The following is a 57,671-nucleotide window of genomic DNA, read 5'->3' as shown; positions in this document are numbered from 1 at the left end:
ATGTGAGCTAATAAATATGGTTTTATTATGATCTTTTGCAAGAGATATTAATAGATTTCTTATTTCCCTTATACCCATTGGGTCTAATCCATTAATTGGCTCATCTAAAATCAGAAAATCGGGATCTCCTATTAACGCCTGGGCTATTCCTAATCTTTGTTTCATGCCTAATGAAAAGTTATTTATTTTTTTATTCTTAGCTTCGGATAAATTTAATAATTTTAGCACTTCAACTATTTTATTTGAATTTACTCCTTTAAGTTCTGCCCATATTTTCAAATTGTCATATGCGGATAAATGACCATAGTACGACGGAGATTCAACTATAGCACCTATTCTTTTTAAAATTCTTATTCTGTTTTCTTGAATGTCATCGCCAAATAACTTTACAGTTCCACTTGTTGCTTTTATTAATCCGAGTATCATTCTTATTGTTGTAGATTTACCAGCTCCATTAGGACCTAAAAACCCGTAGATGGTTCCCTCTTTTACATTTAAGTTAATATTGTCTACCACCTTAATATTTTTATATTTTTTACTTAAGTTATCGACCTTTAAAACATATTTATCCATGAAAATTCCTCCCTTACAATTTGGTATAATATAACTATATAATACGCACCTTATCTCTGGTTAATTTAAACCTTAACTAAACCTTAAATATACTCTTGGGCTGATTTTAGAATTTTAAGAAGGTGTATTATATATATAGGTGGGGGTGATACTTTGGACATAACTAATAATAAAATTCTTATAATTGATGACGAGGATGCTTTATTAATTTTACTTACTGCTGTACTAAGGAAAGAAGGATTTACTAATGTTAAATCAATAAATGATAGTGTGAATTCAATCCATTTGTGTAGAACATATAAACCTGATTTAATACTTTTAGATATAATGATGCCTAATTTAGATGGGTTTTCTGTTTTAAAAGAAATACGCAAATTTTGTATGTGCCCAATAATATTTTTATCAGCCAAATCAGAAGAAATAGATAAACTATTGGGACTTGGGATCGGTGGCGATGATTATGTAACTAAACCTTTTTCTCCTAAGGAAGTTGCTTTTAGAATTAAAGCACACTTAAGAAGAATTGAACTTACTAAGCAATCATTTATGAAAGAAGATTATATCTTTGAGAATAAGGATTTCAAAGTTGATTTGAAAAAAGGCGAGATAGAAAAAGATGGTGAAATTTATTTATTAAGAGCAAAGGAGCTTAAATTACTAACGTTCCTAATTCAAAATTCAAATATAATATTATCAAAAGAACAAATAGTTCAGGAGGTTTGGGAGGATACATTTACGGGTTATGACAATACAATTATGGTACATATAAGAAAGTTAAGAGAAAAGTTAGAGATATTGCCATCTAACCCTAAATATATAATTACAGCAAAAGGAGTAGGTTACAAATTTATTTTATAGAGAGGTATTGAATTAAATGAAACATGAAAAACCACAATTAACGAAGATATCCAATATTTTTATTAAAAGTTTATTAATAATATTTATTATACTTTTTATTCTTAATATGTTCATAATTGCCAGCTTATTTATCACGCTCGCTTTGATTCAAATCCTTTAGGCTCTGCTGAAATATTGGACCAGTATATTGAATTAAATGGTTCTGTACCAGTTTTAAATGATAAAGGAAAGAAGATTGCCTCTAAAAATAATTTGTGGATTCAAATAGTAGATAATAATTTAAAAGAAATCTATGAATTTAATAAACCAGTAGATGTGATTACTAAATATACACCCATAGATTTTGTTCATGCGTATAAATATGATATTGCAAACAGCACGGTTTTTATATGTGAAAAAAAATTTAGTAATTCTAAGTACTCATATTTTGTTGGATTTCCTACTAATGTAGTGGCCAAATATAATATTGAATATAACCCAACTAAAGTTAAAAGCTTTTAACCAAAAATATAGTATATCTTTTAGCAGCTAATATAGTAATTATTATTTGTTTTTCATATTTCTATTTTGCTAAAAAAATAGGTAATCCTCTACAAAATATCATTGATAATATAGATACTCTTGTAAAAGGAAATTATAGTACTGTCTTAAAAGAAAAAGGATTATATAAAAATATTTTTAGAAATCTAAACGCGTTATCTGTTACGTTACTCGAAAATATAAAGGAAAAGGAATTATTAGATAAGTTAAGAGAAGATCGGATTTCTTCTATAGGACATGACATGAAAACTCCTTTATCTTCTATTAAAGGATTTTCAGAAATATTAATGGATAAAGACTATTCATTTTCTAAAAAAGAGGTAAAAGAATATACAACTATAATTTATGAAAAATCTTTGTACATGGAATCTCTTATAAATGATTTGAATTTTAGTTATAAATTAAAAAATGATTGCATAGTACTAAATTTAGAAAAAACTAATATTGTTGAGTTTACACAAAATATTATTAATGAATTGTTATTAAGCCCTGAGTTTATATCTAGACAAATAAATTTTAATAGTACGAATCCTTCTATATTATTAAATATTGATACTCACCTGATTAAAAGAGCCTTTTTTAATTTCATTATAAATTTTCTTACATATAACGATAGTAGTGTTAGGTTATCAGTAGATATAATAGGAAATAATGATTTTATAAAGGTTGTTATTAAAGACAATGGAAAAGGAATACAGAAAGAAGATATTCCTTATATATTTCAAAGATACTATAGGGGAACTAATACAACTACTAATTCTAAAGGTTCAGGATTAGGAATGGCTATTGCGAGTGACATAATTAAGCTTCATAATGGTTATTGCAATATCGAAAGCGAAATATCTATGGGTACTACTCTAACTATATCTTTAAAATCCCATGAAGTAATATTGTAATCGTCTCATTCATTGCATCTTTCATTGTCATGTTATTTTTGCTTAAAAATTTGTAATCTAGAAAGGTGTTACTAACACTTTCTAAGATGGAACTGATAAGATTTAGATTAATATCATCCCTTAAAACTCCTGATTCCATAGACTCTTTTAGTGTTGTTTCTATGAGTTTCAATTTGAAATCCTTTAGATCTTGGAGTTTATTCCATTCATCATAATAAAACTTATGTGCTTCATCTAGTATATTAATGGGAAGTTTATATTTATGATAAGAAAAAATTATTGAATTCAACTTATCTTCTAAAGAACCACCTTTCTTTATGACCTCGATAGTGTAATTTTTATCACTTTCTATTATTTCTTTAAAATATTCAAATATAATATCATCTTTACTTTTAAAATGCTTATATATAGTTTTTTTACTCATTTTAAGTTCTGAAGCAATTTCATCCATTGTAAATTTTCTTAACCCATATGTCTGTATCTTTTGGGCAGCAATTTTCATTATTAGTTCTTTCATTTTATCCTCACTATCCTAATTTTATTTCCTTAAAAGAGCTTCCTTTAGTTTTTTTTACAGTAAATAGGCCAATTATACATATTGCTATTATTAAAAATAAAGCAATGTTTTTGTGATTACTCCATAAGAGACCAGTGATAACCGAACCTACAAAAGATCCAATATATTGAAAACTATTTATTATTCCATTTGCCGCGCCTCTATAGCTATTTTCTGCAATATCATTAGCTGCAGAAGGTATTACCGTAGCTAGTAGAATATACCCTGTCATAAATAATATGCTTCCTATCAATATAAAGTAAAATGATTGATTCTTAAAATAAAAGCATATACCTATGGCACTTAAAATGAAGGCCAGTATAATTAAATTTGAACTAGAGCCTTTTTCAACAAATATAATAGATTTTCTCATAAATATTATAGCGATAATTACTGCTGGCATAAAAATTTTCCACATGCCACTAGTACCAGTGATTTTTTCAAGATATATGGGGACTATATAAAATACTGATACCATTATATAATTATTTAAAAATCCTGCTAAATTAAGTCCTAGAAATTTTTTATTTCTTAATAAAACTTTTATGCCTTCTCCTACCTTAATTTGATTTTCGGGTATTGCACAAGAACTTTCATCATGAGTTTCTTTTAAGAAAAACAATATGATAATCCATACTAAAGAAATTAAGAGCGCACATACTAGAAACATTTGCCTTACTGATATATAGTTATTAATCAAAGGCCCTAAAGCAAAGGCTGATGCTGCAAAAAAACCAACAATCATTCCTAAAATGCTTAAGGCTCGAGGTCCTTTTTTATTATCAACACTACAAATAAGCCAGGAATACCCAGAGGCAAGGATAGCTCCACTTCCTTGTAAAGCTCTAGCGAAAATAAGCATATATATACTTTTACCTAGAAAAGCAATAAACAGACCTATTATTACCTGCAAAAGTCCTATTAAAATAACACGTTTGTTTCCAATTTTATCACTCCATATGCCAAAAGGGACTTGAAAGATAGCTTGTGTTAGTCCGAAAATACCAAGGGCTACCCCAGCCAAAGTAGCATTACTGTAGCTTAAAGTTCTACTGTAGGTTGAAATAAAGGGCATAACTATAGTCATTGCCATTTGTCTAATTCCTAAAGCTAAACTTATTGTAATTAGAAATAATAATTCATTTCGAGTAAATATTTTAATCTTCATACTAATACATCACCTTTCAAATTGGAAACTGTTAAAACTAAATTAGTTTCCTATTTGAAAGTATATTTCTTATTTATAATATTGTCAACATAAGTTAATTATGGATAATCTTATGTTTAAATTAAGTACTTTTTCTAATTACTAGTTCTGGGCGAACTAGTATATTTGATGCTACATTTTTTTTCTCTATAAGATCATTTAATAATTTAACACTTAAAAAACTTGTCGTTTCAACTTTATTGTCAACAGAGGTTAACTCTGGGTAGCAACACTCGGCGAGTATTGAATTATTAAAACCTATTATAGCAACATCGTTAGGTACATTAATATCTAGGTCGCGAAGCTCCTTTATAGCACCAATTGCAGTAACATCCTCACCAAAAATTATTGCAGTAAACTTTTTCTTTAATTTAATAAGTTCTTTTACAGCATTCCTACCACCATCTAATCCACACTGTGTATTTATTATGGAATTGTCGTCTAGTTTTAAATCATTCTTATTCATTCCAACTAGAAATCCTTCTTTCTTTTGTTTTGCACTGTAGGTATCCATATCTTTTACGTATACTATATCTGAATGGCCTTTCTCAAAGAGGTGATCAACACACATAGAAATACCATAAGAGTCATCTACTAATACTGAGTAGGTATTTTCCATATCTAAAAATCCATTTTGAAGTACTGTTGGAATATGATTAAGATATGCGGAAATTGATGATTGTATATCTTTATTATTAAATACTGACCCCATTAAAATAATTCCATCTATATTTCGCTCAGATAACATTTTAATATAATTTATGCTTTCCTCGGTCCTTGAACCGGTATTGCATAGCATAACAGAATAACCCAACTTGTTAAATTCTCTTTCCATTATGTAAGCAGACTTAGCGTGATGCATGTCAGTAATATTAGTTGTAACGATGCCTATAGATTTCATGGATTTAGTTACTAAACCCCTGGCTATAGCATTGGGTATATAATTATATTTTTTTAAAACCTTTTCAACCTTATCTTTAGTTTTGGTACTAATATTTTCTTTGTGGTTAAGAACCCTAGACACGGTGGTTATAGAGACACCAGCTTCTTTTGCAATATCATATATATTCAAATTCATTCCTCCGTATAAATCTTAAACTCTAATTTAAAAATTGAAAGCGCATACAACATAAAAACGGTACATACGCAATTATTTCTTGTGAAATTTAGATTTTAAATTTATTTATTAATTATTTAACTTAATTATATTTATTAATTAGGATAAAGTCAAATTTATAATAGAAAGGGTAAAAATGCTGATATTGCTAATGTATAAAAATAAATAGAGTTTAAAAGGCCATAGATAATCTAAGCAATAAATACATATATTATCAAAAAAATATATGTAAAAGATAACATTATAAAAATAACTATTGAATTTTGTTAGAAATTATATTATACTAAACTTAGTTCTTATGAAAGCGCTTCCATTTTGAAGCAAGCAATAAAAATCGCACTTGTAAAACAATATATATTTAGAAAAATAAAATTTATAAGGGGTGTTAATCTATGATATTTGGTGATATTAAAAATATTAATGATATGGAAAAGGTTCTTCCAAAAGCAATACTTAAGGTTATTAACTATTTGAAAGAGAGTGATTTTCTAAGTATGAAACCAGGAGTTTATAAAATTGAGGGCAAAGACATATTTGCTCAGGTAGTAGACATTACAACAAGAGAAAAAGCTGAAGTAAACCCAGAAGTTCATAAGAAATATATTGATGTACAATTTTCTGTAGAAGGAAAAGAAAAAATAGGTTTTGCTCGAGATACTGGTAATAATGAAGTATTAGAGGATCTCTTAAATGAAAAGGATATTAAATTCTATAAGAGTATTGATGATGAAATCGATTTAATAATGAATAAGGGCAGCTTTGTCGTGCTTTTCCCAAATGATGTTCATAGACCTGGTTGTTTAATAGGAGGTCCTTGTTTAATAAGAAAAGTAATTGTAAAGATAAATACGGAGATACTTTGAAGTAGCATATAACTGAATGACAATTGTAAACGAGTACTTAAAATAATCATAGGGGTGTGTAGATATGAGTGAAAATATAAGTTCAAAAGTAAAGATCCCAAGTAAACGCTGGATGCATATAATTCCACCAATACTTTTTGTATATATAGTAGCTTTTATGGATCGTACGAATATTGGGTTTGCAATGGCAGGAGGAATGAGTAAGGAACTTGGAATGACATCTAGCGTTGCAGGAATAGCAGCTGGTATATTCTTTGTAGGTTATTTATTTCTTCAAGTTCCTGGAGGGCAAATCGCAGAGCATGGAAGTGCTAAAAAGTTTATAGCAGGAACTATTGTGGTATGGGGTATTCTTGCTATAATGTCTGGATTTGCGACAAATATAACTCAACTATTAATTCTTAGATTTTTGCTAGGAGTTGCTGAAGGTGGCGTTATGCCAGCAGTACTTACAATAGTTCGTCATTGGTTTCCAAGTGAGGAACGTGGCCGTGCTACTGCCTTTGTTATAATGAATAATCCAATTGCATCTATTATAACAGGTCCACTTTCAGGATATATTTTAGTTAAATATAATTGGCATTATGTATTTATAATAGAGGGTATAATATCACTCCTATTAATCTTAGTTTGGTTACCATTAATAAGTGATAGGCCTGAAACTGCTAAATGGATTAGTAAAGAGGAAAAAGATTATCTTGTTGAAAGACTTCGCGAAGAACAGGAATGTTTCGATAAAAAGCAGGTAAAGAAGGCAAGTTTAAAGGAAATCATTTTCAATGGGACTTTATGGAAATTGGTGTTGATATTCTTCTTTTATCAAACTGGTGTTTATGGATACACCTTATGGCTTCCAACAATACTTAAGAACTTAACCAAAACAGGAATGGATCAAGTTGGATTTTTATCAATATTTCCGTATATTGCAACTATAATTGGCTTGTTTGTTTTTGGATCCTTATCAGACAAAACCAGGAAGAAAAAAAGGTATGTTATAATGCCGATTATAGGTTTTGCAATATGTTTATATTTATCAGTAACATTTCAGCACTCTATATGGTTATCTTTTGGAATGCTTGTTGGTTGTGGATTTTTCCTCCAGGCTGCATCAGCTGTGTTTATGACAATTCCACCAGATGTTTTCAGTGGAGAGGTAGCAGGTGGTGCTACTGGGATCATAAATGCATTAGGCAATCTTGGAGGTTTCCTAGGACCATTTTTAGTTGGATTCTTAATGCAAACATTCAGTTATAATATTAGTATATATAGTTTAGTGTTATCTTTAGTGATCGCGGTTATAATTACAACTACATTGCCAAAGGAAAAAGATGATTGTGCCCACCCGATAGCAGCAATAAATGTTGAAAATAGTGAAAATGTATAAATGAATATAAAAAAACCATAAACTAAGGTATAATGAAGCCAGGGTTAGTGGGAATGAAAGCCCTTTCATTAAGAAAAGTAGTTTTTAGGGTAAATCAGATTTAGTGAGGTCTTAATATGATATTTGGTAATATTAATAACATTTGTGATATAGAAAAGGTTTGTTCTAAATCAATAATAAAGGCAATTAGCTATCTAAAAGACAATGATTTTGTTAATATGAAAACTGGTGTATATAATATCATGGGAGATGACATAATTGCTCAAGTAGTAGACAGAGAAACAAAATTTAAAAAAGAAGCAAAAGCTGAAGTTCACAGAAAATATGTGGAAATACAATTTTCTGTCTTAGGAAATGAAATAATAGGTTATGCAAGGGATACTTTTAATAACATTATTTGTGAAGAATTATTAGAAGAAAAAGATTCTATTTTTTACAATGAAGTAGAAAATGAATCTGATTTAATAATGGTGAAAGGAAGCTTCGCTATATTTTTTCCGCAAGATGTTCACCGGCCTTGGTGTATATGTAATCAGCAAGGTATAGTTAGAAAGGTTAATATAAAAATAAAGATGTCAGTTATTTAATATTATATTGGTTTGAAAATATAGATTACACGAAAAGGAGAGATATTATAATGAGAGTTTCTTTTGAGAAAATGAAAAATGAATTTAAGAGAGTATTAATAAAAAAAGGTTTTGGTGAGGAAAGAGCAGAAGCATCAGCTTTATTATTTACGCAGACTAGCTGTGACGGAGTTTATTCCCATGGATATGTTAGATTTCCAAGAGTAATAGAATATATCGATAAAGGGTATATAGATGTAGATGCTGTTCCAAGTAAACTCGAAGGAATGGGAGCATTTGAAAAATGGGATGGTAATATAGGAATGGGAAATCTAAATGCAAAATTTTGCATGGACAGGGCTATTGGGCTCGCTAAAACAAATGCAATAGGATGCGTGGCATTAAAGAATACTAATCATTGGATGCGTGGTGGTAGTTATGGATGGCAGGCAGCTGATGCAGGATGTATTGGTATTTGCTGGACCAATACTCTTCCTAACATGCCAACTTGGGGTGCAAAAGAAAGTAGAATAGGGAATAACCCTCTTATATTAGCAGTGCCTAAAGTTGATGGTCATGTGGTAGTAGACATGGCTATGGCACAGTTTTCCTATGGCAAAATTGAGGTAACTAAAATGAATAATGAACAATTACCAGTACCTGGGGGTTATGATTCGTTGGGCAATATTACAAGAGATCCAGGGGAAATTGAAAAGACAGGACGAGTTTTACCAATAGGATATTGGAAAGGGTCTGGTTTGTCTATATTATTAGATTTAATAGTTACAATTTTATCTGGTGGTAACTCATCATATAAGGTAGGGAAAATTGATGGAATAGCAGAATATAAATTATCACAAATATTTATAGCTATTGACCCAAGTAAGGCAAATGACAGTGAGTTTATAAAAACGGCAGTTAATGAAGTGATAAAGGATATTAAAGCCTCAGAAAGAGCGGATGAAAATAGGGAGATCTTTTACCCTGGTGAGAGAACATTAAATACAAGAAACAAAAATTTAGAAGAAGGCATACCAGTAGATGAAAAGATTTGGAGAGCTATAGAAAATATGTAAGTATATTAAAAAGGCCATCTGAGTTAAGATGGCCTTTTTAGCGTTAGTCTAGTTAATATTGCTGTTGAATTTAATTAGATAATTTACATTAGCTAAATTTATGAAAAATAATCTGACTATATTTAAAAATTATAAGAAAATGTGTAAACGTTTAGAGGTTTTCGCATATATTTATAGAATAGTATCATCAGCCTATTCTTTTTAAATAACTTAATAAGGAGAGAATGTAAATGGGAAATCATATAAAAGTAAACAAAACGATAGAGGCTACATTAAAGAAATTAGAATCAAGCGTAATTGAATATGAGCATTATGATGGAAAAATAAATAAGGAACTTGTAGAAAATAAAACAGGGATTGCAGTATATGATTATAGAGATATATTAAAAACTATGGAAAATAATTTAAAACAATAATAAAAAAATGGAATATAAAATACATTAGATAATTATTTTAAAGCTTCCACTTATAAAAGTTGGAAGCTTAAATTTTATGCATGTATTTGTTTATACTGTTGTTGGTCTATTGTCATAAGATATCTCATCAATAATATATTGGTAAAATAATCAATCATTTATGAATAGTATATAATAGTTGTTAATTCTACTATAAGTTAAAAAATTAATGCTTTAATTAGAAAATATAATTAAAGGTAGGAGGGGTAGGAGGTATGAGTTTATTTGAGGACATAGGGAATAATGTTGTAGAGGATATTGAGTTTGTGGAAATCACAGACGAAGATAGAAATATTATAAGAAAAGCAAGGTTTATAATATTAGATACAGCAATTATATATAACGAGGAAGAGGACTTTTATTATACATTGGCTACATGCATTAATGAGAATAAAGAAATAGAAACAATAAGTATAGAGGGATTTGGTATACAGGAAAATGTACTAGAGTTTAAGGGTGCATATATTGATTATGAGGAATATGAGCAAAATTCAAAAGTAAATTACACTGGAAAAATATATTATTTGTAATCCACTATATTTTTTTGCTGTTTTTTAGGTATGATGCTTAAATAGGTACAATATTATACATTTGATAATATTGTTTTTTATGGTAAACTTTAAGTAAGTGAAAAATAGATGCGAAATTTAACGATATACTTTTTTGCCACTTGTCATGTGGGTGGCACTTTTTTATAAGGAGATTAAACCATGAAAACCAAAGCAATTGTTTTAAAACAAATATCGCTGCTCCTCGTGGCGTTAATTGGAGCCATTTTTATAAATGGTTGCGAGTTAACAACAAAGCAACAAGCGAAAAGCGTTATTAGCAATATTAAGGAATCACCTGAAGTTATAGCTGTAAGAAAAACTCCTATTGAAAAGGGTGTAATACTAGGTGATCTTATTGATACTGGGATAACAGATACGGTTTGGGAAATATATGATCCAGCTGAAAATGGTAATAAATATGTTACTATCAGTGGCAATGTTTTATATAATAAGAAACTTGTAGTCGTGAAAATTCAATATCAAATGTATGATGATGGGAAAATTAAATTTAATGCCATGACTTATAATGATATCCCACAAGATGCTGCTAATACTGCTGCTATGTTTAGCTATCTTAAAAAAGAATATGAAGCTAAAGGGAAAATTGCAAAATAGTTTATAATCGAAGGATAATTCTTAAAAGAGGTGAAAAATGTTAGTTATCTCGATAATTTTAGTAAATTTAGCATTGATTTTTTATACTATTTCTATTTTAAATGAAGTCAAAGAAGAAGTGTTGCGCTCATGGCATGTTGTTATGTTTTTTATAGGTTTAACATGTGATATAGTAGGAACTTTAATAATGTATGAACTTGGTGGGGGTATGGTAAAGACAGGAATTCATGATATATTAGGATTTATTGCTTTATTACTTATGTTAGCGAATACAATTGGTTCAGTACTTATATTAAAAAAATACAAAAATTTACTTAATAAGTTTTATAAATTTAGTGCATTTGCATGGGTTATTTGGATTATTTCCTATATTCTAGGTGTGACTACGCATATATAAAACTTGTGGAATTTATAATGATATAGATGCCACTTGCCATGTGGGTGGCACCTGAAGGTTTATTTTTATTTAGTATAAATACTTTGTTCATTATTATTGAGTGCAGTATACCCAACAGTTATTGTGTTATTTGCATTCATTAAAATGTATATACTAGGAGTATCACTATTACCATATAAAATAGAGCCATAATTACCTTGTTCACCTGACATACTTGATGAATACCAATAAATTTTATTTTTAGCTTTATAAGTGATTTGCACGCCTGCAATATTTATAGTATTTTTATTATTGTTTTTATCGATCCAAGTCCCACTTAAATTTGCTAAAACATTTGAATATGGTCCATTGGTTTTCGAGAAGTTTAGAATATCTCCTTTTGATATATGATTTGTTCCATTTAGGTATTTAATAAGAGCTTTATCATCGTTAAGCCAAACTACTTCATATCCCTTATTCGAAAATGGCTTATACCCATTTGTTACCTTTATCTTATCATCTAACCTCATAAATATTTTATGTGCTGGTATATATATGATGCTAAACTCGGGCTCATCTTTTGTTTCTCTTATTATGAATGAATTTTGGGCATGGGTAAAATTAGATTGAAATTGTAGGTTACTTATACTTTTATAAATTCCAAAGGTGTTCATTATTATCAAAAGCAGTAAAACACCGAGATATGTCCATCTAAACTTTTCATTTTTAAAATATACTAATAATGCTAATGCTAGTATAATGTAATTCAAGCTATTGTACATATAATCATGCACTAGGTATAATCCCTTACTTTTAATTGCATACTCAAAAAATGTTCTTAGCAATATTAAAATAATTATAATAAATATTGTTATTTTTTGGTGCTTTCTTAACTTTTTAAAAAAAAATTTCATATTTTCATCTCTTTTCGTAAATTATATAACCATGCTATAAAAAACTTATTTGTGATTATATGTTACATTATACACTTACCGTAAATGTATACCAATTAAAAAAATTTATATGACACTTGCCATGTTGGTGGCACCTAAGATTGTCTATGTTAAACAGTTAAGAAATAGACAAATGATAATCCAAAGTACAAAACACTAGAAACTAAAATTATCAATATCCTCAACTCCTTTTTATTTATTAAGAAAATAAAACTTGATGTAACTTATTGCCATATACAAATAATAACAAAAAAATGTATTGTTTTTATCAAGTAATTATATTAAGTTTATGTGATTTATATTAAAAATTGTAATATGAACAAAAATAGATTATAATATATTAACATACAATTGATTATCATTATCATTATAGAATTAAAGTTAATGAGTGCCACTTGCCACATGAGTGGCACCAAAAGAAAATTAAGGACGGTGGAACATTATGAGTGAAATTGCGAAAAGATTAAATCAATGTAAAAAGCCAAATGGCGAAATAGGAAAAGCTATAGCCGAAGACATGAATATATCACACTTTGAATTAACTAATTGGGGATTTGAGAAAATAAATATTAAAAAAAATGATGTTATATTAGATATAGGCTGCGGTGGTGGTAGAACAGTAAATAGAATGGCTTCTATAGCAGCGAAGGGTAAAACATTTGGTATAGATTATTCAACCGATTGTGTAAAATGGTCAAAAGATTATAATGAAAAATTTATAAAAGATGGTAGCGTAGAAATTCTTCATGCAAGTGTAGAAAAAATTCCATTCGAAAATGATAAATTTGATGTTATATCCGCAGTAGAAACTATTTATTTTTGGCCTAATCTTGTTGAAAACTTTAAAGAGGTAAAAAGAGTTTTAAAACCATCAGGAAAACTTATTATAATATGCGAAATGTATTCTAGTGAAAAATTTAAAGAAAGAAATGATGAATTTGTTGCGATATCGGATATGGAAATACATACGCCTGAGGAATTAAAACTAATATTAGAAAAAGCAGGGTACAATAGTATAAAAATAGATTTAATGGAAGATAAAAATTGGTTATGCTGTGTATGTGAAAAGTAGAGTCATTAATTAGGATATTAGAAAAACGGATGTGATATAATTCACATCCGTTTTTTTATTGGATTGTAACTTAAATGATAATACCGATAATGACAATTATAATTATAAATATGACAAACATTATTATAATAATGACAATTATAATTGACAAAACTTTAGAAATAGATTATATTAATAATATAAGGAAGGAGATTTGTTATGGAATTAAGAAACAGAGTAAAAGAGCTAAGGGCAAGATATAACCTTAGCCAAGGAGAGCTTGGAAAACTAGCAGATGCTTCAAGACAAACAATAAGTCTTATAGAAAGAGGAGATTATTCTCCATCTATATTGTTGGTTTTAAAAATAGCAAAAATATTAAAAGTTAGTGTTGAAGATATATTTTATTTAGAGGGGGCACATGAAAATGAAGATAAAAAGGTATAAAAAGTTTATAATAGGAATGTTAATATCCGGGCTTATTGGTGGAATAATAGGTGGATTTTCTGAAAAAATATCAAAATTAGACTTATCTTTTGGTGGAAATATGAGCAATTTAATTTCTAAAGTCTTGTTTATAATAAGTATAATTATTATAATATATTTAGTAATAAATATAATTTATATAAAATCAAACTATAGGAAAGTGGATTTAGACAATGTACCTAAAGTCATTAGTAGAAAGGTATCTAATGTTATTCTCCTTTGTACAGTACTATCAATAATAGGTTTAACAGGATATGCAGTAGTTATAAATAAGAGTTTTGATAAGGGTTCATTCTATTTAATTATAGTTCCTACAATTGTTCTAATTATTGCGGCGTTTGTATTAATAACCGCTATGAAATATTCTAATTATTTAAATCCAAATAGAAAAATGTATTTATACGAAAATGAAGCAGAAAAGAAACACTTTGATAAGTTAGATGATGGAGAGAAATGGGTGGTTTATAATTGTAGTTATACAACATTTAATAAAATGCAAAAGGTGTATGCAGCTATTATTGTACTAATTATGGTGTTATCGATGTTTATAAATGTACCAATTGTAGTATGTATAATAATTGGATTAATATGGATAATCCAGAATTTAATATACTCGTTTGAAGCAAGAAAATATGAGAACATGTAGCAGAAAAATGGAAGTTTTATTCTAAAATAGGACGCCAACTTTTGAAAACCTAGAAATAAACTGTAGGTGGAGAGGGCAATAATTAATGGATGCCACGTGGGTGGCACCAATAAACTTGACATAAATTCAACTTCACTATATTATATGTATATACATATATAGTACTGGAGTTGAATTTATGTGTAGCTTAAGTTCATATGATAACAAATATTCGCAAAGTTGTACTTGTGGGAACTTAAGAAAAACCACCCGTACAATAACTCAATTTTATGACAAAATGCTTCAACCAACTGGACTTCGGAGTACTCAATGTTTGTTGCTTCTAGATATTTCTTATAACAAAAATATTTCTGTTACGAGTCTTGGTAACATTTTACTCATGGATCAAAGTACAGTAACAAGAAATGTTGAGTTACTTAGAAAGAGTGGTTATATTGATATTAAGAAAGAAGAGCAGGACTCTAGAAAAAAGTGCATAACCATAACTGATAAGGGAGTAAAGACTCTTGAGGAAGCAATACCAATATTAAAAAAAGCACAAAGCACAATTGAGGATGGTATTGGAAAAGAAAGAATAAAAGAATTATTAAAAACATTAAAGGATATTGAAAAATTAGTAAAATGAATTTAGAGGGGATGAATAAAATGGATCTTATAACTGTAAATGAAGAAAGATGTATTAAATGTGGACAATGTATTAAGGAATGTCCATCGTATGTTCTAAAAATGGGAGAAAAGGGCCCAGAAGAAGTAGAAAACAGCAATTGTATTGCCTGTGGACATTGTGTTGCTGTATGCCCAAAGGACGCTATAGATAATAAAAAAACACCAGTGGCAGAGCAAATTGATGCAAAAGATTTTCCTAAATTGAATGCAGAGCAGGCTGAACATTTTCTAAGGGCGCGTCGTTCTATAAGAAGTTATAAAGAAAAATCTGTATCAAGAGAAGAATTAACAAAATTAGTTGATATTGCAAGGCTTGCTCCTACTGGAAGTAATAGTCAAGGTATATCATTTATTGTAGTTGAGGACAGAAAAGTAGTTGAAAAAGCTGTTGAACTTACTATTCGAATGATAGAAAAATCTCCACTAAAGGATTCATTAAAAGGTTTAATTAGAATGTATAGGGAAGACGGCGTTGATACGATTCTTCGTGGTGCTCCAAACTTAATTATGGCTACTGCGGACAAAGGTTACTCAAATGGAAGAGGTAATTCTATTTCATGTTTGACTTATCTAGAATTGTTTGCTCCTTCCTTAGGACTTGGAACTTGTTGGGCAGGTTTTTTTGAGTATTGCGCAGCCATGAAGGGTTCACCAATGCTTAAATTATTTAATATACCAGAAGGAAAAACCATAACAGCTGCTGTTATGGTTGGATATCCTAAATATACATATAAGAAATTAGTGGACAGAAATCCATTAGAAGTAACTTATATCTAATATTATAAAAATCGAGTAGACAATCTAATATAATTGTTTACTCGATTTTTTTTATACTTTTAAAAAAGTTCCATTTGATCAATAACTACTGCTGATTCTTCTTCTAATTTAAATCTTGAAGCAACAATAGTTTCTATATATTCCTCGCCTTTGATATTTATGGATACAACTTCATCTATGTTTCCAACAAAATCTTGAAATAAAGTCCACTAAAATTAATTGAATATTTTACAAATATGTATAAAAACATATAATTATCTATAATTTATGCTAATAAAAAAATAGTTTTCTAAAAAGATTGACATAATAGTTATAATATAGTTATATTATAAGATAAAGATTTACATAAATTTTAAATTTTATGAATATTAATAAATAATTTAGTCTAGTATAAGATACTGCCATTATATATAAGGTGAGGTTAAATGTATATGAAAAAATTAGAAATAATAGTTGCAATAGATAAAAGTGAATTAATTAAAAGTAATAAAAGGATAATTGCTTGTGGTAAGAACTTCGGAAATGTTTTGGGTTCATCCTTGGGTATTAAAAGTGTTGGCGTAAGAATAGGTAAATAATTAATATATCTTCAATATATTCGATAAATGAAAAAGTTCTATTAACTTGTTGATAATCACAGTATATAGCTTTAAAAAGTAATATACTTGTATTAGACGAGGAGGTATTAAAATTGGAGATTGAAATCGGAAAACAAATTTTAACACCAGAAGTTTTAAAAAATCAATTAGATATAATTAAAAGATCACATGCGCGATCAGTAGATTATGGTATTGAAAAAGGAACAGTATTTCCTCAAAGAATGCTAAAACTAGAAGGACGCAAAGATAACATTAATAAAAATAGAAAGCTTTTAAATGCAGCTTCTAGATTTATGGTAACCTTATATGAGTTTCTAAAGGGATCAGGTTTTTTTATAGTTTTACTTGATAATGAATGTTGCATTCTAAAAATAATAGGCGATGAAGATGTGGTAGAGGAAGCACAAAGTTTGAATATGGTAGTTGGTGCTTATATGTCAGAAAATAGTATAGGAACAACTGCAATGGGTATTGCTATAAAAGAACAAAATCCTATTCAAATTTCTGAAAAAGAACATTTTATTGTCGCATATCAAAGATGGACTTGCTCTGCAGCACCAATTCATGATGTAGATGGAACTATAATTGGATTACTTAATTTAACTGGTGGTAGAGAAAAAGTTCAAAAACATACACTGGGACTTATAGTTTCGGCTGTAAAATGCATTGAAAATCAAATAAATGTTGAATATATAAATAATAGACTGCTAGAAACTTATCAATATATGAATACAGTAGTAGATTCTATTTATTTGGGCATTTATGTTATAAATAAAGATGGAATTTTAAAAACCATTAATAAAGAAGCTTGTAGTATTTTACGTATTAAAGAAGAAGATATAATTGGTAAAAAAGTAGATACTATTTTACCAGATTGGATAAATATATTTGAAAAGATTATAAAAGGAAATGTTTATAATAATATAGAGGTAACATTAAGCAATGAAACTACAAAAACTAGATACAATGTATCTGCAAATCCAATAGAAATTGATAACGAAGTTAAAGGCTTGGTTGTTGTGTTTACTGCAATAAAAAAGGTAATTAAACCTGTGAATAAATATAGCAGTGGTAGAGCAGTTTATAATTTTGAGGATATTGTTGGTGACAGCCCAGAAATAAAAAAAGTAATAGAATATGCGAAGATAATAAGTTCTTCCCCATCTACTGTTCTTATTCAAGGTGAAAGCGGAACTGGGAAAGAACTTTTGGCTCAATCTATACATAATTACGGAGATAGAAGCAATAAAACATTTATAGCTATTAATTGCGGAGCTATTTCTAAAAATCTTATAGAAAGTGAACTGTTTGGTTATGAGGAGGGTTCCTTTACAGGAGCTAGAAGGGGAGGCTGTGCAGGCAAGTTTGAGCTTTCAAGTGGTGGAACGCTTTTCTTAGATGAAATAGGTGAGATGCCGCTTGATATGCAAGTTAATCTTTTAAGAGTTCTGCAAGAAGGCTATATAACTAGAGTCGGAGGAGATAAAATAATTCCTGTAGATGTAAGAATTATAGCTGCAACATATAAAGATTTAAAAAAAGAAGTTGAAAAAGGAAGATTTAGAGAGGACTTATACTATAGGTTAAGCGTTATCCCAATAAAAATTCCATCACTTAGAGAAAGAAAAGGAGATTTGCCGATTCTTATTGATCATCTTTTGAAGATAAAAGCTAATAAATTAAACAAGAAACTCACAATTATGAGCGCAGGTATATATGAAAAAATGCTAAATTATAATTGGCCAGGAAACATAAGAGAACTAGAAAATTGCATTGAAAATATAGTAAATTTGAATGGTGAAAGTACAATGGTTTTTGGTGATGATGAAAAAAACAAATCTATAAATAAGGATTATTCAAATAAAGTATTAAGTGTAGAAAATGAAAAAATTTATACTTTAGCAGAACTCGAAAGGAATGAAATAATAAAAGCAATGGATCAAAATGAATATAATATAACAAAAACAGCAAAAGACTTAGGAATAACTAGAGCAACTTTGTATTCCAAAATAAAAAGGTACAATATAACTAGGTAAAGTTCCAATAAACATAATCCTATGAAATAATGGGCTGTATTAAAATTATACAATGTTTAAAATTCATACGCTAAAATAAGGGAAATAGTATAAAGAATATACAACACCACCTAAGTAAATTTGTTTATGCCAATGAAAACGTTATATATGTAGTTGGCATGATTTTTGCTCTATATAAGTTTATAGTTGAGTAAAATATTTAAAGCAACTAAATTTTACGAATGAGGTGGTCTTATGAAAGTGGTAAATAATAAAGTACCGGAAAAGACAACTACCCAGAGAGTTACAAATGCGCAGGAATTAGATATAAGAATGGCGCAGGTTAGAGCAGCACAAAAGAAGTATTCAACATTCACACAAAAACAGGTAGATCAAATATTTAAAGCAGCAGCTATAGCAGCAAATGACCAAAGAATTCCACTAGCCAAAATAGCTGTTGAAGAAACAGGAATGGGACTTGTAGAAGATAAAGTTATAAAAAATCATTTTGCTTCTGAATATATATATAATTGTTATAAAGATTCACAAACTGTTGGAGTTTTCGAAAATGATGAAGCCGGTGGTATATCTAAAATTTATGAACCAATTGGAGTACTAGCTGCAGTTGTACCAACTACAAATCCAACATCTACTGGAATATTCAAAGCTCTTATAGCTTTAAAAACCCGAAATGGAATCGTTTTCTCGCCACATCCAGGAGCTAAAAAATGTACCATTGCAGCAATTAAAGTAGTGAGAGATGCAGCAGTAGCAGCAGGTGCACCAAAAGATATAATTGCATGGGTAGATGAACCTTCCATAGAACTTTCAGGGCTTGTTATGAAATCAGCAGATTTAATACTTGCAACAGGTGGTCCAGGAATGGTTCAAGCTGCTTATTCATCAGGAAAACCAGCTGTTGGCGTTGGTTCAGGAAATACACCAGCAATTATTGATGACACAGCTGATATTAAAATGGCTGTAAGTTCAATTTTACTTTCTAAGAACTTTGATTATGGAACAATATGCGCGTCTGAGCAGACTGTAATCGTTATGGAGAGTATTTATGATGAAGTTAGAAAAGAATTTATTAAAAGAGGGGCTTATTTCCTTACACCAGACGAAACAGAAAAAATAAGAAAAGTAATATTAGTTGATGGTAGATTAAATCCGAAGCAGGTAGGTAGATCGGCTTCAACAATAGCAGCCCTTGGAGGAATTAAACTTCCTGAAGAAACAAAAGTTCTTATAGGCGAAATTGAATCCGTAGAACTTGAAGAAGAATTTTCACATGAAAAATTATCTACGGTACTTGGTATGTATAAGGTTAAAACTTTTGAAGAAGCACTAGCTAAAGCGGAAAGACTTGTTGTACTTGGAGGTTATGGTCACAGCAGCGTATTATGGACTCATAGAACTAAGTCTAAAGATAGAATAGCTAAGTTTAGTTCGCTTATGAGAACAGGAAGAATTATGATCAACATGCCATCCTCTCAAGGTGGAATAGGTGATATATTCAACTTTAAGACTACTCCTTCATTAACACTTGGTTGTGGATCATGGGGTGGGAATTCTGTTTCAGAAAATGTTGGAATTAAACAGCTATTGAATATTAAGAATTTAGCGCAGAGGAGAGAAAATATGCTTTGGTTTAAAGTTCCATCAAGAGTTTATTTTAAATATGGTTGCATCGAGAAAGCGATTCAAGAATTAAAGGTATTGGGCAAAAAGAAAGTATTTATAGTGACTGACCAGATTCTTGTTGATCTTGGAATTGTGCATAGAGCTACAAGAGTTTTAACAGAACTTGGAATAGAGTTTAAAGTGTTCTCAGATGTGCTACCAGATCCAACCCTTGCTACAGCAAGAGCAGGTGTTGAACAATTAAACGGATTTAAACCAGATACAATTATGTCAATTGGTGGAGGATCACCAATTGATGCAGCTAAAATCATGTGGGTATTATATGAACACCCAGAAGTAAAATTCGAAGATTTAGCTATGAGATTTATGGACATTAGAAAAAGAGTTTATACATTCCCTGTCATGGGCTCAAAATGTTATATGGTTGCAGTGCCAACTACAGCAGGTACTGGTTCAGAAGTCACCCCATTTGCAGTAATTACTGATGAAAAAACAGGAGCTAAATATCCTTTAGCTGATTATGAATTACTTCCCAATATGGCTATAATAGATGCAGAGCTTATGATAAATATGCCAAGAGGATTAACTGCAGCTTCAGGTATAGATGCTTTAACTCATGGGTTAGAATCTTATGTATCAGTTATGGCTTCACCATTTACTGATGGATTAGCACTAGAAGCTATAAAAGAAATATTTAAGAATTTACCACTTGCATATAATGAAGGTCAAACGAACATAAAAGCAAGAGAAGGAATGGCTCATGCTTCTGCAATGGCTGGTATGGCATTTGGTAATGCATTCCTAGGAGTTTGTCATTCAATGGCACATAAATTAGGATCAAAACATCATGTGCCACACGGTGTTGCTAATGCATTATTAATTAATGAAGTTATAAAATATAATGCTGTAGATAACCCAAGAAAACAAGGCACTTTCCCACAATATGAATATCCGAATGCTAAGAGAAAATATGCAATGGTTTCAGAAGCACTAAACTTAGGTGGAAAAACAGATGACGAAAAGGTAGACTTACTAATTAAAGCTATCCAAGCATTAAAAGATCAAGTTAATATTCCTAAGTCAATAAGTGCAGCAGGGGTTAAAAAGGAAGACTTTTATGAAACACTCGATGAAATGTGTGAACTAGCGTTTGATGATCAGTGTACAGGTGCTAATCCAAGATACCCATTAATCAAAGAAATTAAGGCAATGTATATTAAAGTATTTGAATAAAATATTAGTCAATAAAAGAAAAATTTAAAGTAGATATTTAAGAGTTATATCACATGAAATGATAACAGTGTACCTGAGAGGATGGCGTATATATATGAATGTTTATATAAAAAATATGTCAAATGAGCAAATGAAAGACAAATTCATGGAAGTCAAAATTGAAAACCTTATAAGGCTTGATGCTGAAAAACAACTTGAAAAACAACTTAAAAAGATCAAAACAAGGCCGAAAGTTGCAGAAGTTCCATTATAGGAGCTTAGAATATATATAATACTGTATTACATTTATTTTTCTTTTGAAAATAATAGCAGCCAATTTATAGATAAAACTATAAATTGGCTGCTTAAGTTATATTTTATGTCTTGTTTCGTAAGGTTATTGCAGAAAATTCGCAAGCAGAATAGGTTAAATTATAATTAAAAAAATGTTATTTGTTGAGTATAGTCATAATAATCAGTTTAATATTTGCTGTTTATAAATTTTGACCTATTAGAGGGAAAAGGGAAGATAATATAGAATATGTATAGTGACATAAAAATAAAAACGTTTATTTTACTCGAGATTTTATTAATACTATAGAATATAAAAACTATAGAAAAGAATAAGTAGGAGGGTGAAAACAATGAATTATGAAAAATTAAGACAAGATTTATTAAAAAAGGTAGGTACATCGAAAATTATGTCTCTAATTCTTACGAAAAATAGTCCGAATGAAAAAGAACTTCTTCGATTGGCCAAAAAATATAATTTAAATATTTCAGAGTATTAGTTTTTGAATTGCTAAAGAAACTTTGAAAAATATTACAAAAACAACCATGCTATCAAATTTAGATGGTTATTTTTTTTGCGATCTTATAAGGAAGTAGGAAAGAAATACTTTGATAGTGTATAATTAAGTAAATTTTCAGTGAGGCAGAGGCTTATGGTGAGCAAATAAACGCGGGCATAGCAATGCATAAAGGAAAGTTCATTGAAATGCAAACAGGAGAAGGTAAAACATTAGCTGCGGTATTCCCTGCATATCAATTAAATAAAGTCATAGAGTTATTTATTAGGGTATTTAAAAAATTTAAAGGTAGAACGTCTACTCTTAATCTCCGCTACAATAAAAACAATTAAGGGTATTATAACTTCAAAAGGGAAGGCATAATATTGCCATATATTATAAGTGAAAAATGCCATTTCCGTGGTACTTTTGTAAATAAAAAAAGAGATGTTTAACATTAAAAGAGCTATAGGTGTTACAATAAATTTGTAATCATCAAACCCAAAAACTTTTGAAATTCCGTTGCAAACTGCAAAAGCACATATACTTACTTTAACAAATATACAAACTAAAAATACAATAATTACTGTAAGTTCAAGTCTTTGAAGAAAACCAAGTCTAATAAGACTTACTGCCATGCTAGAGGCGAAATATACACTAGAGACGGATTCACTGCCTAGTACTAAAATGTTTCTTAAAACTGTTAAAACTATAAGTCCTCCTCCTACGAATAAGGCTACCATAAATGTTTTTTTGTAATTTTTAATTTTTGATATATTTGAAAATACCATTGTAAAAATTACAACTTCACCAAAGGGAAAGGAAAAACTCGAGAAAGCACCATTTAGAAGTGGTGATAAACCATTATCTAGTATTGGCTTTAATCTGTTAATATCCATTTGTGTAATTGACAATAGCGGTACAATTAAAACTATTAGAATTACAATAAAACTGAAGAATTCAGCCCATCGGCCTAAGACTTCAATGCCTGCATTTAGACTCCATATAAGTAATATAGTAAAAAAAATCATTGGTATTACTACTGGTGTATCAGCGAACACTAAAATATTAGTAAATTCTGATATAATTCTAATAATTAAGAGCCCAGTATGAAAGGTAAACCAAATCATTAGTATGCTTATAATTTTCCCTAGAAACTTTCCCATAACGATTGGGAGTATATCAAATAGATCTTTTCCTGGATATAAAGATAAAATTCTAGAAAAGATAAGAAATAGTATAGTTGACCATAAAATAGCAATAATTATTGCTAGCCAGGCATCTTTGTTTGCAGGATTACCAGACCCCACTAAAAGAGAATTCCCAAGTAGGAAAAATATTATTAAGATAATGCCTTGCCTTTCTGAAATAGCTTCATTTTTCATTTATACCTCCTAAGGTGTTTTCTTTAATTAAATATATATTATTAATTTTCCCAATAAATAAGTATTTAGTCATATCACTCAATTTATCCATAAATCCAGCAATAACAACTTCCGTTTATGAGCGAAAAACGACATTTAACGCAAAATATATTGCATTACTCATTTTCATAGGGTAGTGTGTAATAAAGTACGCTGGAAGAAAAATTAAAATTTAAGCAAGAGTGTCATTAAGTATTATATGGGAAAAGCAATCAAATAAAAAATAGGAGGCACTCAAATATGGAAAATGATACGCCAGAAAGAATTCAACCAGATTATAAAGCTCAAGCAAAGAGGCAGTTAAGTGGTAATTGGGGAATAGCTATTGGATTCACTCTAATATATACTTTTATACCAATTATACTAATCACACTAATAACGCTAATCACAGTAATAAATTTAACACTTAATATTAACATACAGTCATTATCATATGTTGTTACTATACTAGTATCTCCATTAGCGCTAAGTTCAGTTATATTTTATAGCAGACTTAGCAAAAAAAAGACAGTAAGTGTAGGAACTATATTTAGTGGATTTAAACATCTTATAGCATCGTCAGTAATATATTTAGTACTTAATGGACTTATGATAATTAATGGATTAGTTGCAATATATTCTTCAAGAGATGGAATCTTTCTTTCGTTGGTTATGGCAATAATTACTTGTTTCATAACTTTATACTACAGGATGGCATACTACATTATAGCAGTGGAAGATAATATTAGTGTAATTAAAGCACTAGCTAAAAGTAAAAAAAATATGTATGGTCATAAAATGGAATTATTCCTTTTGGAGTTAAGCTATATAGGATGGGTGTGTATATCATTAGTAACTTTAGGAATAGCTTTATTGTGGATAGTACCTTATATGGAATTAACATTAGCTAACTTCTTTTTAAATAATTATCAGCCCGAGGATGAACATTTATACTAAGTGGGTGTTCTATAACTCCCACACATAAATTAAGAGGGTTCTTGATTGTGTTGTGTTCAAAAATACAGTAAAAAATTAATAAGTCTAAATCCTTAAATAATATTTTTAAGTAATTTAGACTTATTATGTTAAAAAAAATTTATTCTACTTCTAACAATAATGATAAAAGTGATTTTATGTTGGATCCCATTGCAGAAGGTTATAATTTAAATTGTGAGATTGCTGATTCTAAGACATCCACGAGAGTTTTCATTTTTTCAGCAGTATTACTAAATTCATTCATGGTTGCTGTTATTTCTTCTGTTGTTGCGGAAACTTCCTCTGTACTTGCACAAGACTCTTCACTTACCGCAGCAATACTTTGCATTTTATCAACTATGTCATCCTTTTGAATGTTAGTTTCTGCTATAGAAGAAGAAATTTCATCTGCTCCGACTTTAAGATTTCTTATAGACTCGGAAATCTTATTGAATATTGATTTAGTCTCTATTACTGCATTTGTCTGCTTCTCTACTACATCTTTAGAATCTTCCATTGTCAAAACTGCTTGTACTGAGTTTTCTTTAACCTTTAAAATTAATTCTTGAATTTGCTTTGTGGAAGCTGCGGACTGCTCTGCTAGTTTCCTTATTTCATCTGCGACCACCGAGAAACCTTTACCTGCCTCTCCTGCCCTAGCTGCTTCTATAGCAGCATTTAAAGCTAAAAGATTAGTTTGTGATGCAATACTATTTATAGTTTCAGTTATAGCTCCAATATTTTCACTTACTGTATTCATTTCCTCAATAACAACTGTAACTTTTTGCGCTGAGGCATTTGCTTCTTCGGTTTTCTCCATAAGCATATTCACCACATTTAAGCCATTTTCACTTAAATCGTCAGTCTTTTTAGATACTGTATCTATCTTAATAGCTAATGTTTTTATATTGTCAATACTATTACCTAGTTTACGAACAGAGTCTGCGCCATTCGCAATATCTTGAGCTTGATCTGAGCTGCCATTTGCAACTTGATCGATAGTTAAGGATACTTCCTCTACTGCCACTGCAGTTTCACTAGACATCCTATTTATTTCTTCAGATGCTGTTGAAATAGTCTCAGCCGTATCTTTAACCTTCTTAATAAGATTACCTATATTATTAATCATAATATTAAAATGGTTTCCTAATTCACCAAATTCATCTTTAGATTTTATATCTACGTGTACTGATAAATCACCCGCAGAAGCCTTGCTAAATATATGCTCCAATTTATCAAGCTTTGCGGTTATGGATTTACTTAATATTAAGGACACAAATATGGCTATTACACCTAATATTAAAATAATTAAAAGGGTAATATTTTTTAGAACATTTGTATCATTTAATAATTCAGTTGTAGGCATATACGCTATAATTTTCCAGCCGGTTAATGCATTAGTTGTATAAACGCAATAATTATTTACTCCTTTGTAAATAAAGTTTTCTACACCTTCTTTATTTACTTTAACATTATTCCAATAAGATAGAGTATTTACTTCAGTCCCTCCGAGTAAACTTTTATCAGGATTAGAAATCATTAAACCTTGCATGCTTGACACGGAAGTATACCCATTATTACCTATTTTAATTGAAGATAAGCTATCTGATATAGTGGTTAAATTAATATCCGTAGAAATTACACCTACTATTAGCCCGTTATTCTCTACAGCTTTCGCAATTGAAAACATCATTAATCCACTATTAGCGTCTTTATAAGGTTCTGTAAAAATTACATTACCTTTATTTTCTACCGCCTTAGTATACCAAGGTCTAGCAGTTGGGTCATACCCTTTAGGCATTTTTTGAATGGGATAGATTAGAAAGTCTTTGTTAGCACTTGCAAAATACACATTAGTTAAGTCTTTTCTACTGTCCTTAACGGATTGCAATGCCCCTAAAGCATAAGGTTTAAATTCAGGGTGTTGTTGCAATGATTTTAAATCAATATTAGCGGCTAACATATCCACATACCCCTGTATTCCAACTAAATAGTTAGTAAGTCCTCTGTTAACTTCTCCCAATGTTTGCGCAGAAGTTAGTTTAACTTTAGATTCTAAAATAGCATGAGATTTATTGTAAGTAATTATTCCTAGTATGATTATGGGTGCTAAACATAGTATGACTAAAACTACTAATAATCTAACCTTTAAACTTCTTAAGTTAATTCGTTTTCTTTTAATATTTTTCATATGTATCCCCCTCTTTTGTTATTCGACACATTTTCCTTTTTAAAATTTATTTTACCACTAATAGTTTCCAACATTCAACATTTATTTGTTTTTATTTTGAAAAATATCCAGTAGTACTAAAATAGAAAGTGTTCTACAACATATGTATAATAAAATGATTTATATTGTGCGTTTGTTCTCATGAATTATTGATGAAAACCGTGTTTCATAAAAACTTAATGCTTTTGATTGTTCCATTTTTACTTGTGTATTTATAACTTCATAGTTATCGAATAGTAATTCAACAATCCGTTTATCCAATAAATTTTCATTTGCTTGTTTTTTCATAACCGTATAAATTTCATTTTTATCCATTCCTTTTCTATAAGGTCTATCTTCGGATATGGCTGTAAATATATCTGCAACAGCCATTATTCTAGAACCGGTACCAATTTCTTCACTAGTAAGATGAAATGGGTACCCACTTCCATCTAATTTTTCATGGTGATAAGCTGCCCACTCAGCTATTCGTTGCAAACCACCAATTGAATTTAACGTCTTAAATGTGTGATAAGTATGACACCTTATAATTGCAAACTCATCAACTGTTAATTTGCCTGGCTTCTCAAGAATACTGTTTGGTATTATTAATTTACCTATATCATGAAAATTCCCTGCTATCCTCATTGACTTTACATCTAACGCTGCAAGTCCAAATAATTCAGATAATTTTACTGCACATTCTGATACACCAGATGTATGAGTAGCCGTAAATCTAGATTTAAAATCTATTAGATCACGATATAAATTTGATATTAATGATACATCGTCTAGTTCTATTTGCATGTTTTTAAACTGCCCGTTGATTAATAACAATGAATATAAATTAGGAGAAGTTAAATCTAACCAAAATTCCTCTCTTTTAGATAAATCAAGAAAATAAGTTACTATGTTCTTATGTATAACTGTACCTGATAATTTTTTTATTGTTGTTACTATATCGTTAACTTGGTGTAAGATATATTTATTCCTATTTATTAATCTCTCAACATAATCAGATAACAAAATGATTTGAGAAGAAAAAATTACTGGGTTTTCTATATCATCATCCCAATCATTCCAATTCCTATGATGGTTTCTTACTATCTTTGAAATTTTTCTTAACCATGGTATTTGTTCTAATAATAATTCCCCTCTTATAGTATGAATATTTTCATCTATTTCCTTAAAATTATGAATAGCTGTTTTCTCTTCCACAGATACTGCACCAATATCATGTAATAATGCAGCAGTAAAAATATTTTCTGTAATTTCAGATCCTAAATTGGCTGTTTTTGATAACTCAAGTGCAATAAATGCTGTTCTATGTTGATGTTGCGCAACCAAGGGATTTGCTAAATCGGCTACTTCTGATAAAGACAATAGCAAATTACCTAAGTTTACGGATAATTGACTCTTAATAAAATCATCTCCTTGATTTTGAAACTATTATAGTATCGTTGTCTCATTATTTATCATAAATTCATTAGTGTTCCAATTAATATTACAAGAAAAGCAGAATTTGGTCAATTGGTTGTATCTTAAAATGCTGCAAGAGTTTAGTGATGATTTGGAGGCAATAAGTGTATCTATCAAAGAAGTAGATTCTATTATTACAATGAATAAGTGTTTATATGGATAACACATGATATAATACTATTAATGTAAAATAAAATAATAATGTATTTATTAGATATTGATAAATTCAAATTAATGATATATAGGAGAATTAAGAGATGAAGGATACAAGAACTAGTGATAGAGTTTTTAATGTAATACAAGAAAAAATTATTAGTGGAGAATATAAACCGGGAATGAAAATTATGTCAGAACTTAAACTTGCGCAGGAGTTGCAAGTAAGTAGAGTATCTGTTAGAGAAGCTATAGAAAAAATGTCAGCAGTTAATATTGTCAGCAAAAGGAGAGGTGGAGGTACTTTTGTTAATGATTTAAAGCCATCTGTTTATTTAAATAGTTTAATACCTATGATTACCCTAGGTCAAGATAATTATAATGATATATTGGAATTTAGATTAATAATAGAGTCAGAAGCAGCAGGGCTTTGCGCCCAGAGATGTAGCGATGATTTAGTAAATGAAATCGAGGAATGTTATAACAATATGATTAAATATCAAGATGATTTTGAAAAATTTACTGAAGAAGATTTAAATTTTCATATGAAAATTGTGGAAGGAAGCAATAGTCCCTTGATTATAAAAGTAAACGAAATATTAAAGAATCTTTTAAGGGCCCATCAAAAGCTATTGTACAATAATTTAGGACCTTCTGGAGGGCTTAGTGAACATAAGCTCATATTAGAGGCTATAAAAAATAGAGATTCGCAGCTTGCAAAATTATTTGCAAAAAGACATATAGAACGAACAATAAGAGACATAAAGAAATAGATATTAATAAAAATAATAGTTAATATAATATTTGCCCTATAGAATAGACAATTAAAACTTGTCTATTCTATAGGGCATTTTTATGTTTAATAGACAGATGGGGCTGCAACGGGTTTGTTCTACGTCGATGTTGCGCAACCAAGGGATTTGCTAATCTACTACTTCTGATAAAGATAATAGCAAATTATCTCCCTGAGTTTGAAATTAAATATATAACAACGATTTGAGGTTATTCTAAAACATTATTTATCATAAATTCATTAGCAATTTTAACAGCCTCATCCGCATTAGAAGAATATCCATCGGCTCCAACAAACTTCCACAAATTTTTATCCCTATTGAATAGTCGCCCACCTACTATTATTTTAACATCGCTAAAATCTTTTAAATTCCTTATAGCTGTAATTAAACAGTGCACTGACTCAAGATAATTAGGCATTGTACAGGATATTGCAACTATATTAGCTTTACGGTCTTTTATTGCCTTTATCACACTCTGCGATGGAACATCACAGCCAAGAAAATAGGTATTCCACCCATCAATTTCAAAAAAATCTGTAACCATACGTATGCCAATATTATGTGAATCACCAGATGTACTTAAAGATATAAGGGAATGCCCATTTTTCTCAGAGGTATGAAAATAAGGGAAAAGCTGTGACATTATAAGTTGTGTAGAGTACGAAAAATAATGTTCTTGATAAATATCTATAATATTCATATCCCATTGCTGTCCAATTTCTATAAGAGATCTTTCAAATACGTCGTTATATATTCTTTTTATATCAATCATATCACTAGTAACTGCATTTAAAATCATCTCACTTGCTTTTTGCGATTCACCATTAATTAAAGCCTTAAAATATGAATTCTTTAATAGAAGCATTTCAGGTTCTATTAAACACTTGGATAATTGTATTGAATCTCTCAGTATAAAATCTTCATTGTAGTTTTTTATTTCTGATCTTCCAAGTAAGTAATCTAGAGAAACATTAAAAAAGTCTGCTATTTTTTGCAGTGTTTCCTCATCAGGAAAGCGCTTACCTTGTTCATAATTCGCTATAGTTGTTTGAGCTAAACCAAGCATTTCAGCTAAATATCTTTGAAGCAAATTACTTTCTATACGAAGTTTTTTTAGTCTATTATAAAAGTGTTTAACGTTACTCACCTACCATTCACTTATATATTAACATAAAATACTGTAAAATTGAATTATTAAAATAATTTGTAACTTTAGGAGAATTATGTTTACAAAACCACAAAGTGAGTAGTACAATACTAATACAACACTATTTGAAATAAAATTCATTAAATATATTTACTGTAATTCAAAATGCTGACATAGCCTTAAATTATGTAAACAAATAAAAACTTGGGAAGAAAGTGGGGTTGATCAAGAACAACAGATGATAACATTAAAAGAATATGGTTGCGATATAATTCAAGGATTTTATTATAGCAAACCACTTTCGGCTAAGAATTTCGAAGAATATATTAGAAAAAAAGAAGGGAAGTGTTAGTATCAAATTTTTTTTAAATCTAGAGGTAAAGAAAAAGCTTATATTAGTATTTTCAGTGATTTGTATATTTATAGTTTTAATAGGAGCAAAGGGGATAATAAGTTCATCAAAGATAAATGAGGGTTCTAAGTCTATATATAGTAACAATTTAACAGCTATTAATGATTTGCAAGAAATTAAAGGAAATATCAATGAAATGAGAGGGAATATGCTTACAATTATTTTTGAAAGAGATATGTTGAAATTAGATGGGCAAGTAAGGAATATAAATAATATATTTAATATAAACATAAAAGTGCAAAAGGAATATGAAAGTATACCTTCAGCATCAATAGAAGAGGGTAAAACTTATGATGATTTTAAAAATGAGTTAGCAAAATATAGAGAAGGAAAAGTTGAGATAATAGAACTTGCAAAATCTAATAACTATGGAATAGCGGTTAAGATTTTTAATTCTACAATGGCACAAACAAGAATTATTATGTTTGAAAAATTACAGAAATGTATAGAAATAAATCAGAAATCAGCTGCGCAAGCAAATTTAGATAATATAGCTCAGTTTAATAAGGTTAGATACACAATAGTAAGTTATACAGCTATTATATTTTTTATTATAATTCTTATGGGATATATATTAAGTAAAAATATAATGAATCCATTAAATAAGATAAAAGAGTTAGCAGATAGGCTATCTTCTTACGATTTCTCAACACCAATTAATATTACAAGGAAAGATGAATTTGGACAAACAGTTGTAGCTTTAAATACTGCACAAGAAAATGTAACTACTTTGATAAAAGTAGTTATGGGGAATGCACAGGATTTAAGTGCATCATCAGAAGAACTTTCAGCTACGGTTCAAGAATTATCTTCAAAAGCTATAATTATAGATGAAGCAGTAGAAACTATCGCGGCGGGTATGCAAGAGACTAGTGCTTCCTCAGAGGAAATAAGTGCATCAGTTGAAGAAGTAGATTCTAGTATTAATATATTATCCTCAAAGGCTATGGAGGGAAGTAACAATTCATATCAATTTAAAAAAAGAGCTACTAAAGTTCAGGAGAATAGTCAAAAGGCAATTAATGAAACTCAAAAACTATATGCAGAAAAACAAAAAAATATGGAGAAAGCAATTGAAAGTGGAAAAGTAGTAGATAGCATAAAAGTTATGGCAGATACTATCGCAGGTATAGCTTCGCAAACCAATCTTCTTGCATTAAATGCTGCAATAGAAGCAGCAAGAGCAGGGGAACAAGGTAAAGGATTTGCAGTGGTAGCAGATGAGGTAAGAAAACTTGCAGAGCAGTCAGCACAAGCAGTAATAAATATTCAAGATACTATTGTTAAGGTTCAAGGAGCATTCAAAAGTAGTATTGATACAGGTTGTGATTTATTAGAATTTATAAACACACATGTTAAAGTACAATTTAGTGCATATGCAGAAACAGGAAAGCAGTATTATAGTGATTCAGATTTTGTAAGTAAAATGTCTGAGGAAATAGCAGCTATGTCTGAAGAAATTACAGCAACGGTTGGGCAAGTAAGTCAAGCAGTTCAAAATATGGCTGAGTCTTCACAAAGTTCAAGTGAAAAAGCAAGTACAATAAAAGATAGTATGAATGAAACAGCGCAGGCTATTGAGCAAGTGGCATTAACAGCACAAAGCCAAGCAGAACTTGCTCAAAAATTAAATGAAATAGTTCAACAATTTAAGATTTACATAAAAAAATAGATATTAATAAAAATAATAGTTGATATAATATTTGCCCTATAGAATAGACGATTAAAAATTGTCTATTCTATAGGGCATTTTTATTTTTAATAAACTGACAAATACATAAATATAATTATTTAATCTAAAAAAAGTCTTGACATAAAACCGTTTACTGATTAATATATAGACATAAGTTGTAGGACAACTATAAACGTATAAATCAAAAAGTGGTTAAAAATTTTTTTATATAGCAGTTAAAGGGTTACAATTGAAAATTTGTGTCATACAACTACAAAATAAAATATGAGGTGATTATAAATGTTAAAGAGTCAAAAATTAAGAGAAATAGCTCCAGAAATAGATTCATTAAGATTAGGTTCAGGTTGGTCCGTGGATGAACTTTCTAAACCACAAATTATTGTAGAAAGTAGTTATGGTCAAAGTCATCCAGGAAGTGCGCATTTAGATATATTAGTTGAGGAAGTTTGTAGTGGAATTAATAACAAAGGTGGAAAACCGGCTAAATATTTTGTAACAGATATATGCGATGGAGAATCACAAGGACATGATGGAATAAATTATTCACTTCCTTCTAGAGAAATTATGACAGATATGATAGAGATACATGTACAAGCAACACCTTTTGATGCAGGAGTATTTATTACAAGTTGCGATAAGGCAGTGCCAGCACATCTTATGGCTATTGCAAGACTCGATATGCCGGCAATTTTGGTGCCCGGTGGAATTATGAATGCCGGTCCTGATATGCTTACTTTAGAACAAATAGGAACATATAGTGCGCAATATGAAAGAGGAGAAATAACAGAAGAAAAATTTACATATTACAAACATAATGCGTGTCCGAGTTGTGGTGCTTGTTCATTTATGGGTACTGCATCAACAATGCAAGTAATGTCAGAAGCATTAGGAATAGCAATGCCTGGAACTGCATTAGTGCCAGTTACATTAGAGCAATTAAAAATTAATGCAAAGGTCGCAGGAGAACATGTTCTTAAGCTAATAGACATGAACATAAAACCATCTGAAATAATGACTAAAAAAGCTTTTGAAAATGCTATCATGGTGCATGCAGCAATAGCAGGTTCAAGTAATGCTTTAATTCATATTCCAGCTATCGCACATGAACTTGGAATTGACATTGATCCTGAATTATTTGATGAAATTCATAAAAAAATTCCATTCATATTAAATATAAGACCAAGTGGCTTTTATCCTGGATCATATTTTTGGTATGCAGGAGGAGTTCCAGCAATAATGGAAGAAATAAAAGAATTCTTACATTTAGATGTGATTACTGTAACTGGGAAAACCTTAGGTGAGAATTTAGATGACCTAAAAAGCAATGGTTATTATGAGAATTGTAATAAATACCTAGAAGCAATAGGTGTAAGCAAAGAAGATATTATAAAAACTAAAGAAAATCCAATTCAAGCTCAAGGAGCAATTGCAATACTCAAAGGAAATTTAGCACCAGGTGGCGCAGTAGTAAAACATTCAGCTATATCTAAAAAGCTAATGAAGGTTACTTTAAAAGCTAGAGTTTTTAATTGTGAGGAAGATGCTATAAAAGCGGTATTAACAAAAGAGATTAAGCCTGGAGATGCAGTGTTTATAAGGTATGAAGGTCCAAGAGGATCTGGAATGCCAGAAATGTTTTATACAACAGAAGCCATCGCATCTGATCCAGAGTTAGTTGAATCTATAGCTTTAATTACTGATGGTAGATTTTCAGGAGCAACTAGAGGACCAGCTATTGGTCATGTTTCACCTGAGGCAAGTGAAGGTGGACCTATCGCACTAGTCGAAGAAAATGATATTATAAAAATTGATATAGTTGCTCGCGAACTTAGCATTATAGGAGTAAAAGGACAAGAAAAAACTGAAAGCGAAATTCAAGAAATCTTAGAAGTAAGGAAAAAAAGTTGGGTAAGGCCAGCAAGAAAATATACAAAAGGAATACTTGGCATATACACTAAATGTGCAGTAGCTGCAATGAAGGGTGGATATATGGAATAGATTTATATTCATACCATATGTCATAAATATATAGGAGGCTGTATTATGGATGTAGTTACTTTTGGAGAGTCTATGGTTTTATTTGGCCCGGATTCCTCAGGCCCATTAAGATATGTTCAAAACTTTAATAAATCAATTGCAGGCGCAGAATCGAATGTTTCAATCGCGCTTGCAAAATTAGGACATAAAGTTGGTTGGTTCTCGAAACTTGGAGATGACGAATTTGGAAGGTATATACAGTCCACAATTCGAGGTGAGGGTGTAGATGTATCAAGAGTGATTTTCGAACCTGGAAAAAATACAGGCATATTATTTAAAGAAAGGTTTATGCATTCTAATCCAAATGTTTATTACTATAGGAAAGGTTCAGCAGCTAGTAATTTGAAAGCAGAGGAATTAGATGAGTCGTATATTAAAGATGCAAAGATACTTCACATTACTGGAATTACACCTGCACTTTCTGAAAGCTGCAGAAAAACATTATTCAAAGCAATAGAAGTCGCAAAAGCAAATAAGGTACTAGTTTCTTTTGATCCTAATATTAGACTTAAATTATGGACAAAAGAAGAGGCAATACCAGTTATGCTTGAAATTGCTAAACTATCAGATATAATTTTTCCCGGTATAGATGAGGGAGAAATGCTCCTTGGATTTACAAAGCCTAACGATATTGCAGATAGCTTTATAAAGATGGGGTGTAGTGTTGTAGCAGTTAAACTTGGAGAAGAAGGTTGTTACATAGCAGATAAAGACAGAGGTTTATATGTAAATGCATATAAACTGGAAAATCCCCAAGATACAGTAGGCGCAGGAGATGGGTTTGCTGCGGGGTTCCTTTCTGGAATGTTAAAGAAATTAGATCTCAAAGAATGTGGAGAATATGCAAATGGAGTTGGCGCTATGGCAGTGATTGTAAAGGGCGATATGGAAGGGTATCCAAATTACGAACAACTAATGGCGTTTATTGGAAAAAAGAAAACGATTGCGAGATAGAGATAAGTTTATAAGTTTGGGTTATTACAAAAATAAGAGGGGGATTTTATTATGCCGTTATTAATTGTTGTTTTCGGAGTTGCGTTATTATTAGTTCTTATGATAGCTTTTAAATTAAATGGTTTCTTGTCATTAATTATTGTAGCATTATCAGTAGGTATTATGGAAGGTATGCCACTTCCAAGTGTTGTTCTTTCAATAACAAAGGGCGTTGGTGGAACACTCGGATCTCTAGCACTAGTACTTGGTTTTGGTGCTATGCTTGGTAAGCTTATGGCAGATAGTGGTGGGGCTCAAAGAATAGCGCTTACACTAATTGATAAGTTTGGGAAAAAACATATACAATTAGCAGTTATATTAACGGGGTTTATTGTTGGTATTGCTTTATTTTATGAAATAGGGTTTGTACTTTTACTCCCACTTGTGTTTTCAATAGCAGCAGCTGCTGATATTCCACTTTTATACATAGGAGTTCCGATGGCTGCAGCATTATCTGCGACTCATGGATTTTTACCACCACATCCGGGCCCTACAGCTATAGCTGCTATTTATAAAGCAGATTTAGGTAAGACTTTAATTTATGGTATTGTTTGTGCTGTGCCAGCAGTAATTTTTGCGGGTCCTGTACTTACAAAATTCTTAAAACATATGGAACATGATATACCAAAAGGTTTATATAATCCTAAGACATTTACTGATAAAGAAATGCCTAGTTTTGGCATAAGTGTGTTTACAGCTTTAGTGCCAGTAATACTTATGGCAGCAAGAGCTATCGCTACTATTAATTTACCGAAAACTTCACCTATTTTAAATTACACTAACTTTTTAGGAGATCCCGTAATAGCACTTCTTATAGCAGTACTCTTAGCTATATTCACTTTTGGATTAAATAACGGTAAAAAGATGCCAGAAGTTATGAAAACTGTAACTGAATCAATAGCTGCAATATCTATGATTCTATTAATAATAGGTGGCGGTGGAGCATTTAAACAGGTCTTAGTAGATAGCGGAGTTGCAGATTATGTTGCTCTAATCATGAAAGGATCAACCATTTCACCATTAGTACTTGCATGGTCAATAGCAGCAATACTTAGAATAGCACTAGGATCTGCAACTGTAGCTGGACTTACAGCAGCAGGTATTGTTGGACCATTAGTTGTAGCAACAGGTGCTAGTCCTGAACTTATGGTACTCGCAACTGGAGCCGGGAGTCTAATATTCTCACATGTTAATGATCCCGGATTTTGGATGTTTAAAGAATATTTCAATTTATCAATACCAGAAACATTAAAATCCTGGTCAGTACTTGAAACCATAATATCTGTGGTCGGTTTAGTTATGGTTTTATTATTAAGTATGGTAGTGCATTAGAATTTAATTAAGTAATAGTCATCAATTTTATCTAAAGTTAACTACAAAAGAACATGTGAAAAAGCTATGAATTTCCTCATAGATTTTTCACATGTTTTTTTATAAGTAGTTTTTTATATCTTCAACTTTTCTAAATCAAATACATTTGATAATATTGTTTTTTATGGTAAACTTTATATGGGTAAGGATTTACTGTTGTTGAATGGGGTGGAACTGAAATAAAGTAATATTTAAAGATATAATTTTTTACACATGCCACTTGCCATGTGGGTGGCACCATTTTACCGTTTTAAAGGAGGAGTAAGAGTATGGCATATAAATTAAATGAAATAACAATAAGAACGAATAATTCCAAAGAAGGAATAAACAATATTGGTGATATTTGGAATGATATTACAAGTGGAAAACTACCTATTATTTTTGATAGTAAACATGTATTTCAACAGGGTATCTCTCCAGTTTCAAAATACAGTAATTATTCCAGTGATGAAAATGGAGATTATGATCTAACGATAATGGCTGTAACAGCGGACTTTTTTCAAAAGATGGATGCTAAAGTAAGTAAAGGCTTTTATAAAAAATACGATGAAAAAAATGAAAATGGAGAAATAAGTGTTTGTACGAGAAAGGCATGGGAAAAGGTATGGTCTGAGCAAAAATCGGGCGATATACATAGAACTTTTACAGCAGATTTTGAGAGCACTGTTCCAAGTGAATATACGAAAGATGGCAAAGTGCATTGCTATTTATATGTTGCAATTCAGTAGTTGTTTTAAATAGTAACTCAGTAAATGATCGCTTTATTATGGCAAGAATTTAATTAGAATTTAATTAAGTAAATAAGATCGATATCTAATAATTTACTGAAATCACTGACTTGTAGGTAGTTAAATTTAAGTTAAAATGATTTTAATTTTAATTAAATTTAACAATAAAATAAAGTTTCTTGAATATACGCTTTTGAAATAATTGATTATTACCCAGTAAATAATGGTCGTTAATTTTATATAAAGTTGGTTACAAAAGAACAAGTGAAAAAGTTATGAATTTCCTCATAACTTTTTCACTTGATTTTCTATAAGTGTTTTTTATATCTTCAACTTTTTCTAAATCAAATATATCTGTTGCTATTTGATCAATAACATCCTCGGGTAAAGATTTAATCTTATCTATATAAATTCATATTATATATTTCATTACTATTAGTTGTATTTTTAATCCATCCTTTTAATAATAATTTCTCCTCAGAGGTTAGGTTGTTAAACCTTTGGAAAACGTTATTTCTATTGTTATGAAAAAGAATTGTCTAAGTAAAATAGAAAAATAATTAGCCCGAAACTATGCTATAATTATTAACAAAAAGGTTGAAGGATGATTTATATGTTTAAAATTAAAGGTTTGTATAAAGAGAAAAAGAATAATATTTTGAAAGGCATAGATATTAATATAGATAAAGGAAACTCTGTAAGTATAGAATGTAGCAATGAGATAAGTGATTTGCTGGTAAATTTGATATTAGGAAAAGAAATACCCGGAAAAGGTGAAATTTTTATAGAGGGTATTAAAAATTCAGAATATATTAAGAAAAACATAGCTAGTATAGGAGTTGTGCTCAGAGAAGATGCTCTTTATGAAAATATGACGATAGAGAGTTATATGAAGTTTTTTGCTGATATTTTTGGAAACAAGGTTGATTATAAAGAAATATTGATGGGTCTGGCACTTTTGGACATTGCCAATACTAAAATTAGTAAGTTAAGTTATTCACAAAAAAGACGTGTAAGCTTTGCTAGAGAAAGATTAAAGCAGCCTAAATTGTTAATATTTCAGGAGCCAATTCTTAATATGGACCTGGATGGAGCCATATCAATAATTGAAAACATAGATGATTTATGTTCTAGTGGAACTGCTGTGTTGATCACTTCCGTGCTTTTTAAAGATACAATAATGATCGGCGAAAAAGCGTATCGGTTAGATGCAGGTGGATTGGTATCATTAGGTAATAACAGAGAAGAGTATGGCTGCCATAAAGAGGAAGTGCATAAGGGGGTGGATGGCATCCCTATAGAAAAATTGGTCAGTACAAACGAAATATATAAAATTGAGAAGATACCGGTTAAAATTGATGATAAAATTCTGCTGTTTGATCCGATAGAGATTGATTATATTGAGAGTGACAAGGGAATTAGCAATATATATATTAGTGGAGAAAAGTTTCCTTGTACTATTTCTCTTACTGATTTGGAAGAAAGATTAAAATACTTTGGATTTTTCAGATGTCATAGATCGTATATAGTAAATTTACAAAGAGTACGAGAAATAATTACTTGGACAAGGAATAGTTACAGTCTAAGTCTGGATGATAAAATAAAGAGTTCCGTACCTTTGTCAAAAGGTAGACTAGATGAGTTGAAAACAATACTAAGGTTGTAACTATCAAGATTTAACTCTATTCATTCAAGGTATTATATGCTCCATTGGACTCTAAAATAGAGGCACTAAGGCAATCTAATACTCTGTTCATAGCTTTTTTGATGTATAAAGATCCAATCTGTGACATAATTAATTTGTAAAAGCGCAGAAAGGAGCCAACACTAGAAAACATATTTTAAATCTAACAGGGAGAGAATTATAATGGGATTTACAAGAAGAATTAATGTATTGTTTAAAAAGGAAGTAAATGGTTTATCAAAAAAATCGAATCTTTTATTAATGTGCTTGTTGCCAGTTCTATTTAGTTTTATATACACTACAGTATTTCGTGGAGTAGGGAAGAGTGATGGGCTTGGTAAATTCGATATATTATCTATATGTTTAGGTATGAATATTGTACTTGTAGCCGGCTCTATGATAGCTATGCTGATTGCAGAAGAAAAAGAAAAAAATACACTTAGAACCCTTATGCTTTCAGGAGTGTCACCTTTAGAATTTTTAACAGGAAAAATTGTTATAACATTCTTGGTATCAGAAATTCTAAATATACTTATATTTTATATAGTTGGAATGGATTCTGTGCACTTAGGAGAATTTATATTGTTAACGTCTTTAGTTGCAATTAGCATGATAGAAATTGGAGCGATAGTAGGAATTATTGTTCCTGATGAAATATCAGCAGGAACAGTAGGAACGCTTATATTTATGTTTTTTTTAACGGTGCCATTATTTTCGAGCTTCAGTAAAAAGATAGAACTAATAGCAAGGTTTTTGCCTAATTATAATATGAACCTAATGTTTCAAAAGGTGTTTAGTGGGGGAGAGATTGGAGCGGGAGAAGCCAAGAATATAGCAGTAATCTTAATCTGGATAATAATTTCTGGAGTTACATTTGTATGTACTTATAATAAAGTTGGATTAGATAAATGGAGGAACATTAGATGAGAAAGGCACTAAGAATAACAAGAAAAGTATTACTATGGATTATTGGGATTATAGTTGGACTATTAATTATCTCAGCAGTAACGCATAAGATCCTGAACTCAATTGAAAAGAACAAATATAAAATCGGTCAGACGATAAATGTAGACGGTAAAAATATGCAAGCTTATGTAACTGGCTCAGGAAAAAAAACAATCGTATTATTAAGTGGATTAGGAACCGCTTCACCGATTACAGATTTTATGCCTTTGGCAAAAAGGTTAAGTGCTGATTATAAAGTCGTAATCCTTGAATGCTTTGGATACGGTTTTAGTGACACTACAAAAGAGGAACGTTCTAATGCAAACATTGTAAAGGAAATAAGGACAGCACTTAAAGAATTGAAAATTAATGGACCGTATATATTAATGCCCCACTCCATATCGGGCATATATTCTATGTACTATGCAATAAATTACCCGAAAGAAGTGGAGGCAATTATTGGTATTGACGAGTCTACACCTAATCAAACAAAAATCAATAAAGATGCTAACATGTCACCCTATTTGGCGTTGATTAATACGTCTGGAATTGTAAGGGATGTTACATATCTTTTGCAAAGTGTTGACGATGGCATGAACAAAAACAATTATTATTCTAATGAACAAGTTAAAGTGAAAAATATGGCAACAGTTTGGAACGGCGGCAATATATCTGTGATAAATGAATCTAATATGGTAAATAAAAACACAAAAGAACTATATGATGTGAAATACCCAAATAAATTACCTGTTTTATCCTTTTTGTCAAAAGATTCGGTGGACAGCGATAAAGAGTGGTTGCCACTTCATGAACAAGTAATTTCAAACTCTGATATTCAAAAGATTCAAGTTCTTAGTGGGAAGCATTACTTACATTGGACAAACGCAGATAAAATCGCCAAAATGTCAAAAGAGTTTATTTCTACATACGTAAAATAACGTATTCATCAAATACACTAATATTAGAGCAGGATATGATATTAACATGCAATATAATGGTACAATTAACTCGAAAATTGTTGTGTGATTGTATTTTATCGTGCAATAAAATTTATTTATATAATCGGAGGTTTCAATAGACATGGATATAACATACAGCGCTCCATCAGCGATAGAATATATTTCTTTGAGATTAAAAACTGGAATGGGAACGAAAGATTTATCAAAAACAGAGATTGCATTGAAACATTCATTGTTTATTGTTTCTTTATGGGATAATGATAAGTTAATTGGTTTTGGAAGAATTGTTGGTGATCAAGGGATAACTTATGTTGTTTCTGATATTATGGTAGATCCTAATTATCAACGTAAAGGTCTAGGAAAAGTGGTTATGAGAGAAATAGATTCCTATTTAAACAAAAACACAGATGAAAATGCATATGTATGTTTGATTGCCAATAAACCAGCAGATAAGCTATACTATCAATTTGATTTTGAGTATGTAGATCCGAAGTCCTGCGGCATGAAAAGAAAGCAGATTAAAGAGTAAGATTAGCATCAACTATTTATCAAAAAAATAAAGTGAAAGTAACACAATACTAATTGAGTTACTTTCACTTTGTTGTTATACTAACAATAATTTATAAAGCATCAGTCATTGTATATGCTTCTATGTTTTGACTCTTTATTAAATCATAACTAATCCATCCATAACCATTAATTCCCCAATCTGTTCCCCATGAATTTATTATTTTAACTGCCCTTTTAGTATCATCATAACCAATTACACATAATGCATGGCCACCTCTACTTGTACCATAAATCTGATTATAAATTGGATTGCTAGCATCTAATTTATCAAAATCTGGATATACTGATATACCGATAACTACAGGGTTACCATTTGCAAGTTGTGCCTTTATTGCACTATAATTGCCATCTGGAAGCTCACTCCAGCTTTCTGCTTTATATTTAGCTGCATTAGCTTTTTGTTTAGCTGTAGGTGTAGTTTTCCATGCATATTCGTTTCCATCATAAGGCATATCAGCTAATGTAGTGCAGCCTTGTGTCTCTAAAATGTTAAATGCATCGGAAAAATTAGCTCCACCACCATCTGCTGAATTATCTGCATGTATTTGACTATATATATATGCTGGACTGAATATATTGGAAATTGTATTTAAAGGCCATTTCCACTCTTGACCCTCCTGATAAGTCTTATCTGCATAACCTGTTGCCCATGTAACACAACTTCCTAAACTTCCTTGATTATCTACTTTAGGAAATTGACTTGTTAAGTCAACTTTTGTAGGCAATTGTATTTTACTATCTGAATCCTCTAACATTTTAATTCCTGGTATTTTTTCATGTAAGTGATTTAACCCTGTTGGATGCAAAATAGCTGCATATGAATTTTGAGTTTGAATTAAAGATCCTAAAACTACAAGTGAACATGCTAAGATTTTGATACTAATTTTGTTGAATTTCATTTTTATACCCCCAATAAATTGTTTTTTAGGACTTCCATATCAATCCTGATGATTAATCTCTATATTATTTAGACAATAGTAACTACTTTACACTCCCACCCCCATTCCATATACAAAGTTTATATGCCTATTAGCTATTTAGACTTTTATATAATAAAAGTAATTATATACCATATTTTAACAGTCGTACATATAAATCTATAATAAAAATTCATAATTACTAAGGTTTTTCAGCATTATGATTTAAACCTACTCATTTGTAAATACATCAAGATTTTAAATACTCCTTATTCTCCAGGAGCAACGCTAGTTGTTTTTAATGAGTTTTTTTGTTCTCTTAAGGAATGTAAAATTACGTTTCATGCAATTTGTATTGTCTTTTTTTGCTAAAACCAGTACAATTTTAATAAATGGATATGGGTAAAATAATGAACTATGCAGTTGCTTTGGGACTTATGGGCATAGGATTACTTGTAGGTATAGAAGGTAATATTAGTCTGATACGAAGTGATATTAAACGTATAAATACAAATGTAAATAGGATTGCTGAACAAGTTGGAGTGCTTGATACAGTAACAGATGAATTAAAGAGTCTAATTTTAGAAGGCAAAAGGATTAAAGCAATCAAAAGATAGAGAGAAGTTACTGGATTGGGATTAGTTGAAGCTAAAGAACAATCATATGGTACAGTTGCAGTATTCAAAGATTTATACGGAAACTTATGGGATTTGGTTCAGTTTAAAGAAAACCATCAAATTGCTAAAAGAGTAAAATAAGTACAATTGAGCAGTAAAGCAAATGAGTGGGATGAGAAACTATTTAAAGAGACTGTAATTCAATTTATGTATGTGGTAGGGGGGATGAGATGTTAGTTCATCAAGGTACAACAATAATTGAAACCAACAGGTTAATACTTCGTTCTTTTGTCATGGATGAGACAACAAATATGTTTAATAATTGGCGGGTAATCCCGAAGAAGCAAAGCATTTATCCTGGCTAGCACATTTAGACATAACTGATACTAAAGGTATTATGCAAACATGGATAGATTCATACGCTTCAAAAGGAACATATCATTGGGGTGTTGTATGTAAAGATAATGGAAATCAGGTTATTGGAAGTATTGGTGCTGTTCAATAAATGATTGTTTAGAACAATCAGAAATAGGCTATTGCATTTCTAGGAAATTTTGGAATGAAGGTATTACAAGCGAAGCATTAGTATCAGTTATTGACTATTTATTCAGTTGTGGTTTTATGAGGATATCTGCTTATCACGATGTACTTAATCCTGCTTCTGGAAAAGTAATGCAAAAATGTGGTATGCAATTTGAGGGCATTTTTAGAAATGCACAAAAAAACAATGTAGGTGAATTTTGCAGTATTGCTCAATATGCAATTTTAAAATCAGACCCAAGGTAATTAGCATAATCTTTACTCATTAATACGCATTTTTCTATTTTCAAGCAATTCGTATTTTTTTTGTTGAAACCAGTACAATTTCAATAAATGGGATAGGGGTAGATAAATACTTTTTTTATATTACGTTAAAATAGTAGAAAATGCGAATTCAGATTAGTTTTATAACACAAATTGGAGGATAGAAGTATGCGATTAAATGTAGGGGAATATATTCTTGATATTAATGTTGAAAAAAATAAAAACTTTTATAAAAATGAAATATATGTTTCAGAAGGATGTGTATGTGATGGATGCCAGAACTATGAACTGGCTGTAGAAAAGGTTTCTCTTGAGGTTAGTAAACTGTTTGAGCAACTTGGTGTAGATATTAAAAAACCAGCCGAGATATGTGTATATTATTCTGATAAAGATATTTTATGTTATGGTGGATTTTATCATATATGTGGTAGGATTATTAAAGGTGAGTCACCTTGGGAAATTATATCAAAAACAGAAAAATCTATGACAAGCCATCTAGTTGAAGATAAAATGATTAGTGTTGCAAATAACTTTAATGTTGCATATAAAGAAGAGTGCTCTTTGGTAAGTGAGAATTTTCCAACACCATGCATTCAAATGGAGATTTTAACATATTTGCCATGGTTATTAGAAAAGCCAAATACATATTGAAATTTCCAAAAGCACAATTTACGCTAATCCAATGGAAGGTCTAATGTATGCCGAAGGTGGCGAACCTTTTGTGAGTCCTAATTTTGTTTCTATTGTGTACACAAAAGACAAGCTAAGCGTGTATTGATATTCTTAATGTAACACAATACCAATTGAAGTAATTTTGCTAAATCTAATTTATTTTCTCCAAAAGCCCTTATATATTGTAAAAGCAATAATAATTAGTGTGATAATTACAACTATATTATATGTAAAAATAACTTCTTATGACAGAAAAAGTACGTTTCATGCAATTTGTATTGTTTTTTTTTGTTGAAACCAGTACAATTTCAATAAATGGGGTATGGGTACAGAACTTTTGGGGGGTGCAAATATGAAAAAATTATTGAAAATTAAAAAGTGGAAATTAATCTTTGCTATTATAATTATAATTGGTGCTTTTAACGCTTCATGTCTTACACCAAAGGGAGCATTAAGAACTTACTTGTTTATTAGTGGTCATCCAATTATAGCTTGTATAACACCAATAAATGATGATGTATTACACAATAAGATAGATAGTAAATACCTTCAAACTGAAAATGCTCATTGTTACGAATTAGTTATTGTTCCGAGAGAAAAAGCCACAGGTGGTTATCTACAGAATTATATAGTTCGTAAAAAAGGGATTTTCTATTTTGCAAAATACTATGGTGAAGCTTAACATTCATAAAGGCCGCTATGGAAGTTTACAGGATGTACTAACAGATACAATAGAAAATTAACAACTATTTTGTCTACTGGATAGCAAGAGGTATAGAATTCGTTAGAGAACCTAAAGAACAATCATATGGTACAGTTGCGGTATTTAAAGATTTATACGGAAACTTATGGGATTTAGTTCAGTTTAAAGAAAATCATCCAATTGCTAAAAGAGTAAAATAAATTTAGGGGGCATTGATTTGATAAGCAGGAGCGTTTTAATTAGAGTATGTATATATATTGCAATGACATTTATTATGATTTTTTTAGAACCAAAGGCTAGTAATGTTTTACTTGGGATTTTATATTTCTTATTTTACATTGTAGGAATATTGGTGTTAGTTAGTTGGAGAACATTTAATTGTATATGGGTATGTGATGAATGTAATGAAAAATTCAAAATTTCATTGTGGGATAGTATTAAAAGTTTTTCTATTTTTAGTCTCAAAAACAAATTATATCATAGAAAAATATATTGTCATAAATGTAACAAAAAAACATGGTGTAGGTGCGTTTTTCAAGAGTAAATATTAATAAAATAAATTCAAGTTAAAGAGGGGAAAAAATGATGAAAGTAAAAAGAATAACATTAGTACCGTCATGGTATGGGGTATAACGGATGCAAATTCACGGCTTTCAGAGTATCAACCATTGTTGTTTGATAGTAAGTTTCAGGCTAAACCTGCTTACTGGGCAATAGTGAACTCAAGTAAAGCAACGCCTAATAGACAATCTTTATCAAGTGCTAAAGGAACGCCATTAATCGGGCCTAATATTGATAAATTATGGACTATGGGACAGACATAACCTGCTAACACAATTTAAAAAGGCGTGGATGGAGCTACCGCAAATGTTAAAACTTTATGGGATGAAAATAATCTGTACATATATGCACAGGTCACAGGTGTAACTCCAAAAGCGAAAGACAGTATAGAGGTGTTTGTGGATAAAAATGATGGTAAAACTACAAATTGTAAAACAGGTTATAAACACTACAAAATGAGTCAAAATAACTCTGAAAGTTCAAGTATAACACATCATCTTATGAAAAGGATGATTCTTAAATAAGAGTTAATTTTGATAATGAACAAAGTTTTGGAGGTACAAAACCTGATGGTTTTAAATCTGCAACAAGTAGAACTAAAGCAGGCTATATAGTAGAACAAGTGATACCACTTACTGCTATTAAACCAGCAGACGGTTCAACACTTGGCTTTGATGTTCAAGTAAACAATGCTGATTCTACGGGAAAAAGAATTAGTGTAGCAGCTTGGTGTGATGATTCAGGCAGTTCATTCCAGAATACATCAAAATTTGGTAACATTGTGCTTACTGATACAAGGACTATAAACAAAGTATCTGCCATTGTAAAGTAAGCTCTGTATTGGCGAAGATTCCAGTGAATGTTCATGAGCTTGGGGGCGGTGCATCTTCAAGTAGAAAAGGCAGCAATGCCTTTTTTTATTTGTTTTCAAAATGATAATGAGAAACAATAAGCTTGTCCAATTCTTGACTGACGAGTATTGTTCTTTCATTCAAAGGTCCTTTTTCATTTATAAGTCTTATAAGTTCATCCCTTAATTCTTCCATAATTTACCTCTTTCTTAATAATAAGTTTTTTTAAACGACATTTACCATGATATTACAACTTTTACACTTTAGCAATATAAAATATAAAAGTTGTAATATTTAGAATATTTAAAAAAAGAGAAAAACAACACAATACCAATTGAGCTGCTTTCACTTTAACTTTATTTGATATTTTTCTTATGAATTTTCTGGTTCTATATGAATCAATACATAGGACCCTCCAGGGAAAATGTCTTTTATTTCTTCTTCAACCTTATCAGAGAGGTTATGGGCATCAACTAGTGAGGTATTTTCAACAACATGCACGTTTACATTAATTTCTCGTGTAGGACCACTTTTCCTTGTTTTTAAACTATGATATTTAGTAATTTCTAGATGAGAGTCAAGTATGTTTAATATCTTTAAAATATCATCATCTGGAAGCTTAGAATCTACTAAATCATTTAAAGATTTTTTGATTAAGTCTATAGAAGTCTTAATTATTAGGATTGCAACAAATATAGCAGTAAGTGGGTCGATAATTGGTATATTTGTTATTTTTAATAATACAAGCCCAAGAAATACTCCAATAGATGTGTATACATCTGTTAGAAGATGCATGCCGTCAGCCTCTAGGGCAATAGAATCTGTCTTTTTTGCTGTTTTTAATAAAATCATTGAAATAAAAAAGTTAACTACGGCGGCAAGTAGCATTACTAATATGCCTGCACCTACATTATCTACAGTTCCGCCTTCAAAAATCCTTTTTATGGCTTGGTAGATAATGAGTGCGGCAGCAAGTAAAATTAATATAGCCTCGACGAAACCAGATACATTTTCATACTTGCCATGTCCAAAGGGATGACCATCGTCCTCAGCTTTTGATGCTACCTTAATGGAGAAAAAAGCAATAAGGCTCGCTAAAAGATCTATAGAAGAATGGATTGCTTCAGAAATAACACTAACGGAGCCCATTAATACTCCAACTACTATTTTAAAAAATATTAACGCAGTATTAGAAAATATAGACAATAATGCGGCTTTTTGTTTATCCATTTTTATTCATTCCTTTCAAAGTAATTTCAATTGATAATTAAGAATAATATTATTATAGTCCAAGATTCCTTTAAAATCAATAATTATAATGGAAATATTTGATAATACTTATTATCAATTGATAATAAAATTTACTTAAAATCATTTCTCAAAGAAAGTCTCCCACTTTTATAAGTGGGAGTTACATGCCCTAACAATTAGAAAACCTCAGTCGGGATATAAATCTCCTTCTAGAGTCGTTAATATTGCAGCGACCCAGGAGATGATTTAATAGGAATATCTTTTTCTTCTATTAAAATGGGCAAAGTTGGTGTTGAACTTTCTAAGTAATCATCATTTTCATAAATATCATCTGTAGTATTAATTTCACTTTTTTTGTTTATAGTTTCTGAATTATTTTTAAAAGTTACTCGTTGAATAAAAAACATAAATTTTGAATTTTCATTTTTTGAATTGTTAATTAAATCTAAATTATTTGGTATTACTCTATTTTCATTCCTAATATTTATTGGGTTGCTTTTAGATGTTTTATTCATATTTTTATTAGAATATGGTCGTTGTAAGAGTTTTAAAATGACGAGAAATTTTGCCATAGTTAATTTATCACAGATTGGAATTGCAGATTCTGTACTTAGCTTATCCTTTGAACTCTTTTCTGTAGATAAGTTATTTGGGTATCTATTTTCTTGTTTGATATTTGCTGAGTTTTTTTTAGCTGCTTTATTAATATTTATAAAACAAGATGGTTGTTGTAACATGTTGAAAATAAAAAAATGCTTTATAAGCCTCAATTTTTCACGGTTATCGTCTGTTTTCATTCATAAATACTCCTTTAATATAAAGTTTGGTATAAGAAATAAAATAGAGTAGACTAGCATAATTATTAGTTACTTTATTTCAGGTACTTAGACCTTATATATGATATGTTAAAAATAAAGGAGTGTTACATTATGTATACTTAATATATAAAGCAAGGTTTAATTTTTCCATAAAGATAGACCCCCTAACCATCATATTTTAATATTAACTACTTGAGTTGATATTATCCATGATGCTTAGGGGGCCTATTAGTCATTAACTTTTAATTATTTTAAATATCTTTTGGTTTTTTTAAAATTCCTAGTATTATGCAGGTTACTGCAGCTCCTATCAAAATCGATAGTAAATAAAGTAATGGACTTCCTTTAACTAAGGCAACTACAAATATACCGCCATGTGGAACTGGCATTCCTATATTAAAAAACAATGAAAGTCCACCAGCTACGGCTGATCCTATTACTGTTGCTGGAATTACTCTTGCTGGATCTGCTGCTGCAAAAGGTATTGCTCCTTCTGTTACAAAACAAGCACCCATTATATAACAACTAAGACCAGTTTCTCTTTCTTGCTTAGTAAATCTATTTTTAAAGAATGAAGTAGCAAGTGCAATACCTAGGGGTGCAGACATACCACCAGCCATTACAGCTGCATGTGGATAGTAATTTTTTGAAGCTATCATAGCAATTCCAAATGCAAATGCAGCCTTGTTTATTGGACCGCCCATATCAACTGCCATCATTCCGCCTAGTATAATACCTAGTAGAACTTTGTTCCCTGTGCCCATTCCACCTAACCAATGTTGAAGTAAAAGGTTAATTTGAACAACTGGTCCATCTATACAAATGTACATTATAGCACCGGTAATAAAAATACCTAAAAGTGGATATATAAGCACCGGTTTTATACTCTCAAGGGCCTCTGGTAATTTTGAAAAAACCTTCTTAAGAAGTAATACTACATAACCACCAAGAAATCCTGCAATAATTCCACCAAGAAATCCTGCATTACTTTGGTATGCTAAGAATCCACCTACCATTGCAGGCGCAAAACCTGGCCTGTCTGCAATACTCATACCTATAAAACCAGCAAGTACTGGTACCATAAGTGCAAAAGCATTATCGCTTCCAACTACCGAAAGCAGTTTAGACAAATATAACAAGTTTGGATTTGAACTCTTTTCGAATATAAATGATAAAGCTATTAATATTCCTCCACCAACAATGAAAGGAAGCATATTTGAAATACCACTCATAAGATGTTTATAAAATCCTGTTTTTTCGCTTCCAGTAGAAGCTTTATTACCACCAGCATTATTATAAACAGGCGCTTCACCATTTAGTGCTTGATTTATAAGTTCTTCTGGTTTTTTAATTCCTTGTACAACAGGAACTATAACTACTTTTTTACCGTTAAACCTTGCCATTTCAACTTGTTTGTCAGCAGCTACGATTATTCCAGTAGCCCTTTCTATTTCATCATCCGTTAATCTATTTTTAACTCCTGTAGCACCATTGGTTTCAACCTTTATGTCTACGCCCATTTCCTTAGCCTTATTCTTTAAGGCATCTGCTGCCATATAAGTATGTGCTATACCTGTAGGACATGCGGTTACTGCGAGTACTAAACCTTTTGAACCTTTTACCTCTACTATTTCTTCTTCCTCGGCACTCTCTTCTTCTAATTTTTCCTCTTCTTGACTATCAATTAAACTTAAAACTTCTTCAGGTGTTTTAACAATAAGAAGTTTTTCTTTGAAATCTTCATTCATAAGAAGAGTAGATAATCTTGAAAGTGTTTCCAAATGTGTATTATTAGCACCTTCAGTTGCTGCAATCATAAAAAATATGTTTGCAGGAGCATCATCTAATGAATCAAAATCAATTCCAGCTGTAGAACGTCCAAAAGCTAATGCTGGAGTTTTTACAGCCGCAACCTTTGCATGAGGGATAGCTATACCTTCCCCAATTCCAGTTGAGAAGTCTGCTTCTCTTTTTAAGATTGCTTTTTTATATTCTTCCTTGTCGTTTAACATTCCAGCACTATCAAGTTTATTTACTAATTCATCAATTACCTCTGCTTTACTATTAGACTTTAAATCTAGAATAATAGTATTCTTTTTTAAAAGTTCTGTTATTTTCATATTTTTCCTCCTGTGATAAATACAAGCTTAGTTAGGTTATATGAACAGGTCAATTAATAACTAGATATTAATCTAATTTATTTACAATTACCTGCGCTAAATAATGCTCAATATCTTCTTTTTTACATAAATCCTTTGAAAATGCTGTAGCACTTCCAGATGTAGCTCCCCATCTAAATGCTTCAATTAGATCATTTGACCTTGAGTACTTAGCTAAAAATCCTGCAATAACTGAATCTCCTGCACCAACTGAATTCTGTACTTTTCCTTTTGCTGGTGTTGCATGATAAACTCCACTTTCACAAATTAGAAGAGCTCCTCTTTCTGCCATAGATATAATTACATTCTGTGCACCCATAACAATAAGTTTTTTTGCATATTCAATAATCTCATCTGTATCTGTAAGTTCTTTATTAAATATTTCACCTAGTTCATGATTATTAGGTTTTATTAAAAATGGTTTATTCGGAAGCGTTGCGACTAAAGCATCACCTGTAGTATCAACTACAACTTTTACATTATTAGAAGCACACTTTTTTTGAAGCCTAGCATATATGTCCGTTGGAACAGACTTCTGAACATTTCCTGACAATACTAGATAGTCATCTGAAGTTAAACCTTCTACTATTTTAAATAACTTACTTAAGTCCTCATCTTTTATAATTGGACCAGCTCCATTGATTTCCGTCTCTTCTTTAGATTTGAGTTTAACGTTTATTCTTGTATCACCACTTATCTCAATAAAGTCAGTTTCAACACCTTGAGACTCCAATGAATCAATGATGAATTTTCCAGTAAAACCTCCAACAAAACCTAAAGCCTTAGTTTTTATTCCAAAATTATTTAAAACTCTTGATACATTTATACCTTTTCCACCAGCAAATTTTTCTTCACTGGCAACTCTATTAATTAATCCTGCTTTAAAATCATCCACGGTTATAACATAATCTATAGCTGGATTAAAAGTTACTGTATATATCATCTTTTCGTCACTACCTTTTGTATTTATTTTTAACGTCCATATATACATGATAATATAAAACCAGTTCTTAAACAACATATATGTTCATATTCGGTCATGTTTTATTTACGTTTCACTAGAATTCGATCATATTCGGTCATGTTTTTTTGCGTTTCATTAGATTTAGACCATATTTTAACAAAAAATACAATTCTAGAATGAAGATGTAAAAAGAAAAAAACTGATATAGAAGAGGTAAAGGTTAATATTTTTAGAAAATATAATACAGAAATATGATATAATTTACATATATAAAATTTGTTATAAATACTTTAAAGTTATATAATTAAATAAGTCATTTTGTAGGAATTAGGAAGAGAAAATTACATATAGGGGGATAAAAATGAACAAGAAAATCGGGGTAGCCATAATGGCACTTGTTGTAACTATGAGCGTTGGGTTTACTAACGTATACGCAGATCCTGCGTCAGATAAGATAAAAATTCAGCAGATTCAAACTAAAAAAAATAATCTTGTAATTAAAGTAGAGATTACGGACAATCAAATTGAAGCAATTATATCTAAAATCAAAATTAATGAAAATAATATATCAAAAATACAAAAAGATATTAAACAAGACCAAATGAATATTTTAGATATAGAGCGTAATATCAAAGCAGAACAGATACTTTTTAATAAAAGAATGCGAGCAATGTATATGGGTGGCTCATCAAGCCTTATAGAAGTTATCCTAGCTTCAAATGGCATAAATGATTTTATATCCAGAGTAGAAAATGTAAAAATGATAGAAAAATTTGATCAAAATGTTATTAGTGATTTAAAAACAAATGAGGCAGAGATTAATTTGAAAAAGGTAGCACTAGATACAAAAAGTACAAAGTTGTTATCTTTAAGAGTTGACAATAAAAAGAAATTAGCTACTTTAACAAAACAAAAAACAGATCAAATTGTATTGGTAACACAATTAAATGCTGAGGAAAATCAATATGGTTCACAAATGGTAACCGATCAAGCTGGCATAGCAAAAGAAGTAGCTCTAGAGAAAAAAACAAATGAGGCTATATTTTCTTCTAATCCAGTTTTAGCATATGCTTCAGATTTTCTTGGTATTCCTTATTTATGGGGGGGAACAAGCCCTACAGGCTTCGACTGCTCAGGTTTTACACAATATGTATTTGGACACTTTGGAGTAAACTTACCAAGGGTTTCAGAGGATCAACAAAATGTAGGAACACTTGTATCTAGAGCTGATCTTAGGCCGGGAGATTTGGTGTTTTTCGGAACTCCTGCTCATCATGTAGGAATATATATTGGGAATGGAAACATGATAAATGCACCTCACACAGGGGCTGTAATAAGAGTTCAATCACTTAATAGTGATTTTACTTATGGACGTAGAGTTACCCCGTAAAAGAGAGTGTTAAGGTAAGTACTATAAAATCCGATATACATAATTAAAGGATGGAATTAAACAGAATATTAACGGAGGGCAATTTTTATGATACGAGATTTAACAAAGGGCAGTCCAGCTAAAATTATTTTAGTTTTCACACTGCCGTTACTTATAGGTAATATTTTTCAGCAATTTTATAGCTTAGCAGATACTTTGATTGTGGGACGTACAATGGGAATTAATGCTCTAGCAACAGTAGGCTGTACAGGGAGCATTATGTTTCTTATACTTGGATTTTCACAAGGATTAACTGCTGGATTTTCCATAATCACAGCTACCTGTTTTGGAGCTGGAGATAAACAGGGGGTAAGACATAGTTATGTAGCAAGTATTGTGCTAAGTTTATTAATCACAATGGTGCTTACAATTGTAAGCGTAATATTTGCACGACCAATTTTAGAGATAATGCATACACCACCAGAAATAATAGAAGGTGCTTATAATTTTATAATTATAATTTTCTGGGGCATTATAGTGTCAATGTTATTTAACTTGTTTTCTAATGTTATGAGAGCTTTGGGAGACAGCCGAACACCCCTAATATTTTTAGTTATTGCTAGTGTTTTAAATATAATTTTAGATTTCGTATTTATTTTAAGCTTCAATATGGGGGTTGCAGGAGCTGCCTGGGCAACTACAATATCTCAAGGAATTTCTGCTATATTATGCTTTAGGCATATCATGAGAAATATGCCTATTTTAAAACTACACAGGAGTGATTGGCATTTAACAAAAAAAATCATATGGGAGCATTTAAGAATGGGTCTTCCTATGGCATTTCAGGCTTCTATTATAGCAATTGGTGCAATTAGTGTTCAATTTGCACTAAATAATTTAGGCGAACTATCCGTAGCGGCATACACTGCAGCACAAAAAATTGATACACTAGCAATTCAACCTATGATGTCATTTGGTATTACAATGGCCACATTTGTAGCCCAAAATTATGGTGCAGGTAAAATAGACAGAATCCGTATTGGTATAAAGCAATGTAGTATCATATCAGTAGGTTTTAGTATTATTGTTGGTCTGTTCAATATTTTAGCTGGTCGTTTTATGATATTACTTTTTGTAGGGGATAATCAACCCAAAGTAGTATCTCTTGCACAAACCTATTTAAACATAAATGGATCAATGTACTTTGTGTTAGCGCTACTTTTTATTTACAGATATAGTCTTCAAGGATTAGGACAGAGTCTTGCTCCTACTTTAGCGGGAGTTATGGAACTAATTATGCGAATCTTTGCTGCTATTATTTTATCAAAATACTTAGGTTTTACAGGTGTCTCCATGGCAAGTCCTCTTGCATGGATTGGTTCTTGTATACCTTTAGCAATTGCTTACTATATAACTCATAAAAAATTGTATGGAGTGAATAAGCCAATTTGTATAACCGAAGGATAATTTACATGTCTTTTTAATTATGATAGTGAATTTAAATTGTAAAGCTATGAATTTCCTCATATAGAATAAACCCTATGCTATAAAAAAAAACTGAAATATCTAAAAAAAACATAACTAACAGGGGTTCATCGCCCCTCGTATCCACCAGTGAAACCTACAATTAATTAATAAATTAGTTGTAGGTTTTCTTATGTTTTATGAAAATAACACAAATTTTTTTCTAAAAATCAATTAAAATTGTATTTAGATAGGAATAAATATATGCATTTATACAAATACAATACTTGCTTTTACAAAATTGCAACTGTTTTACATAATAGTAAAAAACATATGGGTTAAGAATATAATTTAACACTCGATAGAATAAAAGAGAATGAAATTATATTACAACACAGTACTATATAATTATGTAGAATTAAATATAAAAAAAGTTAACAGGGGGAATTAAAAATGTTAAAGAAAATGAAGATATCGCAAAAACTATTTGCAACTAGTATAATAAGTGCTGTATTTCTACTTAGTGTTGGTGTCCTTGGTCTAAGGAGCATGAGTACTATTAATAACAATGGTAATTTTATTTACGAAAATAGTTTAATTAGGCTAGAGAAGATATATACAATCCAAGGTAACAGCTACAAAGAAAAGATAGATTTAGAACATGTGCTTAATGTTAAATTTAAAAATGAAATGGCTCATATGAAAGATGACATGAGTAAAATGTTAATTGAGAATACTAAACTCTTTACTGAGTACGAGAAGATACCTTTTGCTAATGATAAGGAGAAGCAAAACTATAACAAATTGAAAGCTTCATTACCAGCATACTATGAGTCCTTAAATAAGGTAGTAAGTTTGGCCGAAAGTGGTAACTACGCAGAAGGTACAAGAGTTTACAAAAATGAGTATGGTTTACTTAGAACACCTGTAAAAGATGGTTTGTCAGCAATAATAAAAGAGAATACAACCTCAGCTCAAAATAAATGGAATATAAATAAGTCTGTATTTAGTAATTCTTTTAGATTGTTAAATGTGATAATGATAGTAGGAGTAATAATAAGTTTCGCATTAGGAATAAATTTGGCGATATGGCTCGTAAAGAGAATAAATGTTGTTGTGAAGTTTGCGGATAATCTAAAAGATGGAGATTTAACACAACAAATGAAGATTACTGGAAGTGATGAATTAGGAAAAATGTCTACTTCTTTAAATGAAGCTGGAGAAAATATAAAAATATTAATTACACAAATAATGACGGATGCCTCGAGTATCAGTGCTACGAGTGAGGAACTATCTGCAACTACAGAAGAGATATCATCGAAGATGGAAATTGTTAAGGAATCAATAATGCAGATTTCAAGTGGGTCACAGCAACTAAGTGCTACTACAGAAGAAGTAAATGCGACAGCAGAAAATATTTCACAAAATGCACTACAAGTAGCAAAAAAGGCAAGCGATGGGACTAAGTCTGCAAAGGAAATAGAGAAAAGAGCTGCTGAAATTAAAGTAAGTGCAAATGAAAGTTATAAAATAGCTAATGAGGTATATGATATTAAGCAAAAAAACATAATCAAAGCAATAGAGGAAGGTAATGTTGTCCAAGAGGTAAAGATAATGGCGGAGGCAATAGGAGATATTGCGGCTCAAACTAATCTTCTTGCTTTAAATGCAGCTATAGAAGCGGCTAGGGCTGGGGAACAAGGTAAAGGATTCGCAGTTGTAGCTGATGAAGTTAGAACACTTGCAGAGCAATCAACCGAAACTGTTAAAAACATTCAAGAAGTAACAGAGCGGGTAGAAAAGGCTTTTCAAAATCTTTCGGGCAATGCAAATGAGGTACTTGAATATATTGAAACTCAAGTTAAACCAGATTATGAAATGTTAATAAATGTTGGTAAGCAGTATGGAGAAGATGCTTCTTTCTATAATGGGTTATCTACAGATATTATGACTTCAATGGATGATGTAACAGAAACCATTTCAGAAGTTAAAAATGCAATTGAAAACGTATCCTCAATTGCGGAAGAATCGTCAGCTAGTTCACAGGAAATACTAGGGAGTATAAGTGAAACTAATTCAGCAATTCACGAGGTTGCACAGGCTGCTCAGAGCCAAGCAGAACTTGCTGAAAAACTTAATGAAATGATTCAAAAATTTAAAATATAACTAGATCTATTTACTACCGTCTATTTTTTTATGAAAACTCGTAATAATTGAATATCCAAGTATTAATGGGAAGACCCATATAAAGCTTTGATTGCTAGTTAATAAAATACCAATAGGATATGCTAATATATTTCTTACTAATTGATTACTACTATAGTATATGAAAACAGCAAGTGAAAAATACAATGAGGGAAGCCCCATTAATAAGAATTTAGGGACATTCATTATGATATGCTCCCCTTATGGTAGACAGTTAAATAATAAAACTGTTTACTATAAGGAGAGCTATTTTTTATGGGAAGAAAATCAATTATCTCAGACCAACAAAAAATC

General features: G+C 30.4%; 61 protein-coding genes (1 of these 61 running past the window's edge). 46 read left to right on the top strand and 15 right to left on the bottom strand.

The features are described from left to right. Window positions 1-573 carry the 5' portion of an ABC transporter ATP-binding protein gene (locus tag KPL44_RS17600; RefSeq protein WP_216252829.1) on the bottom strand. Its footprint begins 153 nt before the window's first position, so only the first 573 of its 726 coding nucleotides appear in the window; the start codon lies at window positions 571-573; its stop codon lies off the left edge, out of view. Between the two features lie 153 nt (window positions 574-726). Here KPL44_RS17600 and KPL44_RS17595 point away from each other — a divergent pair, with 153 nt between their 5' ends. From KPL44_RS17595 to KPL44_RS25450, 3 genes are all read left to right on the top strand, one after another. Next, entirely contained in the window at window positions 727-1,431 is a 705-nt protein-coding gene (locus KPL44_RS17595) for a response regulator (RefSeq protein WP_216252827.1), read from the top strand. A gap of 174 nt (window positions 1,432-1,605) precedes the next feature. Next, entirely contained in the window at window positions 1,606-1,932 is a 327-nt protein-coding gene (locus KPL44_RS25455; protein ID WP_253201828.1) for a hypothetical protein, read from the top strand. A 281-nt stretch (window positions 1,933-2,213) separates the two neighbouring features. Next, window positions 2,214-2,867: a sensor histidine kinase gene (locus tag KPL44_RS25450; protein WP_253201827.1), complete on the top strand. Its 654-nt coding sequence runs from the start codon at window positions 2,214-2,216 to the stop codon at window positions 2,865-2,867. Here the strand turns inward: KPL44_RS25450 and KPL44_RS17585 are convergent. The 3 genes from KPL44_RS17585 to KPL44_RS17575 form a co-directional block, all read right to left on the bottom strand. Continuing rightward, window positions 2,833-3,384 (bottom strand): TetR/AcrR family transcriptional regulator, encoded by a 552-nt coding sequence (locus KPL44_RS17585; RefSeq protein ID WP_216252825.1) that lies wholly within the window; start codon window positions 3,382-3,384, stop codon window positions 2,833-2,835. The genes KPL44_RS25450 and KPL44_RS17585 overlap by 35 nt on opposite strands. Before the next feature lie 10 nt (window positions 3,385-3,394). Further along, a complete protein-coding gene (locus KPL44_RS17580) occupies window positions 3,395-4,591 on the bottom strand; it encodes an MFS transporter (RefSeq protein WP_216252823.1) in 1,197 nt (398 codons plus the stop codon). 121 nt (window positions 4,592-4,712) lie between these two features. Further along, window positions 4,713-5,708 carry a LacI family DNA-binding transcriptional regulator gene (locus tag KPL44_RS17575; RefSeq protein WP_253201826.1) on the bottom strand — a complete coding sequence of 332 codons (996 nt, stop codon included), beginning with the start codon at window positions 5,706-5,708 and terminating at the stop codon, window positions 4,713-4,715. Between the two features lie 431 nt (window positions 5,709-6,139). Here KPL44_RS17575 and KPL44_RS17570 point away from each other — a divergent pair, with 431 nt between their 5' ends. The 8 genes from KPL44_RS17570 (at window position 6,140) to KPL44_RS17535 (ending at window position 11,654) form a co-directional block, all read left to right on the top strand. Further along, entirely contained in the window at window positions 6,140-6,610 is a 471-nt protein-coding gene (locus KPL44_RS17570) for a YhcH/YjgK/YiaL family protein (protein ID WP_216252820.1), read from the top strand. Between the two features lie 64 nt (window positions 6,611-6,674). After that, a complete protein-coding gene (locus KPL44_RS17565) occupies window positions 6,675-7,994 on the top strand; it encodes an MFS transporter (RefSeq protein WP_216252819.1) in 1,320 nt (439 codons plus the stop codon). Window positions 7,995-8,110: 116 nt separating this feature from the next. Beyond that, the gene (locus KPL44_RS17560; protein ID WP_216252818.1) at window positions 8,111-8,581 is read left to right on the top strand and encodes a YhcH/YjgK/YiaL family protein; all 471 of its coding nucleotides are present in this window, start codon (window positions 8,111-8,113) and stop codon (window positions 8,579-8,581) included. Window positions 8,582-8,631: 50 nt separating this feature from the next. Next, window positions 8,632-9,636 carry a 3-dehydro-L-gulonate 2-dehydrogenase gene (yiaK, locus tag KPL44_RS17555; protein ID WP_216252817.1) on the top strand — a complete coding sequence of 335 codons (1,005 nt, stop codon included), beginning with the start codon at window positions 8,632-8,634 and terminating at the stop codon, window positions 9,634-9,636. A 230-nt stretch (window positions 9,637-9,866) separates the two neighbouring features. Then, window positions 9,867-10,052, top strand: coding sequence for a hypothetical protein (locus KPL44_RS17550; protein ID WP_216252816.1), 186 nt, complete (start codon window positions 9,867-9,869; stop codon window positions 10,050-10,052). Between the two features lie 254 nt (window positions 10,053-10,306). Continuing rightward, window positions 10,307-10,621 carry a hypothetical protein gene (locus KPL44_RS17545; RefSeq protein WP_216252815.1) on the top strand — a complete coding sequence of 105 codons (315 nt, stop codon included), beginning with the start codon at window positions 10,307-10,309 and terminating at the stop codon, window positions 10,619-10,621. 180 nt (window positions 10,622-10,801) lie between these two features. Further along, window positions 10,802-11,257, top strand: a complete 456-nt coding sequence (locus KPL44_RS17540) for a hypothetical protein (protein ID WP_216252814.1) — start codon at window positions 10,802-10,804, stop codon at window positions 11,255-11,257. Between the two features lie 37 nt (window positions 11,258-11,294). Beyond that, entirely contained in the window at window positions 11,295-11,654 is a 360-nt protein-coding gene (locus KPL44_RS17535; protein WP_216252812.1) for an HsmA family protein, read from the top strand. Window positions 11,655-11,719: 65 nt separating this feature from the next. Here the strand turns inward: KPL44_RS17535 and KPL44_RS17530 are convergent, their stop codons facing one another. Then, window positions 11,720-12,547, bottom strand: coding sequence for a hypothetical protein (locus tag KPL44_RS17530; protein WP_216252811.1), 828 nt, complete (start codon window positions 12,545-12,547; stop codon window positions 11,720-11,722). A 481-nt stretch (window positions 12,548-13,028) separates the two neighbouring features. Between KPL44_RS17530 and KPL44_RS17525 the strand changes: the two genes are divergently transcribed. The 11 genes from KPL44_RS17525 (at window position 13,029) to KPL44_RS25865 (ending at window position 22,823) form a co-directional block, all read left to right on the top strand. Beyond that, complete coding sequence (locus KPL44_RS17525; RefSeq protein WP_216252808.1) at window positions 13,029-13,658, top strand: class I SAM-dependent methyltransferase; 630 nt, start codon at window positions 13,029-13,031, stop codon at window positions 13,656-13,658. Between the two features lie 198 nt (window positions 13,659-13,856). Further along, on the top strand, window positions 13,857-14,084 hold the full coding sequence (locus KPL44_RS17520; RefSeq protein ID WP_216252806.1) for a helix-turn-helix transcriptional regulator: 228 nt from the start codon (window positions 13,857-13,859) through the stop codon (window positions 14,082-14,084). Then, window positions 14,065-14,769 (top strand): DUF3169 family protein, encoded by a 705-nt coding sequence (locus KPL44_RS17515; RefSeq protein ID WP_216252805.1) that lies wholly within the window; start codon window positions 14,065-14,067, stop codon window positions 14,767-14,769. The genes KPL44_RS17520 and KPL44_RS17515 overlap by 20 nt, the downstream gene beginning before the upstream one ends. 178 nt (window positions 14,770-14,947) lie before the next feature. Further along, complete coding sequence (locus tag KPL44_RS17510; protein WP_216252803.1) at window positions 14,948-15,394, top strand: MarR family winged helix-turn-helix transcriptional regulator; 447 nt, start codon at window positions 14,948-14,950, stop codon at window positions 15,392-15,394. A gap of 20 nt (window positions 15,395-15,414) precedes the next feature. Then, window positions 15,415-16,212, top strand: a complete 798-nt coding sequence (locus tag KPL44_RS17505) for a nitroreductase family protein (RefSeq protein WP_216252801.1) — start codon at window positions 15,415-15,417, stop codon at window positions 16,210-16,212. A 425-nt stretch (window positions 16,213-16,637) separates the two neighbouring features. After that, on the top strand, window positions 16,638-16,790 hold the full coding sequence (locus tag KPL44_RS17500; RefSeq protein WP_216252799.1) for a hypothetical protein: 153 nt from the start codon (window positions 16,638-16,640) through the stop codon (window positions 16,788-16,790). Window positions 16,791-16,903: 113 nt separating this feature from the next. Further along, window positions 16,904-18,847 (top strand): sigma-54-dependent Fis family transcriptional regulator, encoded by a 1,944-nt coding sequence (locus KPL44_RS17495; RefSeq protein ID WP_331702781.1) that lies wholly within the window; start codon window positions 16,904-16,906, stop codon window positions 18,845-18,847. Between the two features lie 234 nt (window positions 18,848-19,081). Next, window positions 19,082-21,703: a bifunctional acetaldehyde-CoA/alcohol dehydrogenase gene (gene adhE / locus KPL44_RS17490; protein WP_216252797.1), complete on the top strand. Its 2,622-nt coding sequence runs from the start codon at window positions 19,082-19,084 to the stop codon at window positions 21,701-21,703. 58 nt (window positions 21,704-21,761) lie between these two features. Next, window positions 21,762-21,956 (top strand): hypothetical protein, encoded by a 195-nt coding sequence (locus KPL44_RS17485; protein ID WP_216252796.1) that lies wholly within the window; start codon window positions 21,762-21,764, stop codon window positions 21,954-21,956. A 370-nt stretch (window positions 21,957-22,326) separates the two neighbouring features. Then, entirely contained in the window at window positions 22,327-22,473 is a 147-nt protein-coding gene (locus KPL44_RS17480) for a hypothetical protein (protein ID WP_216252794.1), read from the top strand. A gap of 131 nt (window positions 22,474-22,604) precedes the next feature. Beyond that, window positions 22,605-22,823 (top strand): hypothetical protein, encoded by a 219-nt coding sequence (locus KPL44_RS25865; RefSeq protein ID WP_331702786.1) that lies wholly within the window; start codon window positions 22,605-22,607, stop codon window positions 22,821-22,823. Here the strand turns inward: KPL44_RS25865 and KPL44_RS17470 are convergent. Further along, a complete protein-coding gene (locus KPL44_RS17470; protein WP_216252790.1) occupies window positions 22,749-23,855 on the bottom strand; it encodes a GerAB/ArcD/ProY family transporter in 1,107 nt (368 codons plus the stop codon). The two genes, KPL44_RS25865 and KPL44_RS17470, sit on opposite strands and share 75 nt — an antisense overlap. A 279-nt stretch (window positions 23,856-24,134) precedes the next feature. Here KPL44_RS17470 and KPL44_RS17465 point away from each other — a divergent pair, with 279 nt between their 5' ends. Then, entirely contained in the window at window positions 24,135-24,830 is a 696-nt protein-coding gene (locus KPL44_RS17465) for a DUF975 family protein (RefSeq protein WP_216252788.1), read from the top strand. Window positions 24,831-25,029: 199 nt separating this feature from the next. On the opposite strand, the gene KPL44_RS17460 is transcribed toward KPL44_RS17465, so the two are convergent. Together KPL44_RS17460 and KPL44_RS17455 are read right to left on the bottom strand one after the other, a co-directional pair. Further along, window positions 25,030-27,039, bottom strand: a complete 2,010-nt coding sequence (locus tag KPL44_RS17460; RefSeq protein ID WP_216252786.1) for a methyl-accepting chemotaxis protein — start codon at window positions 27,037-27,039, stop codon at window positions 25,030-25,032. Between the two features lie 159 nt (window positions 27,040-27,198). Then, window positions 27,199-28,440, bottom strand: a complete 1,242-nt coding sequence (locus KPL44_RS17455) for an HD-GYP domain-containing protein (protein ID WP_253201825.1) — start codon at window positions 28,438-28,440, stop codon at window positions 27,199-27,201. A gap of 353 nt (window positions 28,441-28,793) precedes the next feature. Between KPL44_RS17455 and KPL44_RS17450 the strand changes: the two genes are divergently transcribed. Next, window positions 28,794-29,462: a FadR/GntR family transcriptional regulator gene (locus KPL44_RS17450; protein WP_216252784.1), complete on the top strand. Its 669-nt coding sequence runs from the start codon at window positions 28,794-28,796 to the stop codon at window positions 29,460-29,462. A gap of 229 nt (window positions 29,463-29,691) precedes the next feature. On the opposite strand, the gene KPL44_RS26085 is transcribed toward KPL44_RS17450, so the two are convergent. After that, window positions 29,692-30,630 (bottom strand): cobalamin-dependent protein, encoded by a 939-nt coding sequence (locus KPL44_RS26085; protein ID WP_216252783.1) that lies wholly within the window; start codon window positions 30,628-30,630, stop codon window positions 29,692-29,694. A gap of 353 nt (window positions 30,631-30,983) precedes the next feature. Between KPL44_RS26085 and KPL44_RS17435 the strand changes: the two genes are divergently transcribed. The 9 genes from KPL44_RS17435 to KPL44_RS17395 all read left to right on the top strand — a co-directional run bounded on the left by KPL44_RS17435 (window position 30,984) and on the right by KPL44_RS17395 (window position 41,981). Next, window positions 30,984-32,714: a methyl-accepting chemotaxis protein gene (locus KPL44_RS17435; protein ID WP_216252904.1), complete on the top strand. Its 1,731-nt coding sequence runs from the start codon at window positions 30,984-30,986 to the stop codon at window positions 32,712-32,714. A 300-nt stretch (window positions 32,715-33,014) separates the two neighbouring features. After that, window positions 33,015-34,733 carry a dihydroxy-acid dehydratase gene (gene ilvD, locus KPL44_RS17430; RefSeq protein ID WP_216252771.1) on the top strand — a complete coding sequence of 573 codons (1,719 nt, stop codon included), beginning with the start codon at window positions 33,015-33,017 and terminating at the stop codon, window positions 34,731-34,733. 45 nt (window positions 34,734-34,778) lie between these two features. Further along, window positions 34,779-35,726 (top strand): sugar kinase, encoded by a 948-nt coding sequence (locus KPL44_RS17425; RefSeq protein ID WP_216252769.1) that lies wholly within the window; start codon window positions 34,779-34,781, stop codon window positions 35,724-35,726. Between the two features lie 51 nt (window positions 35,727-35,777). Then, on the top strand, window positions 35,778-37,097 hold the full coding sequence (locus tag KPL44_RS17420; protein WP_216252767.1) for a gluconate:H+ symporter: 1,320 nt from the start codon (window positions 35,778-35,780) through the stop codon (window positions 37,095-37,097). Between the two features lie 308 nt (window positions 37,098-37,405). Beyond that, window positions 37,406-37,864, top strand: coding sequence for an AraC family transcriptional regulator (locus KPL44_RS17415; protein WP_216252765.1), 459 nt, complete (start codon window positions 37,406-37,408; stop codon window positions 37,862-37,864). Between the two features lie 613 nt (window positions 37,865-38,477). Beyond that, window positions 38,478-39,530 carry a LytTR family transcriptional regulator DNA-binding domain-containing protein gene (locus KPL44_RS17410; protein ID WP_216252763.1) on the top strand — a complete coding sequence of 351 codons (1,053 nt, stop codon included), beginning with the start codon at window positions 38,478-38,480 and terminating at the stop codon, window positions 39,528-39,530. Window positions 39,531-39,731: 201 nt separating this feature from the next. Then, the gene (locus KPL44_RS17405; protein WP_216252761.1) at window positions 39,732-40,475 is read left to right on the top strand and encodes an ABC transporter permease; all 744 of its coding nucleotides are present in this window, start codon (window positions 39,732-39,734) and stop codon (window positions 40,473-40,475) included. Further along, window positions 40,472-41,431, top strand: coding sequence for an alpha/beta hydrolase (locus tag KPL44_RS17400; protein WP_216252759.1), 960 nt, complete (start codon window positions 40,472-40,474; stop codon window positions 41,429-41,431). The genes KPL44_RS17405 and KPL44_RS17400 overlap by 4 nt, the downstream gene beginning before the upstream one ends. A gap of 142 nt (window positions 41,432-41,573) precedes the next feature. Continuing rightward, window positions 41,574-41,981 carry a GNAT family N-acetyltransferase gene (locus tag KPL44_RS17395; protein WP_216252756.1) on the top strand — a complete coding sequence of 136 codons (408 nt, stop codon included), beginning with the start codon at window positions 41,574-41,576 and terminating at the stop codon, window positions 41,979-41,981. A 91-nt stretch (window positions 41,982-42,072) separates the two neighbouring features. Here the strand turns inward: KPL44_RS17395 and KPL44_RS17390 are convergent, their stop codons facing one another. Beyond that, window positions 42,073-42,921 carry a C1 family peptidase gene (locus tag KPL44_RS17390; RefSeq protein WP_216252754.1) on the bottom strand — a complete coding sequence of 283 codons (849 nt, stop codon included), beginning with the start codon at window positions 42,919-42,921 and terminating at the stop codon, window positions 42,073-42,075. Window positions 42,922-43,337: 416 nt separating this feature from the next. Here KPL44_RS17390 and KPL44_RS17385 point away from each other — a divergent pair, with 416 nt between their 5' ends. The 10 genes from KPL44_RS17385 to KPL44_RS17345 all read left to right on the top strand — a co-directional run bounded on the left by KPL44_RS17385 (window position 43,338) and on the right by KPL44_RS17345 (window position 47,128). Next, window positions 43,338-43,556 (top strand): hypothetical protein, encoded by a 219-nt coding sequence (locus KPL44_RS17385; RefSeq protein ID WP_216252752.1) that lies wholly within the window; start codon window positions 43,338-43,340, stop codon window positions 43,554-43,556. A gap of 15 nt (window positions 43,557-43,571) precedes the next feature. Next, window positions 43,572-43,697 carry a glyoxalase gene (locus tag KPL44_RS17380; RefSeq protein WP_216252751.1) on the top strand — a complete coding sequence of 42 codons (126 nt, stop codon included), beginning with the start codon at window positions 43,572-43,574 and terminating at the stop codon, window positions 43,695-43,697. Window positions 43,698-43,878: 181 nt separating this feature from the next. Further along, window positions 43,879-44,061: a hypothetical protein gene (locus KPL44_RS25445; protein WP_253201824.1), complete on the top strand. Its 183-nt coding sequence runs from the start codon at window positions 43,879-43,881 to the stop codon at window positions 44,059-44,061. Next, window positions 44,058-44,342: a GNAT family N-acetyltransferase gene (locus KPL44_RS25440; protein ID WP_331702785.1), complete on the top strand. Its 285-nt coding sequence runs from the start codon at window positions 44,058-44,060 to the stop codon at window positions 44,340-44,342. The genes KPL44_RS25445 and KPL44_RS25440 overlap by 4 nt, the downstream gene beginning before the upstream one ends. 186 nt (window positions 44,343-44,528) lie before the next feature. After that, window positions 44,529-45,011, top strand: a complete 483-nt coding sequence (locus KPL44_RS17370) for a hypothetical protein (RefSeq protein WP_216252749.1) — start codon at window positions 44,529-44,531, stop codon at window positions 45,009-45,011. A gap of 373 nt (window positions 45,012-45,384) precedes the next feature. Further along, window positions 45,385-45,714 (top strand): hypothetical protein, encoded by a 330-nt coding sequence (locus KPL44_RS17365; protein WP_216252747.1) that lies wholly within the window; start codon window positions 45,385-45,387, stop codon window positions 45,712-45,714. Between the two features lie 238 nt (window positions 45,715-45,952). Continuing rightward, the gene (locus KPL44_RS17360; protein WP_216252746.1) at window positions 45,953-46,279 is read left to right on the top strand and encodes a hypothetical protein; all 327 of its coding nucleotides are present in this window, start codon (window positions 45,953-45,955) and stop codon (window positions 46,277-46,279) included. A gap of 61 nt (window positions 46,280-46,340) precedes the next feature. Beyond that, window positions 46,341-46,559, top strand: a complete 219-nt coding sequence (locus KPL44_RS17355) for an endo-1,4-beta-xylanase (protein ID WP_331702784.1) — start codon at window positions 46,341-46,343, stop codon at window positions 46,557-46,559. A gap of 24 nt (window positions 46,560-46,583) precedes the next feature. Then, the gene (locus KPL44_RS17350) at window positions 46,584-46,820 is read left to right on the top strand and encodes a sugar-binding protein (RefSeq protein WP_216252741.1); all 237 of its coding nucleotides are present in this window, start codon (window positions 46,584-46,586) and stop codon (window positions 46,818-46,820) included. Further along, complete coding sequence (locus tag KPL44_RS17345) at window positions 46,817-47,128, top strand: sugar-binding protein (RefSeq protein ID WP_216252903.1); 312 nt, start codon at window positions 46,817-46,819, stop codon at window positions 47,126-47,128. The genes KPL44_RS17350 and KPL44_RS17345 overlap by 4 nt, the downstream gene beginning before the upstream one ends. An 85-nt stretch (window positions 47,129-47,213) precedes the next feature. On the opposite strand, the gene KPL44_RS17340 is transcribed toward KPL44_RS17345, so the two are convergent. The 5 genes from KPL44_RS17340 to pfkB all read right to left on the bottom strand — a co-directional run bounded on the left by KPL44_RS17340 (window position 47,214) and on the right by pfkB (window position 52,318). Then, window positions 47,214-47,342 carry an aspartyl-phosphate phosphatase Spo0E family protein gene (locus KPL44_RS17340; RefSeq protein ID WP_216252739.1) on the bottom strand — a complete coding sequence of 43 codons (129 nt, stop codon included), beginning with the start codon at window positions 47,340-47,342 and terminating at the stop codon, window positions 47,214-47,216. A gap of 177 nt (window positions 47,343-47,519) precedes the next feature. Further along, window positions 47,520-48,377, bottom strand: coding sequence for a cation diffusion facilitator family transporter (locus KPL44_RS17335; protein ID WP_216252737.1), 858 nt, complete (start codon window positions 48,375-48,377; stop codon window positions 47,520-47,522). Between the two features lie 239 nt (window positions 48,378-48,616). After that, a complete protein-coding gene (locus tag KPL44_RS17330; protein ID WP_216252735.1) occupies window positions 48,617-49,195 on the bottom strand; it encodes a hypothetical protein in 579 nt (192 codons plus the stop codon). 272 nt (window positions 49,196-49,467) lie between these two features. Further along, window positions 49,468-51,336 (bottom strand): PTS fructose transporter subunit IIABC, encoded by a 1,869-nt coding sequence (locus KPL44_RS17325; RefSeq protein WP_216252733.1) that lies wholly within the window; start codon window positions 51,334-51,336, stop codon window positions 49,468-49,470. Window positions 51,337-51,403: 67 nt separating this feature from the next. Then, window positions 51,404-52,318 carry a 1-phosphofructokinase gene (gene pfkB / locus KPL44_RS17320; RefSeq protein ID WP_216252732.1) on the bottom strand — a complete coding sequence of 305 codons (915 nt, stop codon included), beginning with the start codon at window positions 52,316-52,318 and terminating at the stop codon, window positions 51,404-51,406. A gap of 382 nt (window positions 52,319-52,700) precedes the next feature. Between pfkB and KPL44_RS17315 the strand changes: the two genes are divergently transcribed. From KPL44_RS17315 to KPL44_RS17305, 3 genes are all read left to right on the top strand, one after another. Next, complete coding sequence (locus KPL44_RS17315) at window positions 52,701-53,729, top strand: C40 family peptidase (protein ID WP_216252729.1); 1,029 nt, start codon at window positions 52,701-52,703, stop codon at window positions 53,727-53,729. Window positions 53,730-53,816: 87 nt separating this feature from the next. Continuing rightward, window positions 53,817-55,175, top strand: coding sequence for an MATE family efflux transporter (locus tag KPL44_RS17310; RefSeq protein WP_216252726.1), 1,359 nt, complete (start codon window positions 53,817-53,819; stop codon window positions 55,173-55,175). A 450-nt stretch (window positions 55,176-55,625) separates the two neighbouring features. After that, the gene (locus KPL44_RS17305) at window positions 55,626-57,338 is read left to right on the top strand and encodes a methyl-accepting chemotaxis protein (RefSeq protein ID WP_216252724.1); all 1,713 of its coding nucleotides are present in this window, start codon (window positions 55,626-55,628) and stop codon (window positions 57,336-57,338) included. Window positions 57,339-57,671: the final 333 nt, after the last annotated feature.

Source organism: Clostridium sp. DSM 17811 (genome assembly GCF_018861905.1).
GTDB classification, from domain to species: Bacteria; Bacillota; Clostridia; order Clostridiales; family Clostridiaceae; genus Clostridium_AD; species Clostridium_AD frigoriphilum.
This window is presented reverse-complemented; position numbering and strand designations above follow the sequence as displayed.

Bases quoted from the DNA above. Each gene is read 5' to 3' on its own strand.
- KPL44_RS25450 (WP_253201827.1), top strand. From the start codon at position 2,214: ATGAAAACTCCTTTATCTTCTATTAAAGGATTTTCAGAAATATTAATG.
- KPL44_RS17585 (WP_216252825.1), bottom strand. From the start codon at position 3,384: ATGAAAGAACTAATAATGAAAATTGCTGCCCAAAAGATACAGACATAT.
- KPL44_RS17580 (WP_216252823.1), bottom strand. From the start codon at position 4,591: ATGAAGATTAAAATATTTACTCGAAATGAATTATTATTTCTAATTACA.
- KPL44_RS17575 (WP_253201826.1), bottom strand. From the start codon at position 5,708: ATGAATTTGAATATATATGATATTGCAAAAGAAGCTGGTGTCTCTATA.
- KPL44_RS17570 (WP_216252820.1), top strand. From the start codon at position 6,140: ATGATATTTGGTGATATTAAAAATATTAATGATATGGAAAAGGTTCTT.
- KPL44_RS17565 (WP_216252819.1), top strand. From the start codon at position 6,675: ATGAGTGAAAATATAAGTTCAAAAGTAAAGATCCCAAGTAAACGCTGG.
- KPL44_RS17560 (WP_216252818.1), top strand. From the start codon at position 8,111: ATGATATTTGGTAATATTAATAACATTTGTGATATAGAAAAGGTTTGT.
- yiaK (WP_216252817.1), top strand. From the start codon at position 8,632: ATGAGAGTTTCTTTTGAGAAAATGAAAAATGAATTTAAGAGAGTATTA.
- KPL44_RS17550 (WP_216252816.1), top strand. From the start codon at position 9,867: ATGGGAAATCATATAAAAGTAAACAAAACGATAGAGGCTACATTAAAG.
- KPL44_RS17545 (WP_216252815.1), top strand. From the start codon at position 10,307: ATGAGTTTATTTGAGGACATAGGGAATAATGTTGTAGAGGATATTGAG.
- KPL44_RS17540 (WP_216252814.1), top strand. From the start codon at position 10,802: ATGAAAACCAAAGCAATTGTTTTAAAACAAATATCGCTGCTCCTCGTG.
- KPL44_RS17535 (WP_216252812.1), top strand. From the start codon at position 11,295: ATGTTAGTTATCTCGATAATTTTAGTAAATTTAGCATTGATTTTTTAT.
- KPL44_RS17530 (WP_216252811.1), bottom strand. From the start codon at position 12,547: ATGAAATTTTTTTTTAAAAAGTTAAGAAAGCACCAAAAAATAACAATA.
- KPL44_RS17525 (WP_216252808.1), top strand. From the start codon at position 13,029: ATGAGTGAAATTGCGAAAAGATTAAATCAATGTAAAAAGCCAAATGGC.
- KPL44_RS17520 (WP_216252806.1), top strand. From the start codon at position 13,857: ATGGAATTAAGAAACAGAGTAAAAGAGCTAAGGGCAAGATATAACCTT.
- KPL44_RS17515 (WP_216252805.1), top strand. From the start codon at position 14,065: ATGAAGATAAAAAGGTATAAAAAGTTTATAATAGGAATGTTAATATCC.
- KPL44_RS17510 (WP_216252803.1), top strand. From the start codon at position 14,948: ATGTGTAGCTTAAGTTCATATGATAACAAATATTCGCAAAGTTGTACT.
- KPL44_RS17505 (WP_216252801.1), top strand. From the start codon at position 15,415: ATGGATCTTATAACTGTAAATGAAGAAAGATGTATTAAATGTGGACAA.
- KPL44_RS17500 (WP_216252799.1), top strand. From the start codon at position 16,638: ATGTATATGAAAAAATTAGAAATAATAGTTGCAATAGATAAAAGTGAA.
- adhE (WP_216252797.1), top strand. From the start codon at position 19,082: ATGAAAGTGGTAAATAATAAAGTACCGGAAAAGACAACTACCCAGAGA.
- KPL44_RS17485 (WP_216252796.1), top strand. From the start codon at position 21,762: ATGATAACAGTGTACCTGAGAGGATGGCGTATATATATGAATGTTTAT.
- KPL44_RS17480 (WP_216252794.1), top strand. From the start codon at position 22,327: ATGAATTATGAAAAATTAAGACAAGATTTATTAAAAAAGGTAGGTACA.
- KPL44_RS17470 (WP_216252790.1), bottom strand. From the start codon at position 23,855: ATGAAAAATGAAGCTATTTCAGAAAGGCAAGGCATTATCTTAATAATA.
- KPL44_RS17465 (WP_216252788.1), top strand. From the start codon at position 24,135: ATGGAAAATGATACGCCAGAAAGAATTCAACCAGATTATAAAGCTCAA.
- KPL44_RS17460 (WP_216252786.1), bottom strand. From the start codon at position 27,039: ATGAAAAATATTAAAAGAAAACGAATTAACTTAAGAAGTTTAAAGGTT.
- KPL44_RS17450 (WP_216252784.1), top strand. From the start codon at position 28,794: ATGAAGGATACAAGAACTAGTGATAGAGTTTTTAATGTAATACAAGAA.
- ilvD (WP_216252771.1), top strand. From the start codon at position 33,015: ATGTTAAAGAGTCAAAAATTAAGAGAAATAGCTCCAGAAATAGATTCA.
- KPL44_RS17425 (WP_216252769.1), top strand. From the start codon at position 34,779: ATGGATGTAGTTACTTTTGGAGAGTCTATGGTTTTATTTGGCCCGGAT.
- KPL44_RS17420 (WP_216252767.1), top strand. From the start codon at position 35,778: ATGCCGTTATTAATTGTTGTTTTCGGAGTTGCGTTATTATTAGTTCTT.
- KPL44_RS17415 (WP_216252765.1), top strand. From the start codon at position 37,406: ATGGCATATAAATTAAATGAAATAACAATAAGAACGAATAATTCCAAA.
- KPL44_RS17410 (WP_216252763.1), top strand. From the start codon at position 38,478: ATGTTTAAAATTAAAGGTTTGTATAAAGAGAAAAAGAATAATATTTTG.
- KPL44_RS17405 (WP_216252761.1), top strand. From the start codon at position 39,732: ATGGGATTTACAAGAAGAATTAATGTATTGTTTAAAAAGGAAGTAAAT.
- KPL44_RS17400 (WP_216252759.1), top strand. From the start codon at position 40,472: ATGAGAAAGGCACTAAGAATAACAAGAAAAGTATTACTATGGATTATT.
- KPL44_RS17395 (WP_216252756.1), top strand. From the start codon at position 41,574: ATGGATATAACATACAGCGCTCCATCAGCGATAGAATATATTTCTTTG.
- KPL44_RS17390 (WP_216252754.1), bottom strand. From the start codon at position 42,921: ATGAAATTCAACAAAATTAGTATCAAAATCTTAGCATGTTCACTTGTA.
- KPL44_RS17385 (WP_216252752.1), top strand. From the start codon at position 43,338: ATGGGTAAAATAATGAACTATGCAGTTGCTTTGGGACTTATGGGCATA.
- KPL44_RS17370 (WP_216252749.1), top strand. From the start codon at position 44,529: ATGCGATTAAATGTAGGGGAATATATTCTTGATATTAATGTTGAAAAA.
- KPL44_RS17365 (WP_216252747.1), top strand. From the start codon at position 45,385: ATGAAAAAATTATTGAAAATTAAAAAGTGGAAATTAATCTTTGCTATT.
- KPL44_RS17340 (WP_216252739.1), bottom strand. From the start codon at position 47,342: ATGGAAGAATTAAGGGATGAACTTATAAGACTTATAAATGAAAAAGGA.
- KPL44_RS17335 (WP_216252737.1), bottom strand. From the start codon at position 48,377: ATGGATAAACAAAAAGCCGCATTATTGTCTATATTTTCTAATACTGCG.
- KPL44_RS17330 (WP_216252735.1), bottom strand. From the start codon at position 49,195: ATGAAAACAGACGATAACCGTGAAAAATTGAGGCTTATAAAGCATTTT.
- KPL44_RS17325 (WP_216252733.1), bottom strand. From the start codon at position 51,336: ATGAAAATAACAGAACTTTTAAAAAAGAATACTATTATTCTAGATTTA.
- pfkB (WP_216252732.1), bottom strand. From the start codon at position 52,318: ATGATATATACAGTAACTTTTAATCCAGCTATAGATTATGTTATAACC.
- KPL44_RS17315 (WP_216252729.1), top strand. From the start codon at position 52,701: ATGAACAAGAAAATCGGGGTAGCCATAATGGCACTTGTTGTAACTATG.
- KPL44_RS17310 (WP_216252726.1), top strand. From the start codon at position 53,817: ATGATACGAGATTTAACAAAGGGCAGTCCAGCTAAAATTATTTTAGTT.
- KPL44_RS17305 (WP_216252724.1), top strand. From the start codon at position 55,626: ATGTTAAAGAAAATGAAGATATCGCAAAAACTATTTGCAACTAGTATA.